Source organism: Arthrobacter sp. BGA-UO-ETr-C19, assembly GCF_059568005.1.
The window spans coordinates 229,427-286,768 of record NZ_JCAQPC010000018.1; the positions used below are offsets into that span (position 1 = coordinate 229,427).

At 66.4% G+C, this 57,342-nt stretch carries 51 protein-coding genes and 1 tRNA gene (2 of these 52 only partly in view); 10 read left to right on the plus strand and 42 right to left on the minus strand.

The annotated features are described in order from the left end of the window. From dnaE to dinB, 23 genes are all read right to left on the minus strand, one after another. On the minus strand, window positions 1–2,196 hold the 5' portion of the coding sequence (gene dnaE / locus AC57BR_RS11030) for a DNA polymerase III subunit alpha (protein ID WP_496360413.1). 1,362 nt of this gene lie to the left of the window's left edge; 2,196 of the gene's 3,558 nt are visible here — the first part of the coding sequence; its start codon is at window positions 2,194–2,196; its stop codon lies off the left edge, out of view. Window positions 2,197–2,248: 52 nt separating this feature from the next. Further along, entirely contained in the window at window positions 2,249–3,175 is a 927-nt protein-coding gene (locus AC57BR_RS11035) for an RluA family pseudouridine synthase (RefSeq protein ID WP_353711868.1), read from the minus strand. Further along, on the minus strand, window positions 3,168–3,740 hold the full coding sequence (lspA, locus tag AC57BR_RS11040; protein ID WP_496360415.1) for a signal peptidase II: 573 nt from the start codon (window positions 3,738–3,740) through the stop codon (window positions 3,168–3,170). Before lspA ends, AC57BR_RS11035 begins: the two co-directional genes overlap by 8 nt. Window positions 3,741–3,821: 81 nt before the next feature. After that, window positions 3,822–4,517 carry a DivIVA domain-containing protein gene (locus tag AC57BR_RS11045; protein WP_496360417.1) on the minus strand — a complete coding sequence of 232 codons (696 nt, stop codon included), beginning with the start codon at window positions 4,515–4,517 and terminating at the stop codon, window positions 3,822–3,824. A 168-nt stretch (window positions 4,518–4,685) separates the two neighbouring features. Then, a complete protein-coding gene (locus AC57BR_RS11050; protein WP_496360419.1) occupies window positions 4,686–4,973 on the minus strand; it encodes a YggT family protein in 288 nt (95 codons plus the stop codon). Between the two features lie 134 nt (window positions 4,974–5,107). Continuing rightward, a complete protein-coding gene (locus AC57BR_RS11055) occupies window positions 5,108–5,638 on the minus strand; it encodes a cell division protein SepF (RefSeq protein ID WP_306922314.1) in 531 nt (176 codons plus the stop codon). Between the two features lie 89 nt (window positions 5,639–5,727). Then, the gene (locus tag AC57BR_RS11060) at window positions 5,728–6,465 is read right to left on the minus strand and encodes a YggS family pyridoxal phosphate-dependent enzyme (RefSeq protein WP_496360421.1); all 738 of its coding nucleotides are present in this window, start codon (window positions 6,463–6,465) and stop codon (window positions 5,728–5,730) included. Next, complete coding sequence (locus AC57BR_RS11065) at window positions 6,458–7,195, minus strand: purine nucleoside phosphorylase YfiH/LACC1 family protein (RefSeq protein WP_496360423.1); 738 nt, start codon at window positions 7,193–7,195, stop codon at window positions 6,458–6,460. Before AC57BR_RS11065 ends, AC57BR_RS11060 begins: the two co-directional genes overlap by 8 nt. A 67-nt stretch (window positions 7,196–7,262) precedes the next feature. After that, window positions 7,263–8,495 (minus strand): cell division protein FtsZ, encoded by a 1,233-nt coding sequence (ftsZ, locus tag AC57BR_RS11070; protein ID WP_496360425.1) that lies wholly within the window; start codon window positions 8,493–8,495, stop codon window positions 7,263–7,265. Between the two features lie 189 nt (window positions 8,496–8,684). After that, a complete protein-coding gene (locus AC57BR_RS11075) occupies window positions 8,685–9,710 on the minus strand; it encodes a cell division protein FtsQ/DivIB (RefSeq protein WP_496360427.1) in 1,026 nt (341 codons plus the stop codon). After that, entirely contained in the window at window positions 9,703–11,082 is a 1,380-nt protein-coding gene (gene murC, locus AC57BR_RS11080; protein WP_496360429.1) for a UDP-N-acetylmuramate--L-alanine ligase, read from the minus strand. Before murC ends, AC57BR_RS11075 begins: the two co-directional genes overlap by 8 nt. Next, on the minus strand, window positions 11,079–12,179 hold the full coding sequence (murG, locus tag AC57BR_RS11085; protein ID WP_496360431.1) for an undecaprenyldiphospho-muramoylpentapeptide beta-N-acetylglucosaminyltransferase: 1,101 nt from the start codon (window positions 12,177–12,179) through the stop codon (window positions 11,079–11,081). Before murG ends, murC begins: the two co-directional genes overlap by 4 nt. An 11-nt stretch (window positions 12,180–12,190) precedes the next feature. Further along, window positions 12,191–13,561: a putative lipid II flippase FtsW gene (gene ftsW, locus AC57BR_RS11090; protein WP_496360433.1), complete on the minus strand. Its 1,371-nt coding sequence runs from the start codon at window positions 13,559–13,561 to the stop codon at window positions 12,191–12,193. A gap of 2 nt (window positions 13,562–13,563) precedes the next feature. Further along, window positions 13,564–15,183, minus strand: a complete 1,620-nt coding sequence (gene murD / locus AC57BR_RS11095; protein ID WP_496360435.1) for a UDP-N-acetylmuramoyl-L-alanine--D-glutamate ligase — start codon at window positions 15,181–15,183, stop codon at window positions 13,564–13,566. Beyond that, window positions 15,165–16,274, minus strand: coding sequence for a phospho-N-acetylmuramoyl-pentapeptide-transferase (mraY, locus tag AC57BR_RS11100; protein ID WP_314192588.1), 1,110 nt, complete (start codon window positions 16,272–16,274; stop codon window positions 15,165–15,167). Before mraY ends, murD begins: the two co-directional genes overlap by 19 nt. After that, complete coding sequence (locus AC57BR_RS11105) at window positions 16,271–17,743, minus strand: UDP-N-acetylmuramoyl-tripeptide--D-alanyl-D-alanine ligase (RefSeq protein ID WP_496360438.1); 1,473 nt, start codon at window positions 17,741–17,743, stop codon at window positions 16,271–16,273. Before AC57BR_RS11105 ends, mraY begins: the two co-directional genes overlap by 4 nt. Before the next feature lie 6 nt (window positions 17,744–17,749). Continuing rightward, window positions 17,750–19,438 (minus strand): UDP-N-acetylmuramoyl-L-alanyl-D-glutamate--2,6-diaminopimelate ligase, encoded by a 1,689-nt coding sequence (locus AC57BR_RS11110; RefSeq protein ID WP_496360440.1) that lies wholly within the window; start codon window positions 19,436–19,438, stop codon window positions 17,750–17,752. Between the two features lie 98 nt (window positions 19,439–19,536). Further along, on the minus strand, window positions 19,537–21,345 hold the full coding sequence (locus tag AC57BR_RS11115) for a peptidoglycan D,D-transpeptidase FtsI family protein (protein WP_496360442.1): 1,809 nt from the start codon (window positions 21,343–21,345) through the stop codon (window positions 19,537–19,539). A 44-nt stretch (window positions 21,346–21,389) separates the two neighbouring features. Next, the gene (gene ftsL / locus AC57BR_RS11120) at window positions 21,390–22,046 is read right to left on the minus strand and encodes a cell division protein FtsL (RefSeq protein ID WP_496360444.1); all 657 of its coding nucleotides are present in this window, start codon (window positions 22,044–22,046) and stop codon (window positions 21,390–21,392) included. Beyond that, window positions 22,043–23,041, minus strand: coding sequence for a 16S rRNA (cytosine(1402)-N(4))-methyltransferase RsmH (gene rsmH / locus AC57BR_RS11125; RefSeq protein ID WP_496360446.1), 999 nt, complete (start codon window positions 23,039–23,041; stop codon window positions 22,043–22,045). Before rsmH ends, ftsL begins: the two co-directional genes overlap by 4 nt. Before the next feature lie 168 nt (window positions 23,042–23,209). After that, on the minus strand, window positions 23,210–23,638 hold the full coding sequence (gene mraZ / locus AC57BR_RS11130) for a division/cell wall cluster transcriptional repressor MraZ (RefSeq protein ID WP_306922290.1): 429 nt from the start codon (window positions 23,636–23,638) through the stop codon (window positions 23,210–23,212). A 396-nt stretch (window positions 23,639–24,034) separates the two neighbouring features. Further along, a complete protein-coding gene (locus AC57BR_RS11135) occupies window positions 24,035–24,406 on the minus strand; it encodes an SCO2097 family morphological protein (protein ID WP_387100875.1) in 372 nt (123 codons plus the stop codon). A gap of 331 nt (window positions 24,407–24,737) precedes the next feature. Further along, a complete protein-coding gene (gene dinB / locus AC57BR_RS11140) occupies window positions 24,738–25,898 on the minus strand; it encodes a DNA polymerase IV (protein WP_496360555.1) in 1,161 nt (386 codons plus the stop codon). Between the two features lie 141 nt (window positions 25,899–26,039). On the opposite strand from dinB, the gene AC57BR_RS11145 reads away from it, so the two are divergent. Together AC57BR_RS11145 and AC57BR_RS11150 are read left to right on the plus strand one after the other, a co-directional pair. After that, window positions 26,040–26,585 carry a hypothetical protein gene (locus AC57BR_RS11145; RefSeq protein ID WP_496360449.1) on the plus strand — a complete coding sequence of 182 codons (546 nt, stop codon included), beginning with the start codon at window positions 26,040–26,042 and terminating at the stop codon, window positions 26,583–26,585. Then, window positions 26,582–27,676 carry a polyprenyl synthetase family protein gene (locus AC57BR_RS11150; protein ID WP_496360451.1) on the plus strand — a complete coding sequence of 365 codons (1,095 nt, stop codon included), beginning with the start codon at window positions 26,582–26,584 and terminating at the stop codon, window positions 27,674–27,676. The genes AC57BR_RS11145 and AC57BR_RS11150 overlap by 4 nt, the downstream gene beginning before the upstream one ends. A 51-nt stretch (window positions 27,677–27,727) precedes the next feature. Here AC57BR_RS11150 and AC57BR_RS11155 read toward each other — a convergent pair whose 3' ends face one another. Next, on the minus strand, window positions 27,728–28,081 hold the full coding sequence (locus tag AC57BR_RS11155) for an Rv2175c family DNA-binding protein (protein WP_236807971.1): 354 nt from the start codon (window positions 28,079–28,081) through the stop codon (window positions 27,728–27,730). A 250-nt stretch (window positions 28,082–28,331) separates the two neighbouring features. Here AC57BR_RS11155 and AC57BR_RS11160 point away from each other — a divergent pair, with 250 nt between their 5' ends. Both AC57BR_RS11160 and AC57BR_RS11165 read left to right on the plus strand, forming a co-directional pair. Continuing rightward, window positions 28,332–29,651: a lytic transglycosylase gene (locus AC57BR_RS11160; RefSeq protein ID WP_496360453.1), complete on the plus strand. Its 1,320-nt coding sequence runs from the start codon at window positions 28,332–28,334 to the stop codon at window positions 29,649–29,651. Window positions 29,652–29,764: 113 nt separating this feature from the next. Then, window positions 29,765–31,945 (plus strand): Stk1 family PASTA domain-containing Ser/Thr kinase, encoded by a 2,181-nt coding sequence (locus AC57BR_RS11165; RefSeq protein WP_496360455.1) that lies wholly within the window; start codon window positions 29,765–29,767, stop codon window positions 31,943–31,945. Window positions 31,946–32,037: 92 nt separating this feature from the next. Here the strand turns inward: AC57BR_RS11165 and AC57BR_RS11170 are convergent, their stop codons facing one another. After that, window positions 32,038–33,429, minus strand: a complete 1,392-nt coding sequence (locus tag AC57BR_RS11170) for a class II 3-deoxy-7-phosphoheptulonate synthase (protein ID WP_496360457.1) — start codon at window positions 33,427–33,429, stop codon at window positions 32,038–32,040. Window positions 33,430–33,623: 194 nt separating this feature from the next. Next, complete coding sequence (locus tag AC57BR_RS11175; protein ID WP_496360459.1) at window positions 33,624–34,391, minus strand: lysophospholipid acyltransferase family protein; 768 nt, start codon at window positions 34,389–34,391, stop codon at window positions 33,624–33,626. A 110-nt stretch (window positions 34,392–34,501) separates the two neighbouring features. Here AC57BR_RS11175 and AC57BR_RS11180 point away from each other — a divergent pair, with 110 nt between their 5' ends. From AC57BR_RS11180 to AC57BR_RS11190, 3 genes are read left to right on the plus strand one after another with little or no spacing between them, the layout of a single operon-like run. Next, window positions 34,502–35,290, plus strand: coding sequence for an alpha/beta hydrolase (locus AC57BR_RS11180; protein WP_496360461.1), 789 nt, complete (start codon window positions 34,502–34,504; stop codon window positions 35,288–35,290). Continuing rightward, entirely contained in the window at window positions 35,287–36,099 is an 813-nt protein-coding gene (locus AC57BR_RS11185; protein ID WP_496360463.1) for an alpha/beta hydrolase, read from the plus strand. Before AC57BR_RS11180 ends, AC57BR_RS11185 begins: the two co-directional genes overlap by 4 nt. Next, window positions 36,092–36,784, plus strand: a complete 693-nt coding sequence (locus AC57BR_RS11190; protein WP_496360465.1) for a hypothetical protein — start codon at window positions 36,092–36,094, stop codon at window positions 36,782–36,784. The genes AC57BR_RS11185 and AC57BR_RS11190 overlap by 8 nt, the downstream gene beginning before the upstream one ends. Before the next feature lie 24 nt (window positions 36,785–36,808). Here the strand turns inward: AC57BR_RS11190 and AC57BR_RS11195 are convergent, their stop codons facing one another. Continuing rightward, entirely contained in the window at window positions 36,809–37,951 is a 1,143-nt protein-coding gene (locus AC57BR_RS11195; protein ID WP_496360467.1) for an ROK family glucokinase, read from the minus strand. 194 nt (window positions 37,952–38,145) lie between these two features. Here AC57BR_RS11195 and AC57BR_RS11200 point away from each other — a divergent pair, with 194 nt between their 5' ends. Continuing rightward, window positions 38,146–39,966: an AMP-dependent synthetase/ligase gene (locus AC57BR_RS11200; RefSeq protein WP_496360469.1), complete on the plus strand. Its 1,821-nt coding sequence runs from the start codon at window positions 38,146–38,148 to the stop codon at window positions 39,964–39,966. Window positions 39,967–40,077: 111 nt separating this feature from the next. Here AC57BR_RS11200 and AC57BR_RS11205 read toward each other — a convergent pair whose 3' ends face one another. Together AC57BR_RS11205 and AC57BR_RS11210 are read right to left on the minus strand one after the other, a co-directional pair. Then, on the minus strand, window positions 40,078–41,427 hold the full coding sequence (locus AC57BR_RS11205) for a MinD/ParA family ATP-binding protein (RefSeq protein ID WP_496360471.1): 1,350 nt from the start codon (window positions 41,425–41,427) through the stop codon (window positions 40,078–40,080). Between the two features lie 194 nt (window positions 41,428–41,621). Continuing rightward, complete coding sequence (locus AC57BR_RS11210; protein ID WP_496360473.1) at window positions 41,622–45,017, minus strand: pyruvate carboxylase; 3,396 nt, start codon at window positions 45,015–45,017, stop codon at window positions 41,622–41,624. Between the two features lie 317 nt (window positions 45,018–45,334). Here AC57BR_RS11210 and AC57BR_RS11215 point away from each other — a divergent pair, with 317 nt between their 5' ends. Continuing rightward, on the plus strand, window positions 45,335–46,156 hold the full coding sequence (locus AC57BR_RS11215; RefSeq protein WP_496360475.1) for a ParA family protein: 822 nt from the start codon (window positions 45,335–45,337) through the stop codon (window positions 46,154–46,156). A 101-nt stretch (window positions 46,157–46,257) separates the two neighbouring features. On the opposite strand, the gene AC57BR_RS11220 is transcribed toward AC57BR_RS11215, so the two are convergent. The 5 genes from AC57BR_RS11220 to gcvH form a co-directional block, all read right to left on the minus strand. Then, the gene (locus tag AC57BR_RS11220; protein WP_496360477.1) at window positions 46,258–46,854 is read right to left on the minus strand and encodes a MerR family transcriptional regulator; all 597 of its coding nucleotides are present in this window, start codon (window positions 46,852–46,854) and stop codon (window positions 46,258–46,260) included. A gap of 252 nt (window positions 46,855–47,106) precedes the next feature. Next, entirely contained in the window at window positions 47,107–47,610 is a 504-nt protein-coding gene (locus tag AC57BR_RS11225) for a bifunctional nuclease family protein (protein ID WP_496360479.1), read from the minus strand. After that, the gene (gene ftsR, locus AC57BR_RS11230; RefSeq protein ID WP_043418625.1) at window positions 47,610–48,326 is read right to left on the minus strand and encodes a transcriptional regulator FtsR; all 717 of its coding nucleotides are present in this window, start codon (window positions 48,324–48,326) and stop codon (window positions 47,610–47,612) included. Before ftsR ends, AC57BR_RS11225 begins: the two co-directional genes overlap by 1 nt. 22 nt (window positions 48,327–48,348) lie before the next feature. Further along, window positions 48,349–48,825 carry an FHA domain-containing protein gene (locus AC57BR_RS11235; protein WP_496360481.1) on the minus strand — a complete coding sequence of 159 codons (477 nt, stop codon included), beginning with the start codon at window positions 48,823–48,825 and terminating at the stop codon, window positions 48,349–48,351. Between the two features lie 145 nt (window positions 48,826–48,970). After that, the gene (gcvH, locus tag AC57BR_RS11240) at window positions 48,971–49,357 is read right to left on the minus strand and encodes a glycine cleavage system protein GcvH (RefSeq protein WP_496360483.1); all 387 of its coding nucleotides are present in this window, start codon (window positions 49,355–49,357) and stop codon (window positions 48,971–48,973) included. Window positions 49,358–49,512: 155 nt separating this feature from the next. On the opposite strand from gcvH, the gene AC57BR_RS11245 reads away from it, so the two are divergent. Next, entirely contained in the window at window positions 49,513–50,385 is an 873-nt protein-coding gene (locus tag AC57BR_RS11245) for an Fpg/Nei family DNA glycosylase (protein WP_496360485.1), read from the plus strand. 67 nt (window positions 50,386–50,452) lie between these two features. On the opposite strand, the gene AC57BR_RS11250 is transcribed toward AC57BR_RS11245, so the two are convergent. The 8 genes from AC57BR_RS11250 to AC57BR_RS11285 form a co-directional block, all read right to left on the minus strand. After that, window positions 50,453–50,529: transfer RNA gene (locus tag AC57BR_RS11250), tRNA-Pro, on the minus strand. A gap of 140 nt (window positions 50,530–50,669) precedes the next feature. Next, window positions 50,670–52,220 (minus strand): ribosome biogenesis GTPase Der, encoded by a 1,551-nt coding sequence (gene der / locus AC57BR_RS11255; protein ID WP_496360487.1) that lies wholly within the window; start codon window positions 52,218–52,220, stop codon window positions 50,670–50,672. A gap of 10 nt (window positions 52,221–52,230) precedes the next feature. Further along, window positions 52,231–52,914: a lysophospholipid acyltransferase family protein gene (locus AC57BR_RS11260; protein ID WP_496360558.1), complete on the minus strand. Its 684-nt coding sequence runs from the start codon at window positions 52,912–52,914 to the stop codon at window positions 52,231–52,233. Between the two features lie 43 nt (window positions 52,915–52,957). Beyond that, window positions 52,958–53,671 carry a (d)CMP kinase gene (cmk, locus tag AC57BR_RS11265; RefSeq protein WP_496360489.1) on the minus strand — a complete coding sequence of 238 codons (714 nt, stop codon included), beginning with the start codon at window positions 53,669–53,671 and terminating at the stop codon, window positions 52,958–52,960. Next, a complete protein-coding gene (locus AC57BR_RS11270; RefSeq protein ID WP_496360491.1) occupies window positions 53,671–54,780 on the minus strand; it encodes a prephenate dehydrogenase in 1,110 nt (369 codons plus the stop codon). Before AC57BR_RS11270 ends, cmk begins: the two co-directional genes overlap by 1 nt. Window positions 54,781–54,783: 3 nt before the next feature. Next, window positions 54,784–56,007: a pseudouridine synthase gene (locus AC57BR_RS11275; protein ID WP_496360493.1), complete on the minus strand. Its 1,224-nt coding sequence runs from the start codon at window positions 56,005–56,007 to the stop codon at window positions 54,784–54,786. A 107-nt stretch (window positions 56,008–56,114) separates the two neighbouring features. Next, a complete protein-coding gene (gene scpB, locus AC57BR_RS11280; RefSeq protein ID WP_496360495.1) occupies window positions 56,115–56,744 on the minus strand; it encodes an SMC-Scp complex subunit ScpB in 630 nt (209 codons plus the stop codon). After that, window positions 56,741–57,342, minus strand: the 3' portion of a protein-coding gene (locus AC57BR_RS11285; RefSeq protein ID WP_496360497.1) for a segregation and condensation protein A. It continues 238 nt past the right edge of the window; 602 of the gene's 840 nt are visible here — the last part of the coding sequence; the start codon falls outside the window, past its right edge; it ends in the stop codon at window positions 56,741–56,743. The genes scpB and AC57BR_RS11285 overlap by 4 nt, the downstream gene beginning before the upstream one ends.

Sequence of the window (57,342 nt, forward strand, 5' to 3'; positions counted from 1 at the left end):
TGCCTGGCCCAGGGAATAGCCGGCGAGCTTCTGCGCCACGGCCATAACCTGCTCCTGGTAGACGATCAGTCCGAACGTGCCGCCGAGGATCTCCTTGAGGGGTTCTTCGAGTTCCGGATGGATGGGGATGACTTCCTGGATCCCGTTCTTGCGCAGCGCGTAGTCGGTGTGCGCGTTGGCGCCCATGGGACCCGGCCGGTACAGCGCCAGGACGGCGGAGATGTCTTCGAAGTTGTCAGGCTTCATGAGTTTGAGGAGGGACCGCATGGGTCCGCCGTCGAGCTGGAAAACGCCCAGCGTGTCGCCGCGGGCCAGCAGCTCGTAGGACGCCGCGTCATCCAACTCCAGCGTTTCGAGGTCCAGGTCGACGCCGCGGTTCATCTTGATGTTTTCCAGGGCATCGGAAATGATCGTCAGGTTTCGCAGCCCCAGGAAGTCCATCTTGATCAGGCCGAGGCCTTCGGACGTCGGATAGTCGAACTGGGTGATGACCTGGCCGTCCTGGAAGCGGCGCATGATCGGAATGACGTCGATGATGGGGTCCGAGGACATGATCACGCCGGCCGCGTGCACGCCCCATTGCCGCTTCAGGCCCTCAATGCCCAGTGCGGTCTCGAAAACCTTGGCGGCCTCGGGATCCGTGCTGATCAGCTGCCGGAAATCCCCTGCCTCGCTGTAGCGCTTGGCATCTTTGTTCTGAATGTCGGCGAGCGGAATATCCTTGGCCATCACGGCCGGCGGCAGAGCCTTGGTCAGCGTTTCGCCCATGCTGAAGGGGTAGCCGAGCACGCGGGAGGAGTCCTTCAGCGCCTGCTTGGTCTTGATGGTGCCGTACGTGACGATCATGGCCACGCGCTCGTCGCCGTACTTCCGGGTCACATAGTCGATGACCTCGGAACGGCGCCGGTCATCGAAGTCGACGTCGAAGTCGGGCATGGAGACGCGGTCAGGGTTGAGGAATCGTTCGAAGATCAGGCCGTGGTGCAGCGGGTCAAGGTCGGTGATGCGCATGGCGTACGCAACCATGGATCCTGCACCGGAGCCACGCCCGGGACCCACCCGGATGCCGTTGTTCTTGGCCCAGTTGATGAAGTCGGCCACCACGAGGAAGTAGCCCGGGAAGCCCATCGAGGTGATGACGTCCAGCTCGTAGTCGGCCTGCTTGCGGACCTTGTCCGGGATGCCCTGGGGGTAGCGGTAATGGAGTCCTTTGTCGACCTCCTTGACCAGCCAGGACGTTTCGTCCTCGCCTTCAGGGCAGGGGAACCGGGGCATGTAGTTGGCACCGGTGTTGAAGGACACCTCGCACCGCTCGGCGATCAGGAGAGTGTTGTCGCACGCTTCGGGGTGGTCGCGGAACAGCTCGCGCATTTCCCGCGGCGACTTCAGGTAGTAGCCGCTGCCGGAGAACGCGAAACGGGAACCGCCGTTGTCGTAGGTGGGTTCGAGGAGGGTCGAGCCGGACTGGATGGCCAGCAGGGCCTCGTGCGCCTTGGCGTCATGCTCATGGGTGTAGTGCAGGTCGTTGGTGGCAACGAGCGGGAGGTTCAGCTCTTTGGCCAGCCGCAGGAGGTCACCGGTGACCCGGCGTTCAATGTCCAGCCCGTGGTCCATGAGTTCACAGAAGTAGTTCTCCGCACCGAAGATGTCCCGGAACTCGGCAGCGGCTTCCACGGCTTCGCGGTACTGGCCGAGCCGCAGCCGGGTCTGGACCTCGCCCGAGGGGCAGCCGGTGGTGGCGATGAGGCCCTCAGAGTAGGTGTTCAGCAGCTCGCGGTCCAGCCGGGGCCACTTGCCGAAGACCGAATCCAGGGAGGCGATCGAGGAGGCACGGAACAGGTTCCGCATGCCCACGTTGTTGTAGCTCAGCAGGGTCATGTGGGTGTAGGAGCCACCGCCGGAGACGTCGTCCTTGCGCTGGCTCTCGTCGCCCCAGCGGACGCGGCCCTTGTCGCCGCGCGCCGTCCCGGGAGTCACATATGCTTCGACGCCGATGATCGGCTTGATGCCCTTATCGGTGGCTTTGCGCCAGAAGTCGAAGGCACCGAAGAGGTAGCCGTGGTCGGTGGTGGCCAGGGCGGGCATCCCCAGCCGCTCCGTTTCATCGAACAGCTCGCCAAGCCTGGCGGCGCCGTCCAGCATCGAGTACTCGGTGTGGGTATGGAGATGTACGAACGAGTCATTGCTGGAAGTCACCGCACCATTCTAGTGCCGACCCCCTGACAATTAATGTCGGCGTGCCGCAGGCTCAGGCCTTGCCGGTGCCCAGGACTTCCAATGCGTAGGCCAGGTCCTCGGGGTACTCGCTGGTCACGGTGACGCGTTCGCCGGTGCGCGGGTGGTCGAAACCCAGCTCACGGGCGTGCAGCCACTGCCGGGTGAGCCCGAGGGTAGCAGCGAGCCGCGGGTCGGCCCCGTAGGTGAGGTCTCCGGCACACGGATGGCGGAGTGCGGCGAAATGGACCCGGATCTGGTGGGTCCGGCCGGTCTCCAGGTGCACTTCCACCAGGGTGGCCTTGCCGAACGCCTCGAGGACCTCGTAGTGCGTCACCGATGGCCGGCCGTCCTCGATGACGGCGAAGCGCCAGTCGTGGCCGGGATGCCGGCCGATCGGGGCGTCGATGGTGCCCTGCAGGGGATCCGGCAGGCCCTGGACCACCGCGTGGTAGACCTTGTCCACGGTGCGTTCCTTGAACGCCCGCTTGAGGGCGGTGTAGGCGGGTTCCGTCTTGGCCACCACCATGACCCCGGAGGTCCCGACGTCGAGGCGGTGGACGATGCCGGCGCGCTCGGCGGAGCCGGAGGTGGAGATGCGGTAGCCGGCCCCGGCGAGACCGCCGACGACGGTGGGTCCTACCCAGCCGGGGGACGGGTGCGCCGCGACCCCTACCGGCTTGTCGACCACCACAAAGTCGTCGTCATCCAGCAGGATCTTCAGGCCTTCCACAACTTCCTCCACGACTTCAAGGGGATCCCGGCGCTCCGGGACCGTCACGTGCAGCACGGCGCCGGACGCGAGTTTGGCGGACTTGCCCACCGGTTTGCCGCCGCTGACGACGTTGCCTTCGGCTATCAGGGTTGCGGCGGACGAACGGGACATGCCCATCAGCTTGGCCAGGCCTGCGTCCACCCGGGTCCCGTCCAGTTCCTCGGGCACCACCACCCGCTCAGACATTGTCGGACCCGTTCCGCTTTTCGACGCTGTGGTGCGATCCGTCAAGGGCGATCCCCCGCAGGGTCAGCAGGCAGATGATAACCACGGATGACACGACGGCGGAGTCGGCGATGTTGAAGATCGCAAAGTTGGGCAACTGGATGAAGTCCACCACGTGCCCCATTCCGAACGACGGGTCCCGGAACAGCCGGTCCGTCAGGTTTCCCAGTGCGCCGCCGAACAGCAGCCCCAGCGCCAGCGCCCACCACGCGGATCCGAGCTTGCGCAGCTGGAACAGGATGGCGGCGGCGACCACCACCATGATGATCGTGAACACCCAGGTCACGTTCTCGCCGATGGAGAACGCTGCGCCGGAGTTCCGGATGTAGTACCAGTGCAGCAGCGGGGGCAACACCGGAATCCGTTCGCCCTCCACCATGGTGCTGGTGACCCACAGTTTGGTGAGCTGGTCGAAGACGTAGGCGAAAACTGCCAGTCCGGCGAACAGGGACAGCAGGACGGCGCGCCGTGGCCGCGGTGATGAAGAAGCTGGGTGCGCTGCGTCAGCGGCAAGGTCGTCAGTCATGGTGCTTTCATTCGGGAACCGTCGTTAATGGCAAAAGCCGGTGGCCGAGGAATCCTCAGCCACCGGCCTTCAGAATACGTGCTAAACGGCGGCGCTGCTGCTTTCGCCAACCTCAGGGGCGGCAACGGAACCACGGGCGTCCAGGTCGCGCAGCTGGCCCTCGATGTAGGCCTTCAGGCGAGAGCGGTAGTCGCGCTCGAAGCCGCGCAGCTGCTCCACCTTGCGCTCGAGGACGGAACGCTGCTGCTCCAGGGCGCCGAGGATCTTGCGGGACTTCTCCTGCGCGTCGTTGACCAGGCTGCTGGCTTCGATCTGTGCTTCTGCAATGATCTTGTCGCGCTGCTGCTGGCCCTCGGATACATGGCGGTCGTGCATCTGCTGCGCCATGGCCAGCAGGCCGGCAGCGGACTCGGAGACGTTGCTGCTGGTGACGGCGGGTGCCGGGGCTGCAACCGGAGCGGCCTGCTCGGCTTCCTTTTTCTTGGCAGCTTCCGCGGCCTTGGCCTCAGCTTCGGCCTTCGCGCGCGCTTCGTCCTTCTCGGACTTGGACGGCGCGGGAACCTTTTCAACGACAGGGGCGACGGCGGAGGTGGCAGCCGGCGATCCGGAGCCGCCTTCGGCGAGCTTCTTGCGAAGTTCTTCGTTCTCCTGGTTCAGGCGCCGCAGTTCAACGACGATCTCGTCCAGGAAGTCGTCAACCTCATCCTGGTCATAGCCTTCGCGGAACTTGGTCGGCTGAAAGCGCTTGTTGACAACGTCTTCTGGCGTCAAAGCCATCTGGTCACCTCGTTGGTCTAGTTCGTCAGGAGGCCTTCCGGCCGTCAAAACTACGGTACCTAAATATGGTCTGGTTCCTCTAATTCAACACCGTGGCGTCAAACAAAAGGTATTCTGCGCCCGGGGATCCATGCGGGTCGGCCCCGGCGCGGGCAAGCTGATATGAAGTTATGCAAAAGACTTGGTGATCGCCATGGCGATGCTCAGGCCGATGAACAGCACCAGAAACCCAAGGTCCAGCGAGACGCCGCCCAGCCGCAGCGGCGGGATGAGGCGCCGCAGAACCTTCAGCGGCGGATCGGTCACCGAGTAGACCGCATGAGCCGCCACCAATGCTACCCCGCGGGGACGCCATTCCCGGGCGAACATCTGAACCCAGTCATACACGAGGCGGATAATCAGCGCGACGAAAATGAACAGCAGAACGATGTAGACGAGCCCGAATAGTATTCCCATGAGCTAACCCATTGTCTCCATGTTCATCGCGGACACTTCCATGCCCTGGTATTCCTGCCAGATTGTGCTGCTCCCCTATTTCAGCACGGATGCCAGGCAGGTGCGTCCCTGCCTGGCATCCGGAGAGCCGATTTTTAGCTTTGGTTGAAGAAGCTGGCGGTGGCCTCGCTGGCTTTCTTGTCATCTCCGATGACTTCAACATACGACGGCGACAGCAGGAAAACCTTGTTCGTCACGCGCTCGATGCTTCCGCGCAGACCGAAGACGAGGCCGGCGGAGAAGTCGACAAGCCGCTTTGCGTCCGCCTCCCCCATGTCCGTCACGTTCATGATGACGGGGATACCGTCACGGAAACTTTCGCCGATGAGCTTGGCGTCGTTGTAGGAGCGCGGGTGGATCGTGGTGATCTGCCGCAGCCCGGTGGTCTCTTCGCGGCTCGATGCCGCACGCTTGATGGGTGTCACGGGTGCGCGGTATTCCTCTTCGGCAGCTGGTGGCACTTCACGGGTGACCTCTCGGAGCGGCGCCGGCGCGCGGCGCTCTTCACGGTCATGCTCCATTGAGTTGTCCTCATCCTTTTGCTGGGTGGAAAGCTCAGACTCGTAGTGTTCATCGCCGTCGGCGAGCCCAAGATAGATCATTGTCTTGCGCAGAGCGCCAGCCATGGTCGACTCCTAATCGTGTCCGGAAGCGGGCCGCCCAAAGGTCAAGACAGCATTGGAATCCCCGCCATTCACTTCCAATAGGACAGACGCTACCGCACGGCCGGGCGCGAACCGAGAATATCTGAGCCAATTCGGAGGTGTGTCGCACCGAATCGGACAGCTGCTTCCAAGTCCTGGCTCATGCCGGCGGAAATCCCCGTGGCGCCAGGGAAATCCCGTTGCAGGCTGGTTGAAATGCCCAGGAGTTTTTCAAAGGCCCGGTCAGGATCCGCCCCGAGCGGCGCCACGGCCATGATTCCCGCCAGGCGAAGGCCGTCCGCGGCCTCGAGCTGATCCGCGATCTGCGGTACCTCTTCGGGGGCTGCCCCGCCGCGGTGGGCTCCGGCGTCATCTTCCAGGCTCACCTGGATGAAACAGTCCAGGTCGGCCCGGCCGGTGAGCTGCTGCTGGCCTGCCATGGCCCGCTCCAGGGCCGCCACGAGCTGGGAGCGGTCCACCGAGTGCACGGCAGACGCGTACCGGACCACTGTCTTGGACTTCTTGCTCTGGAGCTGGCCCACGAAATGCCAGGTAAGGTCCAGGTCCTCGAGTTCCTCGGCCTTTGCGGAGGCCTCCTGGTCCCGGTTCTCGCCGAAATCCTTGACGCCAAGCGCTGCCAGTCGGCGGACGTCGTCGGCCGGATGGAACTTGCTGACAACTATCAGGCGCGGCGGGTTTTCTTCGCGGCCGGCCGCTGCGGCGGCGCGGTCGATGCGCTGCCGGACGGCGTCCAGGCGCTCCCGCAGCTGTTCCGTCCGGGCATCCCCGGATGCCGCGCTGTCAGTCATGGGTCCACACCAGTCCGGCGAATCTGCCGGACCGGGAGTCGCGGCGGTAGGAAAACAAGGACTCGTTTTCGAGGGTGCAGGGCCCCCGGTATTCGATGGGAACGCCGAGGGCATCGAGCTGGCTGGCGGCACCGCCGGGCAGGTCGAGCGCCGGCGTTCCCCATGTTGTGGTTGACCACGCAGCCGGCAGGAGGGCGGCGACCTCGTCGCGGAGTTCGGCGGGCACCTCGTAGCAGTTCCCGCAGACGGACGGGCCCAGCCAGGCACGGATGTCCGTGGCGCCGGAGGCGCGCATCTGTTCCACCGCAGCCGGAATGACGCCGGAGAACAAGCCGGGACGCCCGGCATGAACGGCAGCCAGCACGGAGCCTGTTGCCCCGGCGCCCACCAAGACCAGCGGAATGCAGTCCGCCACCATCACCGCGAGCGGCCCGCCGAGGGACACCAGCGCATCCGCCGTCGGCGCCTGCGGAGCGACAGCACCGGATCCAGCGACAGTACCGGATGCAGAGACTGCACCGGATTCAGAGACAAGGGACACTTCGTTGCCGTGAACCTGGTTCATGTACTGGAACTTGCGGGGCGCGACGCCGGCAGCGTGCTCCAGTTGGACCCGGCGGCGAAGCACCGCGCCGGCGTCGTCGCCCACATGCAGGGCCAGATTGCCGGCATTCGTGTCGGTGAACGCCACGGACACGCCAGGCTGCACTTCAGCACGCCACAAAAACAATCGGAACTCCGGCTATCAGGGTCAGGAAACGGGACGGTGGCCGGGCGGATATCCGCCCGGCGGCCTCCTACTTCAGGAAATCGGGAACGTCCAGGTCGTCAGACCGGCTGCCGGTGAGATCGGGCTCAACCACCGACGGAAGGTCGACGTCGAACCCAGAGTCAGCGGGGACAGCTGACGGACGCTGCTGCCCCCAGCTGCTGAGACCTGCAGCACCCACGCCGGCGTGCATGGGCTGGACGTGGACCTGCTGGCTGCCCGCGGACGGCTGGCTCTGCGGGGCGGCCGCCGGCACGGCGGGGCGCTGCGGTGCAGCCTGCGGCTGCGACTGGTCCATGGAAGGCGAGGTGGCCTTGACGTCGTCGAATCCTGCCGCGATGACGGTGACGCGGGCTTCGTCGCCCAGGGCGTCGTCGATGACCGCGCCGAAGATGATGTTGGCCTCCGGGTGGGCGACTTCCTGGACCAGGCGGGCGGCCTCGTTGATCTCGAACAGGCCGAGGTCGGAGCCGCCCTGGATGGACAGCAGGACACCGTGGGCGCCGTCGATGCTGGCCTCCAGCAGCGGGGAGGCGATGGCGAGCTCGGCTGCCTTGACCGCGCGGTCTTCGCCGCGGGCTGAGCCGATGCCCATCAGGGCCGAGCCTGCGCCCTGCATGACGGATTTCACATCTGCGAAGTCAAGGTTGATCAGGCCCGGCGTGGTGATCAGGTCCGTGATGCCCTGGACACCGGACAGCAGGACCTGGTCAGCGGAGCGGAAAGCGTCCAGGACAGAGACGTTGCGGTCGCTGATGGACAGCAGGCGGTCGTTGGGGATCACGATCAACGTGTCCACCTCATCGCGGAGGGCGTCGATGCCCGCCTCGGCGGAGCCTGCGCGGCGCCGCCCTTCGAAGGTGAACGGACGCGTGACAACGCCGATGGTCAGGGCACCAAGGGAGCGCGCAATGCGGGCAACAACCGGCGCGCCGCCTGTTCCGGTGCCACCGCCTTCACCTGCGGTCACGAAGACCATGTCGGCACCGCGGAGGACTTCCTCGATCTCGTCGGCGTGGTCCTCGGCAGCCTGCTTGCCGACCTCGGGATTGGCCCCGGCACCCAGCCCGCGCGTCAGTTCCCGTCCGACGTCGAGTTTAACGTCGGCATCGCTCATCAGCAGAGCCTGGGCATCGGTGTTAATAGCTATGAATTCGACACCGCGGAGACCCACCTCGATCATGCGGTTGACTGCGTTCACGCCACCGCCGCCGATGCCGACGACCTTGATGACGGCCAAGTAATTCTGCGGAGCTGCCACGTTACGTGTCCCTTGTTAGTGTCCTATTGCGAAAACTGATGGAGTCGAGCTTGAAGCCCTGAACCTTAACCTTCCAGTTGAAGGTTATAGTTATGTCAAGTAACTCACGTCTGTGACGCTATTTCCTATGCTGGCTACATTCAATAACCGCCGCCGCGTGTCGTCCTAATCCCCGCGAAATACAGCGGCTCACCGCGTCACCGGATGCCGCGGCACGCTCACGTCGTAGGTGTTGACCGGGTTGGCGGGATCGGCCGGCACCTTGAGCAGAGCTTCGAGCACCCGTGCCTTGAGCTCCTTCTCCCCCGCATTGCCCCAGATGACGGTCTGGCCGTCCAGCAGCTTCAGTTCCACCGCGTCCACGGATTTGGCGGAGGCATTGGAGAGCTTGGCGAGCACATTGGCCGGAAGCGCGCCAAGAACCTCGGCCGTGGCCTGGAACAGGTCCTTGCCGATCGTGCCTGCGCCGCCGTCAATCACCGGCAGTTTCACGGAGGCGGGATCCGCCGTGGTGCTGAGCCGCACGCCGTCGACGTCCACAAGCATGTACTCGTTGCCGCGCTTCACGAGGGCAACGGGCACGCGTTCCTGGACCTGCACCACGAGGACGGACGGCGGGCGGGCCTGGGTGGTGACGGATTTGATCTGAACGAGCGGCTTGAGCAGCGAGGTGACCTCGTCGTCACTGACCTGCGGCAGCGGCGTGCCAAGGAGCGGCTTGAGTGCCGCCTGCACCTGGGCCGGCTTGAGGAGCTTCGTGCCGGTGACGCTCACGCTGTGGACCGCCAGCACCGGGGAATAGATGGCAGCAACGATGAGACCCGCCACGAGGGCAGCCGTGACACACACCGCCACGATGAGGTTGCGCCTGATGCGCCGGCCCCGCGGTTCGGGAAAGGCCAGCACATTGTCCGGCCCTGGTTTGTCCGGAGTTGTGGTGTCCGGCTTCTGCGTTCCGGGCTTCCTGGCTTTGCCCTTCGGCGTGCCGGGCCTCGGCGTGCCGGGCTTCGGCGTGCCGGGCTGTGCCCTGTCCTGCGCATTACCGTCCGGGACGCCCTTGGAGGCGGTGATCACGGCCGGCTTCCCGCCGTCGCGCCCCGCGCCGGCGTCCCGGGCAGCAGCAGCGTCCCGGCCGGCGCCAGCGTCCCCACCCGCGCCAGCGTCCCGGCCGGCGGGCTTGGCCGGACGGTAGGTGGGGCGCCGGGTGCTAGCCATTCAGGGCCTCCACGATGAGCGGCCCGTATGCGGTGACGTCCCCGGCGCCTGCGGTGAGAATGATGTCCCCCGGCTGCGCGGCAGCGGCCAGGGCGGCTACAGCCTCATCTCCGGCTCCGACCAAGCCGCCGCCGGAACCGAGGTGCTCGGTGATGAGCGCGCTGGTGACGCCCGGGATGGGGTCCTCACGGGCCGGGTAGATGTCGAGCACCAGCGCAGTGTCCGCGGCATTGAGCGCGTCGGCGAACTCTGCGGCAAACTCCCGGGTCCGGGAGAACAGGTGCGGCTGGAAGAGGACATGAACTTTGTGGTCGCCGGCCACGGACCGGGCCGCCGCCAGCGCGGCCCGCACTTCCGTGGGGTGGTGCGCGTAGTCGTCGTAGACCCGCACGCCCCTGCCCTCCCCCTTGTATTCGAACCGCCGGGACGCGCCGGAAAAGCCCGCCAGGGCGGAGGCAGCGGCCTGGGCGTCCACGCCGAGTTCGAGCGCAACCGCCATGGCGGCGGCAGCGTTCAGCGCATTGTGCCGTCCGGGGACCTGCAGTGCCAGCGGGAACCGGCCCCCCGCCGTCGTGATGGCCACCCTGCCCGGTCCGCCGTCGTCGAGCCTGAGGTCGGCAGCCTCAGAGGTGCCGTACAGGACAACACGGGCATTGCCCCGCTCGCGGGTGCGCAGCGCCAGCGCGTGTGCGCCGGCGTCGTCCGCGCAGGCCACCAGCACGCCGTCGGCGGGCAGCAGTTCCGTGAACCGGTCGAAGGATTCGTACACGGCTTCGGCCGTGCCGTAGTGGTCGAGGTGGTCCGGTTCCACGTTGGTGACGACGGCGATCTGCGGCCGGTAGTTCAGGAACGAACCGTCGGATTCATCCGCCTCGGCGACAAACACCTTGGAGCTGCCGTTCGCCGCGTTGACGCCGAGCGCCGGCACATTGGCCCCGATCGCGAACGACGGGTCCAGGCCGGCGCCCTGCAGCAGAACGGTGATCATGGAGGTGGTGGTGGACTTCCCGTGGGTGCCGGCCACGGTCACCACGAGGTCGTCGGCCATGGTGGCGGCCAGGGCTTCGGAGCGGTGCAGCACCGGCAGGCCGGCCGACCGCGCGGCCTCGAGTTCGGGGTTGTCGGCACGGATGGCCGATCCTGCCACGACGGTCTGGGCGTCGCCGAGGTTGCCCGCGTCATAGCCCACGCAGATCCGGGCACCGGCCGCGGCGAGCTCCGTCATGACCGGCAGGTCCTTCGCATCCGTTCCGCTGACGGGAACCCCGCGTGCCACCATGATCCTGGCGACGGCGGACATGCCAACGCCGCCGATTCCGATGAAGTGCACGCGGCCCAGTGCTTCCTGGCTGGGTGCTGCGTTGGTGGTCATTTGGATACCGCTTCCAGTACGAGGTCGGCCATGAGCTGGTCGGCATTTCGGATGCCAAGGTTCTCCGCGTTTGCCGCCATCGCGTCGAGGCGGGAACGGTCGGTCAGCAGCGGGATGAGGCTGGTGCGGACCCATTCGGGGGTGAAGTCCCGGTCCGCCACCAGGAGAGCGCCACCGGCATCCACCAGTCCGCGCGCATTCAGCGCCTGCTCGCCGTTGCCGATCGGCAGCGGCACGAACACCGCGGGAACGCCGACGGCGGCCACCTCGCTCACGGTGGCCGCACCGGAACGGGCGAGCAGCAGGTCAGCCGCGGCATAGACGGTCTCCATGCCGTCCACGTACTCGAGCTGACGGTAGCCGTCGGCGGTGAGCACATTGCCGTCCGGGTCCTCCACGGACTTGCCGCGGCCGGTGATGTGGATGGTCTGGACACCGGCCCGGGACAGCGCTTCGAGCGAGGCCGCCACGGTGCGGTTGATGCTTTGCGCCCCGGACGAGCCTCCGGTGACGATGAGCACCGGCTTCCCGGGCTGCAGGTCCAGGCTGCGCAGGGCGCCGTTCCGCGCCGTCGCCCTGACCATCGCCGAAACCTCGCGGCGCATGGGCATGCCCACGTGGCGGGCGTTGCGCAGCGGGGTGCCGGCGAAGGCCACGGCCACGTGGCGGCTCAGCCGTGCCCCGACACGGTTGGCCAGGCCCGGGCGGGTGTTGGCTTCGTGGATAACAATGGGGATCTTCCGCCGCCAGGCAGCGAGGTACATGGGCGTGCAGACGTAGCCGCCCACGCCCACGAGGACGTCCGCGCCGGCGTCGTCGAGGATGCGCCCGGCCTGCCGGACAGCGCCGGCGAGGCGTCCCGGGAGGCGGAGCAGGTCCGCGGAAGGCTTCCGCGGGAACGGGACGCGGTCGATGGTGGCCAGCTCCAGCCCGGCGGCCGGAACCAGCCTGGTTTCCATGCCGGCGGCAGTTCCGACAGCGAGCAGCCGGGCGTCGGGGCGGGCGTCGCGGATGGCGGCGGCGATGGCCAGCAGCGGGTTGATATGGCCTGCTGTTCCGCCGCCGGCGAGGACCACGGACAATGACTCGGTTTTCATCAGGTGCTGGTTTACGCTTTCGTACGGGATTTCTTGCGCCCGGGCAACCGCCACGGGCCGAGCAGTTTGCGGGGCCGGATGTTGGGGGCCATCTGTTCGCGGGCCAGTGACAACACTACGCCGATCGCGCAGAGCGACATCAGCAGCGCCGAGCCGCCGTAGGAGATGAACGGCAGGGGAACGCCGATCACCGGCATCAGGCCGGTGACCACGGCCATGTTGACCGTTCCCTGGCCCAGCAGCCACACCATGATGGTTCCGGCCAGGACCCGGTGGAACAGGTCCTCCTGTGCCACCACCACGCGGTAGATGGCAGCGCCCAGGATGGCGAAAAGGACAAGTACGACGACGGTCCCCACCAGCCCGAGTTCCTCACCGATGATGGCGAAGATGAAGTCGTTGTGGGCCTCGGGGATCCAGCTGTATTTCTGCCGGCTCTGCCCGAGCCCGACGCCGAACCAGCCGCCCGATGCCAGTCCGTAGAGGCCGTTGGTGGACTGGTAGTTGGCGTCGATGCCGTCGCCGCAGCTCTGCCCGGTCCACCACGAGGTGATGCGGCAGACCCGGTTGGAGCTGGTCATGGCCATGAACGCTATGACGGCACCGAGGCCCAGGGCCGCGAACCCGAACAGGTACAGGCGCACGCCGGCGAAGAACAGGGCGGCGGCCGTGATGAGCATGATGATCATGCCGGTGCCGAGGTCATTGCCGATCAGGACCAGTCCGATGATCCCGCCGGCTATGGGTACCACGGGGACCACAGCGTGTCCCCACTGGTGCAGCAGGGACGCCTTCTTGGCCAGCACGGTGGCCATCCACAGTGCCAGGGCGAGCTTGGCTGCCTCGGACGGCTGCAGGGTGAAGAACCCGCCGATGTCGATCCAGTTCTTGTTGCCGTTGACGCTGGTGCCGATGACCAGCACGAGGCCCAGCAGGGCATAGGCGATCATGATGCCCGGCCACGCGAGGCGCTTGAGCCATACGACGTTGATCCGCGACAGCATGAACATGCAGAAGGTGCCGATTCCGGCGAACAGTCCCTGTTTGAGGGCTGCCGTGTAGGGCGACTCGCCCGCCGCGATGGCCTCCACGCTGGACGCCGAGAGCACCATCATGATGCCGATGGCGGTCAGGGCCAGCGTGGTGCCCAGGATGAGGTAGTAGGTGGAGCCGTTGCGCGACTTGCCGTTTCCCTCGAGGGCGGACCAGAAGCGCCGGTACCACCGCCGCAGCCGGGCGCTGGCGGGAATCCTCGACGCGGGAGTTGCCGGTGCAGGACCCGGTCCGGGGTTCCGGGATTTGGAAGTCAGAGGGGCAGCCCCACGGGAGGTCTCCCCCGCCCGCTGCCGGGTGGCCGCGGGACGTGTGGGTGTGCTGACCATTCTTACTCCTTGCCGGTCCGGGCCTCCCCTTCCACGAGCTCGCGGACCGCTGCAATGAAGGCGTCGCCACGGTGAGCATAGGAAGAGAACTGATCCATGGATGCAGCAGCCGGGGCCATCAGCACAGTGTCACCCGAGGCGGCGAGCTGTGCCGCCGACGCGACGGCCCGTGCCATCACTGCCTCCCCGGTTTCGGCTGAATCCGGTGCGGCGTCATGTCCGGTTCCGGCTGACTGCACAATTTCAGTGTGGCCTGCCGCCTGCCGGATGACGGGGACATCCGGCGCGTGTCGCTGCAGGGACTCTTGCAGCGATGCCGTGTCCTTGCCGATCAGTACCACGGCCTTCAGGCGGCGCGCATGGTCGCGGACCAGGTCGTCGTAGCTGACGCCCTTGGACAGGCCGCCGGCAATCCACACCACCGGGTCGAAGGCGGCCAGCGAGGCGGAGGCGGCGTGCGGGTTGGTGGCTTTGGAGTCGTTGATCCAGAGAACGCCGTTCTGCCTGGCGACCGGCTGGATGCGGTGGCTTCCGGGGATGTAGGCCTGCAGTCCTTCGCGCACGTGCTCAGGGCTGACGCCGTAGGCCCGCACCAGACCTGCGGCGGCCAGGGCGTTGGCCACCATGTGGCGGGGTGCCACCGGGCCGAGGTCAGACATGGACGCCAGTTCGACGGCGCTGTCCTTGCGTTCGGCGATGAAGGCCCGGTCCACGAGCAGCCCCTCCACGACGCCGAGCATGCTGATGGCGGGCGTGAGGGTGGTGAAGGCCACCGCGCGGCAGCCTTCCACCACGTCCGCGTCCTCCACCATGCGTTCGGTTTCGATTTGCTCGTCGTTGTAGATGCAGGCCTTCTGCGTGTTTTCGTAGATCTTGGCCTTGTCGGCGAGGTAGGACTCGTAGGAGCCGTGCCAGTCCACGTGGTCTTCTGCGACGTTGAGGCAGACGCTGGCGACTGCCGAGACGGAGTCGGACCAGTGCAGCTGGAAGCTGGAGAGTTCCACCGCGAAGACGTCGTACTCCACCGGGTCACGCAGGGCATCGAGGATGGGCGTGCCGACATTGCCCACCGCGATCGCCTTCAGGCCCGCGGCGCGCAGCATCGACTCGGTGAGGCCGACCGTCGTCGTTTTGCCGTTCGTTCCGGTGATGGTGAGCCAGTCAGCTGTTTTCCGGCCTTCCCGGACGCGCAGGCGCCAGGCGAGTTCGACGTCGCCCCAGACCGGGATGTGGGCGCGGGCGGCGGCCGCGAGCAAAGCCTGGTCCGGGCGCCAGCCCGGCGAGGTGACCACGAGGTCCGGCTTCAGGCCGTCGATCTTTGGCAGCGTGCGGACGGCCTCCTCCCCCAGGAGAACGTCGGCCGCGCCCACGATCCGCAGCGTGTCCGCCTTGGCCTGGGCTGTTTCCGTGGTGGCCCCGTCGACCACCACCACGCGGGCGCCGAGTTCGATCAGCGTGTCCGCGGCCGCGAAGCCCGAGACGCCGATCCCGGTGACCACGACGCGCAGCCCGGCCCAGTCGGAGTCCCAGCTGACCAGGCCGCTGAGCCGCGTCGCACCAGTTACCGCCGGAGCCGCCGTTGGGTTGTGGGGTTCAGAGCCGTTCACAGCAGGACCACCCATTCTGCATAGAAGATGCCAAGACCCGCGGCGACGAACAGGCCGGCGAGGATCCAGAACCGGACCACCACGGTGACTTCCGCCCAGCCCTTGAGTTCGAAGTGGTGCTGCAGCGGCGCCATCTTGAAGAAGCGCTTGCCCTTGGTCACCTTGAAGTACCCCACCTGGATGATGACGGAGAGCGTGATGAGGACGAACAGGCCGCCGATGAAGGCCAGCAGCAGTTCGGTGCGGGAAAGGATGGCGAACCCTGCGATGGCGCCGCCGATCGCGAGGGAGCCGGTGTCACCCATGAAGATCTTGGCCGGTGAGGTGTTCCACCACAGGAAGCCCACCAGCGCGGCGCTCATGATGGCCGCAAGAAGCGCGAGGTCCAGGGGATCCCGGACGGAATAGCAGCCGCTGCCTGCCTGGCGGGGTGAGCCACAGGCTTGGTTGCTCTGCCAGATGCCCATCAGCGTGTAGGCGCCAAACACCATGACCGCGGCGCCGGCGGCCAGCCCGTCCAGGCCGTCGGTGAGGTTAACACCGTTGGTGGCAGCCGTGACGATCAGGTTTGACCACAGCACAAAGAGGATCGCGCCAAGCACGGTGCCCCCGAAGGCGAGGTCCAGCCACGGGATGTCACGCACCAGCGAGATTTTCGTGGACGCCGGGGTGAGTCCGTCGGCGTCCGGGAAGTAGAGGGCCATGACGGCGAAGATGATGCCGACGGCCGCCTGGAGGATGAGCTTGGCCTTGGCGTTCAGGCCAAGGCTGCGCTGCCGGGAAATCTTGATGAAGTCGTCGAGGAAGCCCACGAGGCCCATCCCGACCATCAGGAACAGCAGGAGCAGCGCCGATGCGGACGGCCCGGCCGACCGCGGGTTCATGAGCCACATGATCAGGTGGGTAAGCCCGTAGCTCAGCAGGACCGCGCCCACCACCACTGTGCCACCCATCGTGGGCGTGCCGCGTTTGGTGTGGTGCGACGTCGGTCCGTCATCGCGGATGAACTGGCCATAGCTCTTGCGGACCAACAGCCGGATGAACAGCGGTGTGCCCACCAGTGCCAGCAGCAGGGCCAGGCCAGCGCCGATCAGAAGTGCAATCACAGCAGCTCGCTCCCTTCGTTGGCAGTTGTGGGGGTGGCATGTGGGGGTAATGCTATCCGATCGCCCAAATGGCGCAGTCCCACGCTGTTGGAGGATTTGAAGAGCACCAGGTCGCCGGGTTCGAGCTGCTCCTGGAGCAGTTCGTAGGCTTCGTCAACGGTCTCGGCGAAGATGCATTCATCTCCCCAGGACCCTTCCTGTACCGCGGAAACGTAGAGCGAACGCGCTTCCCGGCCAACCACCAGGAGGCGGGAGATGTTCAACCGCACCACCTGCGTGCCGACGGCCGTGTGCTCGCGGATGGAATCATCGCCCAGTTCCAGCATGGCCCCCAGCACAGCCCAGGTGCGGCGGCCGCGGCCCAGGTCGGCCAGCGTGCGCAGGGCAGCCCGCATCGATTCCGGGTTGGCGTTGTACGCGTCGTTGATGACCGTGACGCCGTCGGGCCGTTCGGTCCGCTCCATCCGCCAGCGGCTGGCCGCGGACTGGGAGCTCAGTGAGGCGCTGATCCGGTCAGCCGGTACGCCGGCCGCGTGCGCGGCCGCTGCGGCGGCGAGGAGGTTCGCGACGTGGTGTTCGCCGATGAGTTTGCTGGTGACCCTGGCCGTGGGCTCCCCCGGCACTTCGAGGTCGAACTCCGGGTTGCCCGAGGCGTTGGTGTCCAGGTTGGCGGCCCGGACGGCTGGTGCGTCCGGGTCAGCGTCACGGGAGGAGAACCCCAGGACAGTCGCCTGGGTCCGCGCGGCCATGGGAGCAACACGCACATCGTCAAGGTTCAGCACGGCGGTGCCGTCGGCGGGCAGCGCCTCGGCGAGTTCGCCCTTGGCTGCGGCGATGTTTTCCACGCCGCCGAATTCCCCGGCGTGGGCTGTTCCGACGCCGAGCACCACGCCGATCCCGGGCCGCACCATGTCGGCCAGGTAGCGGATGTGTCCGATGCCTGTGGCGCCCATTTCGATGACCAGGAACCGGGTGTCAAAGCCCGCCTGGAAGACGGTGAGGGGCACTCCGACCTCGCCGTTGTAGGAACCCTGGGGTGCAACGGTCGGCCCTTCAGCCGACAGGATGCCCGCGAGGAGGTCCTTGGTGGTGGTCTTACCGGCCGAACCGGTGATGCCGATGACGGTCAACTGCTCGCCGGCGGCCTCGCGGTGGTGCCTGATCCGCCGGACAGCCTCTGCCGCAAGGGCGCCCATGGCCAGCACCGCATCCTCGACGACGACCGACGGATAGGTGCGGCCGGCGTCGTCCTTGATTTCGCGTTCGGTGAGGGCCAGCACCGCGCCGCGGCCAAAGGCGGCCCCCACGAAGCTGTGCCCGTCTGCGCTCTCGCCCGGTTTGGCGACATAGAGGGAGCCGGCAACGGCCTCCCGCGAGTCCGTCACCACGGATCCGGGGGTGACGTCGGGGTCGGCAAGCAGCCGGCCGTTGGTGATTTCGGCGATTTCCGCCGCATTTAGTTCAATCATGTCGGTCTAGGACTCTATCCCGTCGTCTTGGAGAACGGTGAATCCTCGTGCCGTCAAGGCGTTCCTTAGTTCCACCCTGTCGTCGAGGGCAAGGTTCACTCCCTTGACCTCCTGCCACACTTCGTGTCCGCGCCCCGCAATGAGGATGGTGTCCTCCGGTGCCGCCAGGTTGACGGCCTCCCGGATGGCAGCGTCCCGCGGAAAAACTTCCATGATTTTGCAGTCCAGCTGCTCGGCTTCCTTGGCGTCCGTGGCACCTACGAGCACCTCGGCCCGGATCGCCGCGGCGTCCTCATCGTGGGGGTCGTCATCGCTGACGATCACGACGTCAGCAAGCCGGGCCGCGGTGGCGCCCATGGACGGGCGTTTGCCCTGGTCGCGCTGGCCCGTGGCGCCGAAGACCACGATGACCTTGGACACTGGCTCCGGGGACCGGACGGCCTCCAGGGCGCGTGCCAGTGCATCGGTGTTGTGCGCGAAGTCCACGACGGCGGCCGGCCGGGTGGAGACGAGCTGCATGCGGCCCGGCACCGCCACAGTGAACGGATCTTTGGCATCGAGTGCTGCCTGCACTTCGGCGGGATCTGCGCCGCCGGCGAGCACCATGGCCAGGGCAAGGGCCGCGTTGGAGACATTGAAGGCCCCGGGCAGCCCGGCGTGCACGCGGAGTTCCGTGCCATTCCGGCCGCGGAGGGTGAATTCCGTACCGAGGCCTCGGGGCTTCGGGGCGGTGACCGTCCAGTCGGCCCCTGCCGGTCCGGCCGCTGCCGAATTGGACGCCGGGTCCGCTTCCGGCCCGCTGCCGGGCTGGAGGGTTGCCAGCGTGGTGACCGGAAGCTCAGTCCGGGCGGCAAGCCGGCGTCCCCACTCGTCGTCGACCGTCACGACGGCGGCACGGGCGCGTTCGGCGGTGAACAACTCCGCTTTGGTGCGGTAGTACTCCTCCATGGTGCCGTGCAGGTCCAGGTGGTCCTGGGTGAGGTTCGTAAAACCGACGACGTCGAAGACCACGCCGTCCACCCGGCGGAAGGAAACCGCGTGCGAGGAGACCTCCATGGAGGCGGCGTCGAGCCCGCGTTCCCGCATGAGGGCAAGCAGGGCGTGGACATCCGTGGACTCCGGGGTGGTCAGGAGGCTGGGAATCGGGTCCCCGCCGGCCAGGATCTCGATGGTGCCGATAAGTCCGGTCTTTTTGCCCATCGCCTGCAGCAGGGCGTTGATGAAGTACGTCGTGGTGGTTTTTCCGTTGGTGCCCGTCACGCCGAACATTGCGGGGCCCGGGAGGTCGGCACCCTGGCTCCGGTAGATCAGCCTGGACAGCCGGCCCACGACGCTGCGGGGCTCCGCCACCACCAGCACGGGCACGGCGAGGTCCGATCCCAGGGCAAGAAGTTTCCCGCCGGCGTCGTCCGTCAGTACCGCCACCGCGCCGGCCTCGAGGGCCGTCCTCGCGAAGTCCGCGCCGTGCCGCGCCGCTCCCGGCAGGGCAACGTACAGGTCCCCGCGCTCCACGGACCGGGAGTCGAGCGAGATGCCGGTGACCTGGACCGATTCGGATGCCCCGGGCACGGTGACGCCGATTGATTGGCCGATGACACCCAGTTCGACGGCGGCGACGGCGGTGGGCCGGAAGCCGCTCCTGGGCGCCTGCCCCTCCGGGGCGTCGGCAGTGCCGGGGTCATGGTGCTGTGACAACTGAATCTCCGTGGTGCTAGTGGACCAACGGACACGACAGAACTGTTTGTTCAGGTGTACCGCGGTCTTTCTTGGCGGGCGTTACTTGGCGTGCTGCGTTATTTGGCGAACTGCGGCAGCCTGGCGGGTGTGCCCTTGGACGGCGGAACGTTGTACGTCCGCAGTGCCTGGCTCATGACTGATCGGAACACGGGCCCGTTGGTGATCCCGTAAATGGACCCCTTGGGACGCTGCAGGACCACCTCCACAATAAACCGCGGATCGTCCATCGGCGCCATCCCCACCATCGAGGCGGTGTACCCGCAGAAGCCTGCGGTCCCGTCGTCGCAGGGCGATTGTGAGGTACCCGTCTTGGCCCCCACGCGGTAGCCGTCGATTGCGGCCTCCTTGATCTGGCCCTCCGTGACGGCACTTTCGAGGATGTCCCGCACCTGCTGCGCCGTTTCCTCCGAGACCACCCTGCGGGACGGCTTTGCCGCCACCTTTTCCTCGGTTCCGTCCGGGCTGATATAGCTGTCGATGAGCCGCGGCTGCAGCATCACACCGTCATTGGCGATGGACTGGTAGGCGCGGACCGTCTGGAGTGTCGACTGCGAGACACCCTGCCCGAACAGCACCGTGTACTGCTGGCGGCCGTCCCACTGGTCGGCCGGGGTCAGGATGCCCTTCGCCTCCGCGGGCAACCCGATCTCCGGTGCCTCGCCGATGCCGAATTTCTGCAGCCAGTCGTGGCGCTGATCCTTGGTGAGGCGCTGACCAGCCATCACGGTGCCCGTGTTCATGGACCAGCCCAGGATGCCCGCCAGGGTCCGCTTCTCAGTCCCGTGGGAAAAGGAATCGTCGAACTGCTGGCCGTCCACCACCAGGGACGGCGGGATGACGAAGGTGTCCAGCGGTTTGGCCTTGCCTTCTTCGATGACCGCTGCGGCGGTGATCATCTTTTCCACCGATCCGGGCTCGTAGGCCGCGGTGACGGAGCGGACGCCGCGGTCCTTGGCCGCCACCTTGCCGGGGTCGTTGGGGTCAGGGGTGTTGGTGTCGGCCATGGCAATGATGTTTCCGGTCTTCACGTCCGAGACGATGATGACCCCCCACTCGGCGCTGAGCTTGTCCGCCTGGGTCTGGATGGCCTGCTGGGCGAAGTACTGGAGATCGGAGTTCAGGGTGAGCTTGACGTCCTTGCCGTCCTTCGCGGGCGTCAGTTCGTCGATGCCGACGGGAATGCGGAGGCCGTCGGCGCCGATTTCGAACACGCGCTTGCCTGGAGTGCCACGCAGTATCCCGTCCTGGGTCTGTTCGAGGCCGGCCTGGCCGGTGGTTCCGTTCTCCAGGAAGCCGACAATGCCGCCGGCCACCGAGCCGTTCGGGTAGACGCGCTTACTGGTGCCTTCGGAGAAAATACCAGGGATCTGCAGTTCCGAAACCCGGTTTTCCACGTCGGGCCGGAGGTCCTTGGCCACGATGTAGTACGTCCTGGTTCCGGTGACAGATTTGCGCACGTCCTCGGCATCCATGCCGAGGACGGCAGCAAGCTCGGCGATCCCCTGGTCGCGGGACACGGTGACGAGCTCGTCCTTGCCGTCTACCTTTTCAAGCCGGTTGAAGGATTCGGTCTTGGTGTTTACAGACTGGTCAACAGTGATGTTGTAGCGGATGACGCTGTTGGCCAGGACAGCGCCGTTTGCGTCCAGGATACTGCCGCGTTCGGCCGGCAGGACGGTGGGGCGCAGCCGGTTGTCAAGGGCAGCTTCGGCCATGCCGCCGACGTCCATCCCTTGGACCAGGAACAGCTTCCCGCCGACAACCACCAGCAGCGCAAGCATGATGCTGAGTCCGAGGCGGAGCCTCTTTGTGGCGTTAGCAACCTTCTTCTTGCTTGCCTTGCTCTTGCCTTGCGCCACGCTCATCCCCTACTGCTTGCCATGCGGGCTATCAGCCGCCTGTTCCTGCCCTACTGCCCCGGCGTCCTTTGCTCCGGCGCCGGAATGGTTCCCCCGTTAAGGGTGGCCGGCTTGGCAGCAGCGGCCGGCTTCGCAGCCGCCGGGGTCTCCGGCCGGGCAGCTGCCGTTTCACCAGCAGCCGGCGCCCTGCTTGCCAGCGGCTCGCCCGAGCTGGCGGGCGGAACCACATTCAGCTGACCCGGGACTGCAGGGGCAGCAATCACCGCTCCTGCCGAGTCTGCCTTGACCGCCGGCTTGGCATCCCCGCTCACGGTCAGCGTGGAAAGATCAATCTGTCCCTTGCCGGTTGAAGCAACCATTCCCAATTCTGCGGCCTTGGCAGCCAGATTCTGGGGAGCCTCGAAGTTTTGCACCTGCTGTGTCAGATCCTGGTTCTGCTTGGTGAGAGACGTCTGTTCGGCACGGAGCTTGACCAGCTGGTACTGGGCCGTGGACACAGAGATATTGAGCACCAGCACTGCGATCAGCGCGGCCGCCAGCATACCGAAGCAGAGAACAACAAAGGGCGCGCGGCGCTTCCTCGGTGCGGACCGGACCAGGGACAGCGGGGTGCGCGCCTTGCGGGACGAACCCGGAAGGCCGGCCTCCACATCCTGGACGCTCGGGCCGGACGGAAGGGCGAGGTTCTTGGCAGCTGCTGCGCTCATGTTGCTCTCCTGGCTCTGATGCGTTCCACTGCGCGCAGCCGGGCTGATGCTGCGCGCGAATTCTCTGCGATCTCCACGGCGGTGGGCACCTCGGTGCCTTTGGTCAGTGTTTTGAGTTCGGCCTTGTGTTCTTCAAGCTCCACCGGGAATCCCAGCGGAGCTGAGGATTTCGAGCGGGTCTGGAAGACGCCCTTGACGATCTTGTCTTCCAGGGAGTGGTAGGACATCACGACGATCCGGCCGCCAAGCGCGATGGCATCCACCGCTGCCGGAACGGCACGCTCAAGGACTTCGAGTTCCTCGTTGACTTCGATGCGCAGCGCCTGGAACGTGCGTTTGGCCGGGTGTCCGCCGGATTTGGCCGCGGCGGCCGGCACCACCGCCCGGATCTGTTCGACGAGTTCCCCTGTGGTGGTGAACGGCTTCGCGGCCCGGGCGTTGACAATCCTGTTGGCGATGCGCCCCGCGAACTTTTCCTCACCCCACTTGCGGATGATCCTGACCAGTTCCTCTTCGCTGTAGGTGTTGACAACGTCCGCCGCCGTCTGGCCGCGGCTGGTGTCCATCCGCATATCCAGGGGTGCGTCAAACGAATAGGCGAAACCGCGTTCGCGCTCGTCGAGCTGCAGGGACGAGACCCCGAGGTCCATCAGGATGCCGTGGACCTCGGGAATGCCGAGGTCCTCAAGCACCTCGGCGATTTCGTCGTAAACAGCGTGGACCAGATCCGTGCGGGCCGCGAAGGGCTGGAGCCGCGCACCTGCCAGCGCCAGGGCTTCCTCGTCACGGTCGATGCCCACGAGGTGCAGGTCAGGAAAGCGCTGGAGCATGGCCTCGGAGTGCCCGCCCATGCCGAGCGTGGCGTCGATGGCCACCGGCGTCTCGCCGCGCAGGCGTGCCGCCTCGAATCCGGGCGCCAAAAGATTGATGCACCGGTCCTTGAGGACCGGCACATGGCGTTCGGACGTCGGCTTCGGCTGGTCAGGTTCTGTCACGCCTTCGTCCTTCCTTGAGCGCCTGGAATGATTCCGTGGGGGCGGTTTCTTGGGCCAGATCCCCATCCGCGCCTATCCCCTTGGCTGCCTGGCTCCGGGGAAGTGAGCCAGGTAGTTCTCAGGGATGGGCGGCTGGAGATCTCGTCCAAGAAACGGATTCGGGCCGGCCTAAAGGATGCCGGCGATGGGGTTGTCGGTCTCGGAGAAGGAGGTTTCCTTCTCCGCCAGGTACGTATTCCAAGCCTGGGCATCCCAGATCTCAGCCCGGGTGCCGGCCCCAATAACGGCCAACTCCCTGCCGAGCCCTGCGTACTCCCGGAGCGCGGGAGGTATGGTCACGCGCCCCTGCTTGTCAGGCACCTCGTCCGAGGCTCCAGAGAGAAAAACCCGGATGTAGTCACGAGCCTGCTTGTTGGAGATCGGAGCCTCCCGGATCTGCTCGTGCACCCTCGCGAATTCCTGCTCGCTGAAGACGTAGATGCAGCGCTCCTGGCCTCGCGTGAGAACAAGTCCGCCGGCAAGCTCCTCACGGAACTTGGCGGGAAGAATGATCCTGCCCTTTTCGTCAAGACGCGGCGAGTGTGTCCCAAGGAACACGTCCCCACCGCCCGTCTGCCGTCAGAAGCCGAACAACCCCGCGCTGCCACTACCCTCTTACGCGCTCCACTTTACTCCACTTCTCACCACAGTCAACGCGACGCGGGTATTTCTCTGCGGCTTGGACAAACTTCTTTCCGCGGAATGCCGGGGATTTTGGCCGGGGGTGGAAAGTGGAGGGAATTGCGCCGCTCCGCTGACGGCGGCCGAGGTTACATCAGGCTCGGCATTCCCGGCGCCCGGCACCAGTTCCGCGGCTTAACGCGGAAATGACCCGCCGCAGCGGGTCATTCCTGAACTGGGTCATTCCTGAACTATGGGCGCTCACCCGGGATGGCACGGGTGGTGCAATGTGGAGGGTGGTACGGAGTGGAGGTGGTGGGAAGTGGAGCGCCCTCAGGACTCCCCGCGGCGCCTTTCGTCCCATCGTTCTTCGAGGCTGTTCATAAAGGAGCTCTTGCTCTTCGACTTACGGCCATGCCCACCGGCCTTTGCTTTGCCGGCCGCAGCGCTGCGCATCGTGGCAAAGTAAACTCCGGCACCCATGACGACGAACCCGAGGACCCCTACAAATATGTTCTGGAGGGAGACCCCCACCAGGAGGAGCAGCACCCCGGCCAGCGTGGCCAGTACGCCAATCACGATGTGCCGGGTTGACCAGCTGCGGCCGGGATCCGAGCCCATGGAATTGGCGAACTTGGGATCGTCCTCATGCAGTTGCCTCTCGAGTTGCTCGAGCAGCTTCTGTTCGTGCTCCGAGAGCGGCATCACGACCTCCTTAAGTAGGCCAACGTCGAGACAGGTCGGAACCGGTTGTTCCTGCCCCGTCAACGACCGGCATGCCATCCAGGTTCCCGGCCTGCCAACCTCGGCAGATCCAGGGATTCAAGCATACTGACGCGGCGGGTCAGGTGATCCACACATGTCCAGACGTTCGAAATCTTTGTATCTATAAGGATAGTTTGTTGGGCGCTGTTCTGAAAGACGCTGTTCACGGGCGGCAACACTCCCAAGGCCTTGAACTGGCACGGATCTGCGGCCGTGAACACGCTTTCACGCGCCCACTCGTGTCGCGGGAATCACGTCAGCCGGAAACACTTCAGGAATTGCCGCTTCCCGGCTCAAGCAGCCGGGCCGGAAGCACGGACTTGCTGCCGAATTTCTCTGCCACTTTGTCCAGTGCCTGTTCGGCGGCCCGCCAGTTGTCATCGCGCCTGTCCAGGCTCAGCTGAAGGGATGTTTGGGCGATCGCTTCCAACTGCTCCGCACGGACGCCCACCAGCCGGACCGTCAGGGGCCGGCTGCCCAGTGACTCCAGCAACTGGATAACCACGGCATAGATGAGCTGCGCGCTGTCCAATGGCGTGTGGACGGTGCGGCTTCGGGTCACGGTGGAGAAATCGGCGTACCGCAGCTTGAGCGCCACCGTCCGGGCCACCAGCCCGGAAGCGCGCAGCCGCTCGGCAGTGCGGTGGGACAGCCGCAGCAGTTCCCTGTGCAGCAGGGCATCGTCCGCCGTGTCCGCGGCGAACGTCTCCTCCGCGCCGATGCTTTTCTCAACCCGCACCGGGGTGACCGGCCGGCTGTCGATGCCCCAGGAGAGCCGGTGGACGTGCTCACCGGTCGCGCCCAGCACCTTCTTGAGCGAGGAGACCGGCGTCGCGGCAACGTCCGCCACGGTACGGATTCCCATCCGGGCCAGCACCTCCGCCGTCTTTCCCCCGACACCCCACAGGGCATTGACAGGAAGGCTGTGAAGGTACGGCACGGTCTGCTCCGGCCGGATGAGCAGCAGGCCGTCCGGCTTGCACCGCGTTGAGGCGATCTTGGCCACGAACTTGCTGGCGGCGATCCCCACGGACGCCGTGATGCCAAGTTCGGCGGCGACCCTCCGCCGGATCAACTGCCCGATTTCCAACGGCGGACCGAGTCTGCGGATCGCGCCTCCGACGTCGAGGAATGCCTCGTCAACACTGAGCGGCTCAACGAGCTCCGTGATGGACCCAAATATGGCCATCAGCTGACCGGACACTTCGTAGTACAGCTTGTGCCTGGGCTCGATGATAGTGGCCTGCGGACACAGCCGGTGTGCCACAGCCATGGGCATCGCCGACTTCACCCCGAACTTGCGTGCCTCGTACGACGCTGACAGCACAACCGAGCGCTCCGCCGGAAAGCCCACGATGACCGGCCGGCCGCGCAGGTCAGGGCGGGCGCGCAGTTCAACCGAGACAAAAAACGCGTCCATGTCGACGTGCATAATGCTCGCCCGCCGAAGGTCCCGCAGCCGCGCTTCCGCCTGCTCTCTGTCTTCGTCCGGCCCCACATCTGCAATCCTATGCCCTGCACCTGACTAAACTGGAGGCTGAATCCGGCATCAACACCCAGGAGGACCGCACCTGTGAAGGTCATTGGAACGCTCATGCCTGCCCGCCTTGGGCTGCTCGCCGCTGGAGCGGCCGTAGTGGCGGCGGCGTCAGCGTGCACGGCACAGGCGCCCAATTCCGCAACGCCTGCGGCAACGGCACCGGCCCCCTCGTCCGCGGTGGCGACTGCCACTGCGTCGGCGAGCGCAACTGCGAGCCCGAGTGCAACACCTGGCACGTCGGCCACCGTGGGAGCGCTCGTCGCAGGCTTCCCGTCAAAGCTTCTTCCCGTGATGCCCGGGACCAAGGTGGTGGCCAGCAGCTTCGATAAGTCAACATCCCCGGCCACCGCCGCCCTGGTGGGTTCAACCGCCGCCAAGCCGGCCGCCGTCGTCGCCTATTACACCAAAGCCCTCGAGGCACAGGGCTTCAAGGCCGTTCCCGGCAACACGGTGGGCAGCGTGGCGTCCAAGGACTTCGTGCGGGCGGGCAACGAGACGGTTAACATCGCCGTCCCCGCAACCGGCGGCGTCTCCACCTTCACCATCGGCGCCAATGTGGCGCCCGAGTCCGTCAAGTGATGGTGGCCGAGCAGCTGCGCGTGGAGCAGGCGGACTTCGTGGCCGCCGTGGCGGGAAAGCTCACAGACTTTTTGACCACCCGGCAGTCGATCATGACGGCAATCTCGCCGGACATCGATCCCATCATGGGGTCCATCTCCAACCTGGTCACCGGCGGAAAGCGGCTGCGTGCCCTCATGTGCTACTGGGGGTGGCGCGGCGCGGGCGGCCCCGCCTCGGCAGAGGACATCGTCACAGCCGGCGCCGCGCTTGAGCTGTTCCAGGCGGCAGCCCTGATCCACGATGACATCATCGACCGGTCGGACACCCGCCGCGGCGGACCCAGCGTACACCGCCGGTTCAGCCAGCTCCACGAGTCCCAGGGCTGGGCACTCGACAGCGAACGCTTTGGCCACGCCGCGGCCATTCTGGCCGGCGACCTCTGCCTGTCCTTTAGCGAGGAAGCCTTCACCGACATCGGGGAAACGGCAGCGTCAGGAAGCAGGGCACGGCTGATCTTCAACCTGATGCGTTCGGAGGTCATGGCCGGCCAGTACCTGGACATCCTCGAAGAGGTGGCCGGTCCGGTCCGGGACCGCGCCGGGGCCGTCAGCCGCGCCCAGTCGATCATCCGCTTCAAGTCGGCCAAGTACTCCACGGAACATCCGCTCGCCCTGGGCGGTGCGCTCGGCGGGGCCTCGGACGAACTGCTCCGGGGCTACTCCGCCTTCGCCCTCCCCCTGGGCGAGGCCTTCCAGCTTCGCGACGACGTCCTGGGCGTTTTCGGGGATCCGGTCACCACCGGAAAGCCCGCGGGAGACGACCTCCGGGAAGGCAAACGGACCGTCCTCGTGGCCTTCGCCCTGGACCTTGCCACGCCCGAGGAGTCCGCGTTCATCGACTCAAAGCTTGGCAGCCCCGAACTGAGCGAGGAAGATGTGGCCGAGATCCGCCGGATCATCGCGGACTGCGGGGCGCTGCAGGCCACGGAGGTGCTGATCGAGGAATTCGGCGCAGCGGCGTACGCGGCACTGGAGCTCCTGCCGCTGGAAGACCTCCCCAAGACCGCGCTGCGGCGGCTGGCTGAGGCGACAGTGAGCCGGGCCGCCTAATCGGCTGGCCCGGCCCGTTTACCTTGCCGGGTTAGTTACCAGGCTGGGTTACTACCAGGCCAGTGACTGCGCCCGGCGGCGGATTTCCGTCTTGCGCCCCTCACGGAGGGCATCGATGGGCCGCCCGCGCAGTGACTCGTCAGGGGTGAAGAGCCAGCCGATCAGCTCTTCGTCCGAGAAGCCGGCGTCTGCCAGCACCACAATCGTGCCCTTGAGGCTGTCCACGACGTGGCCGTCCTGAAGGAAAGCCGCGGGCACCGAACGGATCCGCCGTTCCCCAATCCGCAGGGCCGCCAGCGCGCGCTCGTCAAGGAGCCCGTGGACTTTGGTAATGGACACATCCAGCAACTGGGCGACGTCGGGCAGGGGCAGCCAGTCGCCTACAAGGGTTTCTACAGTACTCACGGGTCAAGGTTGCCATGGCGGGCGCCCGCAAGCCTAGTCGAAACAGCGCACGCGCGTGCCCGCCCCGTTTTCGCGGGCGACACTCCCAGTCGGACAGATTTTCCAGCGGAAAGCCGATTCTTGTGCTAACCGCAAAATCGTGAGAGATTCACATAGATAACATTCGCAACACAATTAACATCAGTAACATTGGTATCACGAGCAACTGGCATGACCGACAGCATTCGCCGCTGAGAAGAGGACCTTTCCCATGACGACGACCCGCTCCACTAAGCAGTCACCCCGGCCGGGCCTGCCCCTGATCGCGGCCACGACGGCCACGCTCCCCGCCGTCATGCTGTCCTCCCTTGCGGTTGCCCAGCCCGCAGAGGCCGCCGCCCGGCCCAAAACCGTGCCTGCGACACTCGCCGCCGCCATCGAGGCCCAGGCAGCAGCCGTCAAAGCCGGCATCATCCCCGCGGCCTCCGTGCCGGCCGCGCTCCCGTCAGGCCTTCAACCCTCCCGCGTCACGCCGACGGCCCACACGGTGGTCCGCGGGGACACGGTCAGCGGCATCGCCGGCCGGTACGGGCTCAGCACCAGTGCGGTGCTGAAGCTCAACAACCTGAAGTCGAACTCCGTGATCTACCCGGGGCAGCGGATCAAGCTGAAGGCTGCCGCGGCTCCGACGGCCAGGACTGCTGCGGCGCCTGCCAGCAGCGCTGCCAGGACGTACACGGTCAAGTCCGGCGACACACTGGGCGGCATCGCCGGGCGGCACGGCGTCAGGCTCTCCCAGGTGCTCAGCTGGAACGGGCTCAAGGTGACGTCGATCATCTATCCCGGCCAGAAGATCCGCCTCGGTGCGGGAACGGCTGTTGCGTCCGCCCCGGCCAAAGCGGCAGCACCGGCCGCCACGCGCTCAGCCTCCTACGTCATCAAATCCGGGGACACGCTGTCCGGCATCGCAGCCAGGCACGGCGTCAAGCTGGCGGACATCCTGTCGGCGAACCGGCTGAAGGTCACCAGCGTGATCTACCCCGGCCAGAAGCTCGCCATTCCCGGAAAGGCCAGCGCCGTCCAGCCGGCATCCAGTGTCACGCCGCTCGTGCCCAGCTCTTTCCTCGGCTACACCTACCCGGCAGCCGTGGTCAGCTCGGCCAACAAGAACAAGGCCCTGCTCAACGCCTCGCCGGTTCCGTCGCTTGCCCAGATGCAGTCCATTGTGGCCGACACGGCACGGCGGATGGGCGTGGATCCGGCACTGGCACAGGCCTTCGCGTACCAGGAATCCGGGTTCAACCAGCGGGCAGTGTCTCCGGCCAACGCCATCGGCACCATGCAGGTCATCCCCTCCTCGGGCGAATGGGCGTCCGACCTCGTGGGCCGGAAGCTGAACCTGCTTGATCCGTATGACAACGCCACCGCCGGAATCGCAATCATCCGCCAGCTGATCCGTACCAGCAAGAACCTGGACTACGCCATCGCCGGCTACTACCAGGGCCAGTATTCGGTCAACAAGCACGGAATGTACACCGACACCAAGCACTACGTCGCCGCCATCAAGGCACACCGCAAGAACTTCAGCTGACGTCCCCAACTGACCTCAGGACCGGGAGACCCCCGGCCCCGGGAGCATAACGATACGGGTCCGGATCGCATGTTGATTCGGACCCGTTTCCGTGCAGCACTTAGTATCGAAGGGTGCAGGAAAACGCTTTAGGCAGTCTCGTTGGGTCGCTGGTGGACAACCGCTACCAGGTGAAGTCCCGGTTGGCCCGGGGCGGGATGTCCACCGTTTATGTGGCCACGGACCAAAGACTGGACCGTGACGTTGCCCTGAAAGTCCTGCATCCCCATCTGGTCAACGACGGCAATTTCCTGGACCGCCTTGCCCGCGAAGCACGGGCAGCCGCAAAGCTCTCACACCCGCACGTGGTGGGCGTCCTTGACCAGGGGCACGACGGAGATACCGCCTACCTCGTGATGGAGTACATCAAGGGGCACACCCTCCGCGATGTCATCAACAGCAAGGGCGCCTTGTCCCCCCGGCTGGCCCTGGCACTCATCGACCCGGTGGTGGAAGGCCTCGGCGCTGCCCATGCCGCCGGCATGATCCACCGTGACGTCAAGCCGGAGAACGTCCTGATCGCTGACGACGGCCGAATCAAGATCGGCGACTTCGGCCTCGCGCGCGCCGTGACGACGACAACCAGCACAGGTGCCCTGATCGGCACCGTCGCGTATCTCTCGCCGGAACTGGTCCTGGGCAAGCCGGCCGACGCACGAAGCGACATCTACTCCACAGGCATCATGCTCTTCGAGATGCTCACCGGACGCCAGCCGTTCGACGGCGAGGTGCCCATCCAGGTGGCCTACCAGCACGTGAATTCCGCTGTGGGTGCTCCCTCAGGCCTGGTTCCGGGCCTCGCGGGGGAAGTGGACGAACTCGTGCAGTGGTGTACCGCCAGCGACCCCGAGCAACGGCCAGTGGACGGCAACGCCCTGCTCGCGGAACTCCGTCATATCCGGACCAACCTCACCGACTCCGAGCTCGACCTGCAACCCCCTGCAGCCATTCAGGCGGCCGCTGCGGCAGGTACCGCCCCCGATGCCGGCCCACGTGGCACGGGCGCTCCCCCCGCACCTGCCCGGATGCCGTCCCGGACGCCGCAGAGCCCGCCTGCCCAGGGAAGCCAGGGAAACCACACCGAGCTGCTGGCACCCATTCACGGTGATGACGCCCCCCGGGGCCGGCCCACGGAAGTCATTTCACGCACCAGCAACCCGACCACTGTGTTTTCACCCCCTGTCTCTTCGCCTCCAGCCTCTTCGACTCCGCGGCCGGTCCTCCCGCCCTTTGGATTCGACGACGACGACAGGGAGGCTGCCCCGCTGCCCCTGACCAAGCGGGAACAGCGGAAGCTGGACCGCCACGAACAAAAGGAACGCTCGCGCGCCGCGGCCACTCCCGTCCGGACGCTCCGGGAAGGGAATTCCCGGCGCCGGGGCGCGCTCTGGGTTGTGGTCCTGGTGATCCTGGCCCTTCTGGCCACGGGGGCGGGTTGGTTCTTTGGCATGGGCCCCGGCTCCCCCGGTACCGTGCCGGCCGTGGCGAACAGGACCGTGGCGGAGGCCCAGCAGCTGCTCCGGGACGCCGGTTTCCAATCCAGTACCAAGGACGTCTTCGACGACGACGTCAAGGCCGGACTCGTGGTGGGGTCGGAGCCGGAGCCCGGAACGGAAATCCGTAAATTCCAGCAGGTCTCGCTGTTCGTGTCCAAGGGTCCGCAGCTGTTCCCCCTGCCGCAACTGACGGGCAAGACGCTCGATGCGTCCAAGGAAGCACTCAACGGGGCCGAGATGGCGCTGGGCAAGGTCACCGAAAAGTTCGACGAGGAAGTGGCTGCCGGGACGGTGCTGGGCCAGGCCCCGGCCTCGGGAACCCCCGTGCGGCATGGGACACCGGTAAGCCTCACTGTCTCGAAGGGCCCGCAGCCCATTCCGGTGCCGGACGTCCGCGGACAGGACCAGGACGCGGCCTTCCGCGCCATCGAATCTGCCGGCCTGAAGGCCGTCTTTGCCGATGAAACGGTGCATGACCGGGACGTTCCGAAGGGTGCCGTGGTCAGCCAGGAGCCTGCGTCAGGAACCCTGACAAGGGGCCAGACGGTCACCCTGACGATTTCCGAGGGGCCCAAGCTCGTGAAGGTGCCCAACTACATCGGCAAACAGGCGCGCGAGGCCCGCGAAGCCCTGGAGAAGCGCGGCTTCCAGGTCCGCGTCAACGAAGTCCTCGGCGGCTTCTTTGGCACGGTACGGGACCAGGATCCCGTGGACACCGAAGTCCCCGAAGGCTCCGTCATCACCCTCACCGTGGTGTAGCCAGGACTGCAAACGAAAGACCGGCGCCGGGGAGTCTGAACTGCTCCCCGGCACCGGTCTTCCTTCTATGATGTTGGATCTGCCCTGCGGCGTTAGCGGCGGGTGAGCGCGCCAGCCACGAGGAAGGCCATCTCCAGCGACTGCATGTGGTTCAGCCTGGGGTCGCAGACCGACTCATAGCGGTCAAGGAACGCTTCCTGGTCGATCGGGTCGGCGCCGCCGAGGCATTCGGCGACGTCGTCCCCGGTCATCTCGACGTGGAGGCCGCCCGGAACCGTCCCCAGGGCATGGTGCACTTCGAAGAACCCGCGCACCTCGTCAATGACGTCGTCGAAATTGCGGGTCTTGTAGCCGTTGGGCGAGGTGACGGTGTTGCCGTGCATCGGGTCCGTGACCCACAGGACCTGGGCACCGGAGGCGGTGACCTTCTCCACGAGGGACGGGAGCTTTTCCCGGATGTTGCCGGCACCCATGCGGGTGATGAACGTGAGCCTGCCGGGCTCGCGCTCCGGATCCAGCTTGTCGATGAGGCGGAGGGCATCGTCACCGGACGTGGACGGGCCCAGCTTGACGCCAATCGGGTTGCGGACCCGGGACAGGAAGTCCACGTGGGCGTGGTCCAGCTCGCGGGTACGCTCACCGATCCACAGGAAGTGGCCGGAGGTGCCGTAGGGCAGGCCGGTCCGGGAGTCGATGCGGGTCAGCGCACGCTCGTAGTCGAGCAGCAGCGCCTCATGGCTGGCAAAGAATTCAACCCGTTTGAGGGCTTCGAAGTCGGCGCCGCAGGATGCCATGAACTTGATGGCGCGGTCGATGTCGCGCGCGAGCGACTCGTAACGGGCATGGGCAGGGTTCTCGGTGAACCCCTTGTTCCAGGTGTGCACCAGGCGGAGGTCCGCGAAGCCGCCTTGGGTGAAGGCCCGGATGAGGTTCAGTGTGGAAGCGGAGGTGTGGTATGCGCGAAGCATGCGGTTGGCGTCATGGGCCCGCGACTCGGGGGTGAAGTCGTATCCGTTCACGATGTCGCCACGGTATGCCGGAAGCGTCACGCCGTCCCGGGTCTCGTCGTTGGAGGAACGCGGCTTGGCGAACTGGCCGGCCATGCGCCCCATCTTGATGACAGGCATCGCCGCACCATAGGTCAGGACCACCGCCATCTGCAGGATCGTCTTCACGCGTGCGCTGATCTTGTCCGCGGTGGCACCCTCAAAGGTCTCTGCGCAGTCACCACCCTGGAGCAGGAAGGCCTTGCCCTGGGCTGCGGCGGCGAGGCGCTCGCGCAGGATGTCCACCTCGCCGGCGAAAACGAGCGGCGGGAGCACCGACAGTTCCTTGACGGATGCGTTGAAGACCTCGGAGTCCTGCCAGCTCGGCTGCTGGGAGATGGGAAGGTCCCGCCAGTTGTCGAGTCCCGGATAGTTGGCCGCACCGCTCTGTGCGGTGCTGGTCAGGGAAGAGGCAGGTTTTGCAGATAGCTCAGTCACACTACTAAGAGTAGTTGGCCGGACCGGCTCGGGACACCCGGACTGTCATGCGCCCGGCCAGGGCGTCACAGATCCGCAGTGTCACAGTTGCGCAGTGTCAAAGATCCACAGTGTCACAGATCCGCTGGGTCACAGATGCGCCAGCCAAAATTGTCACGGGGTCGAAGAGTCGCGGGGTCCCAGGGTCAGGCCATCTAAGCTGACCGGGACGAACCTGCCTCCCCTGGCTCTTCGCCGCCCTTCCCGGGCTCCTCGCCGCCCTTCCCGGGCTCCTCGCCCGACTTCCCCGCCAGCCTGAGCTTGACCACCGAGGCGTACTCGTCCACGTATTCCTGCCCGGAGAGCCGCATGAGCTCGTACATGACCTCGTCAGTGACGGACCTCTGGATCAGCCGGTCATCAGCCAGGCCCTCATACCTGCTGAAGTCCAGCGGCTTTCCGAAAATCATGCCGATCCGGCGGATGTTCGGCAGCCGCTTGCCGATGGGCTGGACCTTGTCCGTTCCGATCATCGCCACCGGGATGACCGGAACGCCGGCCTGGAGCGCCAGCCTCGCCACCCCCACCTTCCCGCGGTAAAGGCGCGAGTCGGGGCTGCGCGTGCCCTCGGGGTAGATGCCCAGCAGCCCGCCGTGCGTCAGCACGTCCATGCCCGCCTCGAGAGAGGCCGCCGAGGCCGCCCCGCCGGAACGGTCCATGGGGAGCTGGTTGGTCAGCCGGAAGAACATGGCGGTCAGCCGGCCCTTGAGTCCGGTGCCCGTGAAGTACTCGGATTTGGCCAGAAATATGACCGGCCGCGGCACCATCAGCGGCATGAAGATCGAATCGGAAAATGAGAGGTGATTGGAGGCAATTATGGCCGCGCCCTCGGACGGGATGTTGTCCAGCCCCTTGGCCCATGGCCGGAAAAGAGTGCGGACCACCGGCCCCAGGAAGATCCGCTTCATGACCCAATAGAACACGTGTCTTACCTCTCCGGAAGGCTACCGCCGGCGCGTTCAGAGGGCCCGGCGGCACTGCAATGCAACCCTACTCTAGTGAGAATTGTCCGGAACAGTGACACGATGGATCCATGACAGAAAGCAGCGACCGCACAAGGCCCGCCGCTTTCAGCTACGCGGGACACGGTCCCAATGCGCGGATCGGAATCGCGATTTCCCACGGCTTCACCGGCAGTCCCCTGAGCATACTGCCGTGGGCCGAATACCTGGCCGGCCGCGGCTTCGCCGTCACTGTTCCGCTGCTCCCCGGGCACGGCACCACCTGGCAGGATCTGGCCGGCACAGGATGGCGCGAGTGGCACGGCGCCTTCGAAAAGGCCTATCTGGACTTGGCCGCCAGGACGGACGAATGCTATGTTGCCGGCCTCTCAATGGGCGGTGCGATCGCCCTCCTCACCGCATCCCGCCACAGCGTGGCGGGTGTCGCCGTCGTCAATCCCGGCCTGAGTTTCTACGACCGGCGCGTCCGGATCATTGGCCTGCTGAAGTACATCCAAAGAACCACCGTGCCCATTGCGGAGGAAAATCCGACGGCGGCCACCACCGACGACGGCGACTACTCCCTGACGCCGCTGGCGGCGGTTCACCAGTTGAAGAGGCTGTTCGCTGCCGCCGCCCGCGGACTGCCGCGGATCACCGCCCCGGTACTGGTCTTCAAGTCGGTCAATGATGCAGTGGTTCCCCCGAGCTCGCTCAGCCTGATTCGGAAGCGCCTCACCTCGGCAGCCCTCGACGTGGTGCCGCTCAGGAACAGCGGCCACGTGGCTACGCTGGACACGGACGCCCAGGAAATTTTCGAGTCCTCGGCGCGGTTTTTCCAGCTGCGTTCCCGAAGCCACATACCGTCGGAGAAATCATGACCACAGTTCCCGATCACAGCCCGTTCAGCAGCGCCTTCTTCGGCGAGGGGCCGTCCGTCGGCATCGCGCTGTCCCATGGGTTCACGGGCAGTCCCCACAGCCTGCGCTCGTGGGCCGAGTCCTTTGCCGATGCCGGCTTTGCCGTCAGGATGCCGCTGCTGCCGGGCCACGGCACCACGTGGCAGGAGCTTTCCCGCAGCCGCTGGACGCAGTGGCATGAGGCGATGGACGCCGCCTACCTGGAGCTCGAGTCCGAGTGCGACCTCGTGTTTGCCGCGGGCCTGTCCATGGGCGGCGCCCTGGCACTGCGCATCGCCGCCACCAGGCCTGTGGCGGGAGCCATCCTGGTCAACCCCGGGCTTGTCATCGATGACCGCCGGGCCCCGCTGGCCGGCATCCTCAAGCTGGTCCTCAAGAGCACGCCGGCCATCGCCAACGACATCCGGAAGCAGGGCGTCGACGAGGGCGCATATTCCAGGACCCCCGTGGCAGCCGCCCACGAACTGAATAAGATGTTCAAGGACACGGTTCGGCTGCTGCCACGCATCACAGCGCCCGTGCGCGTTTTCCGCTCCACTGTGGATCACGTTGTTTCCGATTCCAGCATCACGGCCCTGCGGCGCGGCCTTACCCACGCCCCGCTGCAGCTCACGCGGCTGGACAACAGTTACCACGTGGCCACGCTGGACCATGACGCAGGCCAGATCTTCAGCGGCTCGGTGGACTTCATCCGCTCCGTGGTGGCGGATATCCGCCGAGGATCGGCCGGACCCGCGACAGCCACCCAGAAGGGCGCCACCGATGAATAGGCCCGATTCGAATTCGTCCGATCCGAGTGCCAACCAGGACGACGCCGTCTGGCTCGACCTGGTGGCCAGGCTGCAGGGCGACACCCCGGCTCCCGATGCAGACGTCGTCCCCGGCGACGGGGGCTCCCCGGCCCCCGGGTCTCCGCGCCATCACGGCGGTCCCCGGCACAGTACGGCCAGCGATGACGCCAGCAGCGCGCCGGAGGAAGGCACTGCACCGGCAGGACAGGCGGACGGTCCCGGTCCGGAAAGCGCCGCAAAGCACTTCACCGACTTCGATCCTCTGGGCCTGGCGCCCCGGGCGCCCCGGGAACTGTCAGCCGCCGAGCGGCAACAGGCTGCCGATCTGGAGAAAGCAGCCGGGCAGCCGGAGGCTGCCCGGTCCGGGCAGGGCGACGTTCCGGCCGGCGCGGGGGATCCGCGCGACTACAGCGTCGAGGACGACGACGGCGAGTTCGTCCCGGACGAGCCCCCCAAGCTTTCGGCGACGGACCCGCTGACGATGCTGGCCTGGCTGGGCGCCGTGGGTGCTCCGGTTGCCCTGGTCCTGTCGTCCATGTTCTGGCGCTCCGCGCCGCTGCTGGCAATTCTCGGCATAGTGGCCGTCTTCATCGCGGCCGTGGTGTATCTGATCATGAAGCTGCCGCAGGAGAAGGACGAGAACGACGACGGCGCCCGGGTCTGACGCTCCGTCAGGGGCGGATCGGGGTCAGCGGTGCGTGCGGCTGCTGACCCGCGACAGATCGGCAGCGCCGATCAGGCCGGCGTTGGGCCCAAGGGCGGCCAGCTCGATTTCTGCGGCCGGACGGAATCCGCGGCCGGTGAGGTTGCGTGCGAAGGCCTTGCGCGCCGGGGCCACCAGCAGTTCGCCGGCTGCGCAAAGACCGCCGCCGATGACGAACTTTCCGGGATCGAGCGCAGCGGCAAGGTTCGCCAGCCCCAGCCCGAGCCAGTTCCCGACGTCCTCCAATAGTTCCCGGGAGGCGGCGTCTCCGGCGATAGCCAGTTCAGTCACCGTGGCTCCGGTGATGAGCTCGGCGCTTCCGTCCACGGCCTTGAGAAGTTCCTGGGCCACCGGCGAGTTCGCCAAGGCCAGTTCCCGGGCTTCCCGGCCAAGGGCGTTGCCTGAGGCATACTGTTCCCAGCATCCGCGGTTGCCGCACTCGCAACGGTGTCCGCCGGGCATGATGATCTGGTGGCCAAACTCCCCCGCCACGCCGAATCTGCCCCGTTCAACGTGCCCGTCCATCACCATGGCTCCGCCGATGCCCGTGCCCAGGGTGATGCAGACCAGCCGGTCCTGCCCCTGCCCGGCGCCAAAGCGCCATTCGGCCCAGGCCGCAGCGTCGGCGTCGTTAACCAGCATGACGGGACGCCGCAGCAGGTGCTGCAGGTTTTCCCGCAGCGGTTCGTTCCGCCAGGCGAGGTGCGGGCTGAACAGCACGGTGCCGCCGTCGAGATCCATCCACCCGGCGGCGCCAATGCCCACCGACCTGATCCGGGCACCGGCGCTCAGTTCCTCGACGAGTTCGACGATGACGCGCTCCACCGCACGCGGGTCGCTTCCCGGCGTCGACCGGCGCGCCTCGCGCAGGATGTGGCCCTCGGCGTCCACCACGCCGGCGGCAACCTTGGTGCCGCCAATGTCGATGCCGATAGCCAGTCCCCGCCGGCCCAGCCGCAGCTGCTGCCGGAACAGGCGGTGGCCGGCCAGCTGGCCACCGTACCCCGATACCGGGCGCCGTGACACCGACCGCCGTGACGAGCGCTGCGGCGCCCATTCCCCGGGCAGGCCGCTCCGGCTGGAGTCTAGTGGCGGGGCTGGCTGCTCGTTGGACGGGGAGGGCTGCATAGTCCCCCATTCTAGGTGTCGCCGCAGAGCGTCTTCGCAGGTACGACACCCAAACGACACGTCCGGCACACTGGCGCCCCGTGCTCCTGCACCGTAAAGTTACCGACGGGTAACCAAGATCGGCCGGCCCCCGGCACGTGACGTACTAAGGTTAGGGTTACCCGCTGCGGCCAACGGATATCAAAGGAGCTAACGTGCGCGAATTCAGCGTTCCGCCCTTGGCGAACGTCCCCCTGGACAGCAACATCACGGACCTTGTGCTGCGCCAGGCAGCCAAGGCGTCCAACCCTGCCCTGTTTTCGCGCCTCGATTCCGCCGGCCAATGGCAGGACATCCGGGCCAAGGAGTTTATGGCCGACGTGTCAGCCCTCGCCAAGGGGCTGATAGCCAGCGGCGTCGGCGCGGGCGACCGCGTGGGCATCATGTCCCGGACCCGCTATGAGTGGGCACTCATCGACTTCGCCATCTGGTTCGCAGGTGGCGTTTCTGTTCCCATCTACGAAACGTCGTCGCCTTCCCAGGTTGCCTGGAACCTGGGCGACTCCGGTGCCGTCGCCGCCTTCGGCGAATCGGACCACCACGAAAACGTCATCCGGCAGGCCGCTGCCACCGAAGGCCTCGCGGCGCTGACCCACGTGTGGCAACTGGAGGGGGACGGCCTCGACACCGTGCGTGCCGCCGGCGCCGCCGTCAGCGATGACGAGCTCGATGCCCGACGGCGCTCCGCCGGGCTCCGCGACCTCGCCACCATCATCTACACCTCCGGCACCACCGGCCGGCCCAAGGGCTGCGAACTCACCCATGGAAACTTCGTGGAGCTCTCCGAGAACGCTTTGGCCACCTCCCTGAGCGGGGTTGTCAACGAGGAGTCCCGAACCATCATGTTCCTGCCGCTGGCGCATGTGTTCGCGCGCTTCATCTCGGTCCTGGCTGTGGCCGCCGGCGTCACCGTGGCACATACCCCCGATATCAAGCACCTGCTGCCCGATCTGCAGAGCTACAAGCCGACGTTCATCCTTGCCGTTCCGCGCGTGTTCGAAAAGGTGTACAACTCGGCCCTCACCAAGGCCGAGGATGGCGGGAAGGGTGCGATCTTCCACAAGGCCGCCGAAACCGCGATCGCCTACTCGCGTGCACGGCAGGCAGGCGGCGCCAGCCTGGGCCTGAAGCTCAGGCACGCGATCTTCGACAAGCTCGTCTATGGCAAGCTCCGCGCCGCCATGGGCGGCGAAGTGGCCCATGCGGTGTCCGGCGGCGGCCCGCTGGGCGAGCGTCTGGGCCACTTCTTCCAGGGCATCGGGCTGCAGATCCTGGAAGGTTACGGCCTCACCGAAACCACGGCACCCGTCAGCGTCAACACGCCGGAGCGGATCAAAATCGGCACGGTCGGTGCCCCGATTCCCGGCAACAGCGTCCGGATTGCCGACGACGGCGAGATCCTCGTCAAGGGCGCCTGCGTCATGCGGGGGTACTACCAGCGCCCGGACCTGACGGAGGAGTCGTTCGTCGATGGCTGGTTCCGCACCGGGGACATCGGCCAGCTCGACGAGGACGGCTACCTGCTGATTACCGGCCGGAAGAAGGAAATCATCGTCACCGCCGGCGGCAAGAACGTGGTTCCTGCACTGCTCGAGGACCAGATCCGGGCTGATGCACTGGTGTCACAGGTACTCGTGGTGGGTGACAACCGCCCGTTCATCGGCGCCCTCGTGACGCTCGATGAGGAAGCCCTCCCGGGTTGGCTGCAGCGCCACGGCCTGCCCGCGGACACGCCACTGAGCGACGCCGCCGGCCATGCCGAGGTCAAGGCCGCCGTGCAGGAGCTCATCAACCAGGCCAACCAGTCGGTGTCGCAGGCGGAGGCGATCAAGTCCTTCCGGATCGTGCCAAGCGACTTCACCGAAGCCTCCGGCCACCTGACCCCGTCCATGAAGGTCAAGCGCGCCCAGGTCATGAAGGACTTCGAAGCGGTGATCGACGAAATGTACAAGTCGCCGAAGCCCACCCGCGCCTAGACAGGACTCAATCCACGTCCCGGGTTATTGTCCACTTGTCGCGACTTCGGGGGCCTCCAGAGGCCAATAAGTGTACAAAAACTCCGGACGGCGGGTCAGGGCTGCTGGCGGTCAGGGCTGCTGCAGTTCGTCCACCACCAGCGCGGCCAGTTCCACGGCCGCGGCACGGGTGGCCGGCTTCAGCTGGCCGAGGCGGATCCGCGAGCCTTCGGCCAGGTGCCGGTCGTGCGGAATCCGCACCACATTCTTGACCCGGGACAGGAAGTGCTGCTCGATTTCGTCGATGTTGACCAGGGTGCGGTTGCCGGCGGCCATGTTGATGACAACCGTGGCTTTGGCGACGAGATCCTGGCGGCCATGGGCTTCAAGCCAGGACAGCGTTTCGGACGCCAGCCGGGCCTCATCCACGCTGCCGCCCGAAACGAGCACCACTGCGTCGGCCTTTTCCAGCGTGCCCTTCATGACCGAGTGCACCATGCCGGTGCCTGAGTCGGTGAGCACGATCGAGTAGTACCGGCCCAGGATGTCGGTGACTGCGCGGTAGTCGGCGTCGTCGAAGGCGTGGGCCACCATGGGATCTGTGTCCGAGGCGAGAACATCGAGGCGCGAACCGTCGCGCGCGGTGTAGTTGGAGAGCTGCGCGAACGAGTTCACCGTGAACCTGTCCTTAACCAGCTGGCGCGCCGTGAAATCAGCCCTGCCCGGGGAACGGTCCGAGAGCGTGCCTCGGTCCGGATTCGCATCCATCGCGATAACCCGGTCCTCACGCAGCTCCGCCAGCACCATGCCGAGCAGCGTGGTGACGGTGGTTTTCCCCACTCCGCCCTTGCGCGAGAGCACCGGCACGTACCGGGTCCGCTCCCCCAGCCGCAGTGCGATGCGGTGCTCCATGGCCCGCTGGATGCGGACCTGGTCCGAGTCGCCCAGGTTCACGTAGCCCAGGGTCACCTGGTGCAGCCACCGGCGCCAGCCCGAGACCGGCGCGGCTGCGGACCTGGTTAGGAGACGGTCGGCGGTCAGCGCGGCAGCGGGCTCAGGTCCCTCGGGACGTTCGCGGCGCCCGGGGTGCTCCCTGGCTTCTTCAGCCTGGGCCGGTTCGGCGGCGGCGGCCAGGCCGGCTGCCGAATCTGTGCCGGCTGGATCCGCGTCCGCGACGGCTGCGCCTGCTTCGGCCTGGTCGCCTGCACTGACGTCCGCACCGTTGACGCCCGCCGCGTTGACGCCGCCGGGACCCGCCGTCACGACGGGAATGGCCGCCGTCGCCGTCCCGTGCTGCACCACGCCACCCACTGCCGAGAGCGACCCGGCGGACGTGCGGTCCTGGGCGTCGGAAACGGTCACCACGCTGATGTCCCCTGCCGGGGCAGCGCCGGCGGGACTGGTTCCGGGCTCCCCCGCAATGTCGATGACGGGGGGCCTGTCGGGGCGCGGCCCGGGCTTGGGCGTATTGGTCTGCGTCATGGCTTCCGCTCTGTCTTGTACTGGCTGCCGGTGGAGTTCCGGCTGCCGGTGTGGTTCGGAAATGGCTGTGGGGGCGGCTTGGCGCCGTCCCCACAACCTTTTTCTGTTTTCCACCCTACCTGCAGGGCGGCCGCTGGCCACCCTGCAAGCTATTCAGCGGCCCCCTGCCCAACAGTCATCTGCTCAACAGTCGTCTATTCGACGACGATCAGCAGGTCACCGCCCTGTACCTGTTCCACAGCGGAAATGGCCAGCCGCGTCACTTTGCCGCCCACCGGCGTCGTAATGGATGCCTCCATCTTCATTGCCTCGATGGTGGCAATCGTGTCACCGGCGTTGACGGTGTCCCCCGCCTTGACGGTGACCGTCACGGCGCCTGCGAAGGGAGCGGCGACGTGACCCGGCACCGACGCATCCGCCTTCTCGGCCGCCTTCACATTGCTGACCACGGACTTGTCGCGCACCGAGACCGGGCGGGACTGCCCGTTCAGCGTGCACATGACCGTGCGCATGCCCTTCTCGTCCGGCTCCGACACGGCTTCCAGGGACGCGATGAGGCGCACACCCTTTTCGAGCTGGATCACGTGCTCCTCGCCGCGCTGCAGGCCGTAAAGATAGTCGCGGGTGTCCAGGACCGACACGTTGCCGTACGTCTCGACGCTCTTGAGGTAGTCCTTCGTCGGCCCGGCGAAGAGCAGCCGGTTCAGCGTCTGCTGGCGGGTCTTCGAGTCGCCGCGGAGCGCCTCGCTGTCCTCGGCGCTCAGCTCGGCGTCACGGACCTTGATGCTCCGGCCCTGGAGGGCCTTGGTGCGGAACGGTTCCGGCCAGCCTCCCGGAGGATCGCCCAGTTCGCCGGACAGGAATCCGATGACGGAGTCCGGGATGTCGTAGTTCTGCGGGTTCTCGTTGAAGTCGGCCGGGTCTGCGTTCAGGCCCACAAGGTGCAGGGCGAGGTCACCCACCACCTTCGACGACGGCGTCACCTTGACCAGGTGGCCCAGGATCCGGTCGGCAGCCGTGTACATGTCCTCGATCGCCTCGAAGCGCTCGCCCAGGCCCAGCGCGATGGCCTGCTGGCGGAGGTTGGACAGCTGCCCGCCCGGGATTTCGTGCTGGTACACGCGTCCGGTCGGACCCGGCAGGCCTGATTCGAAGGGGGCGTAAACCCTGCGCACGGCCTCCCAGTACGGCTCGAGCGAGCTGACGGCTGCCAGGCTGAGCCCGGTGTCACGTTCCGTGTGGGCCAGGGCAGCAACCAGGGCCGACGCCGACGGCTGGCTTGTGGTGCCGGCGAGGGATGCCGAGGCGACATCCACAGCGTCGACGCCCGCGTCGACTGCCGAGAGCAGCGTGGCGAGCTGGCCGCCTGCGGTGTCGTGGGTGTGCAGGTGGACCGGGAGGTCAAAGCGTTCCCGCAATGCCGAGACGAGCTTGGCGGCAGCTGCCGGACGCAGCAAGCCCGCCATGTCCTTGATGGCGAGGATGTGCGCGCCGGCTTCGACGATCTTGTCCGCCAGGCCCAGATAGTAGTCCAGCGTGTAGAGCTTCTCTTCCGGGTCCAGCATGTCGCCCGTGTAGCACAGCGCCACCTCCGCGACGGCGGTGCCGGTGGCCCGCACGGCGCGGATGGCAGGTGCCATCTGGCTGACGTCGTTCAGTGCATCGAAGATGCGGAAGATGTCGATGCCCGTGGCCGCTGCCTCGTTGACGAAGGCCTCGGTCACTTCCTCGGGGTACGGGGTGTAGCCCACGGTGTTCCGGCCGCGGAGCAGCATCTGCAGGCAGACGTTCGGCAGGGCCTTGCGCAGCGCGGCGAGCCGGTCCCAGGGATCCTCGCCGAGGAACCGCAGGGCGACATCGTAGGTAGCGCCGCCCCAGGCCTCAACGGACAGCAGATCCGGCAGGAGGGTGGAGACCGCGGGCGCGGCGGCCAGCAGGTCCCTGGTGCGGACGCGGGTGGCCAGCAGGGACTGGTGGGCGTCGCGGAACGTGGTGTCCGTGACGGCGACGGCCTTCTGCTCGCGCAGCGCCCTGGCGAAGCCCTCCGGTCCGAGTTCCAGCAGCCGCTGGCGGGAGCCGGGGCGGGCCTCGATGCCCTTGACTGAGGGGAGCTTGTCCGCCGGGTCGCTGTGGACCGGAAGTTCGCCGTTCGGCTTGTTCACAGTGACCTCGGCGAGCCAGGTCAGCAGCTTGGTGCCGCGGTCGGCGGAGACGCGCGCCTTCAGCAGTTCGGGCCGTTCGTCGATGAAGGATGTGGCCACGTTGCCTGCGATGAAGTCGGCGTCGTCAAGGACGGCCTGCAGGAAGGAGATGTTGGTGGAGACACCGCGGATACGGAATTCCGCCAGTGCCCGGCGCGCCCTGGCAACAGCGGCGGGGTAGTCCCGGCCGCGGCAGGTGAGCTTCACGAGCATCGAGTCGAAGTGCGGGCTGATCTCGGCACCCGAGTAGACGGTACCGCCGTCGAGCCTCACGCCGGCACCGCCGGCCGAGCGGTAGCCCGTGATCTTTCCGACGTCGGGCCGGAAGCCGTTGGCCGGGTCCTCTGTGGTGATGCGGCTCTGCAGCGCGGCACCCTTGAGGAAGACGGTCTCCTGGGACAGGCCCAGGTCGGCCAGGGTCTCGCCGGCGGCGATGCGCATCTGCGCCTGGACGAGGTCGACGTCGGTGACCTCTTCCGTGACGGTGTGCTCCACCTGGATGCGGGGGTTCATTTCGATGAAGACGTGCTGGCCGGCGCGTTCGCCAACGGTGTCCACCAGGAACTCGACCGTTCCGGCGTTGACGTAGTTCAGGGCCTTGGCGAACTTCACCGCGTCCCTGTACAGGGCCTGGCGGATGCCTTCGTCCAGGTTGGGGGCCGGGGCGATCTCGATGACCTTCTGGTGGCGGCGCTGGATGGAACAGTCACGCTCGAAGAGGTGCATGACGTTGCCTTCGGCGTCGGCCAGGATCTGGACCTCGATGTGGCGCGGGCGCAGCACGGCCTGCTCGAGGAACATGGTGGGGTCACCGAAGGCCGCATCGGCTTCGCGCATGGCGGACTGCAGCGCCTCCGGCAAGGCCTCGCGGGTGTCGACGCGGCGCATGCCGCGCCCGCCGCCGCCTGCCACGGCCTTGGCAAAGATGGGGAAACCGATCTCATCCGCAGCGGCGAGAAGCTCGTCGAGGTCCTTCGACGGCGCGCTGGACTTCAGCACGGGAACGCCGGCCTTGCGGGCGGCCTCCAGTGCGGCCACCTTGTTGCCGGCGAGTTCCAGGACCTCAGCGGGCGGACCCACGAAGGTGATGCCTGCGGCCTTGGCGGCACGCGCAAGGTCCGGGTTTTCGGAAAGGAAGCCGTAACCGGGGTAGATGGCGTCCGCGCCGGACTCCTTGGCAACGCGAACCACCTCGGCAACGTCCAGGTAGGCGCGGACTGGGTGTCCCTCTTCGCCAATCAGATACGCCTCATCGGCCTTCTGGCGGTGGATCGAGTTACGGTCCTCATTGGGAAACACAGCGACTGTCTTGGCGCCCAGTTCGTAGCCAGCGCGGAAAGCACGGATTGCGATTTCTCCGCGGTTGGCCACCAGAATCTTGGAAAACATACTTCTCCTGCATCATTGCGGGTGGTATCGGTAAGTGGTCACAGTGTGTAAGACCGGCCGGACGAAACACAAATCATTGTGTCTACCATCACAGAATTATCCGTCATGTCCGGGCCATATTCACTGCCGGGCCCGTATTAACTGCGAGGCATGCCCGGATCCCGATAAGAAGGGATTCCGGCCGAGGTCAACATATGATGAGTGGGGCGGCGGAAGCCTGCCCCTGTTCCTGCAGCACCATCTGGCAGCACCATCTGGCAGCACCGGAACGGAACGTACCCCAACACGGCAACCGGCGTTAGGTATTGGTTTATCAAGTGCAAGTAGTCAGCATCAGCAGCCTCAAGGGCGGTGTCGGCAAGACATCCGTGACAACCGGACTGGCGTCTGCGGCACTGGCCGCAGGCATCCCAACACTCGTAGTTGACCTCGATCCCCATGCCGACGCCAGCACAGCCCTCGGGGTGCAGCCCAGCGACAAGCTGGACATCGGCAGGATGCTGAAGAATCCGCGCAAGGCCAAGATCGCCGAGAACGTCGTGCCCAGCGGCTGGATCAGCCGGGCAGCCGTTAACGGTTCCGGCCCAGCGGTGCTCGATGTCGCCGTCGGGTCCGCCTACACCGGGATCTACGACCGGCCCGACCTTGGCAAGCGCGATCTGCGCAGGCTGTCCGCGGTGCTCGCCGGTGCGGATGCCTACGAACTCATCCTGGTGGACTGCCCGCCGTCCCTGAACGGGCTCACCCGCATGGCCTGGTCCGCCAGCAACAAGGTGGCCCTGGTCGCCGAGCCCGGGCTCTTCTCCGTGGCCGGCACCGAACGCACCATGCGGGCCATCCAGCTGTTCCGCCAGGAATTCGCACCAAACCTCTCCCCCGCCGGCATTGTGGCCAACCGGGTGCGTTCCGGATCCTCCGAGCACGCTTTCCGGCTTGCCGAGATGCAGGCCATGTTCGGTGACCTCCTGCTGGCTCCGCACATCCCGGAGCAGGCCAACTGGCAGCAGATCCAGGGCGCGGCGCATTCCGTCCACCATTGGCCCGGCGACTCCGCCAAGGCCGCGGCCGGACTCTACGACACGCTGCTGGGAAATCTCATGGCCACCAACAAGACCAGCCGCAGTCGGAGCTCCCGCTAGCAGCGCTTAGCTCCTATCCGGTATCCGGGGGCCCGCTGAACGCAGAAGGCCGCCTCCCCGACGGGAGGCGGCCTTCTGCGTAAATCTCGGGGCTGTCGCTGCTAGCCGATCTTGCGCGCGGCGCGGCGCTTGCTGAGTTCGTCGTCCGGGAACGACTGGTCGCCGGCGTGCTCGCTGGGCAGTGAGGCGAGGCTTCCCTCGACTTCGCGCCACACGCGTCCCACGGCGATGCCGAAGACGCCCTGGCCGCCCTGCACGAGGTCGATGACCTCGTCTGCGGAGGTGCATTCGTAGACGCTGGCGCCGTCGCTCATGAGCGTGATCTGGGCCAGGTCCTCGACACCGCGTTCACGGAGGTGCTCCACGGCGCTGCGGATCTGCTGCAGCGATACGCCGGTGTCCAGGAGCCGCTTGACCACCTTCAGGACCAGGATGTCGCGGAAACCGTAGAGCCGCTGGGAACCGGAACCTGCTGCACCGCGCACCGCAGGCTCCACCAGGCCGGTGCGGGCCCAGTAGTCGAGCTGCCGGTAGGTTATGCCGGCAGCCTTGCAGGCCGTGGGACCGCGGTAGCCGGCGTCCTCGTCCAGAACCGGGAGATCCTCAGTGAAGAGAAGGCCCTGAGCACCACTTGCGGGCACGGCAACGCCGGCCGTCGAGGGCTGCTTCAGCTCGCCTGCTTCGCCTTTCGGACTCACGTGGATCCTCCTTGTCATGAGCTCCCCTGAGGAAGTTGCTGCAACAGCTGCTACGCGCATGAAGTCCGGATGAAATTCATGCTTGTAATTCGGCCGGAGTAGCACTTTCCAGTGTGACTTGCGCCGCTGTCGTATGCAATGGGAACTTGGTACCTTCGACGTTAGGCCTGCCACGGCCCAAGGTCAAAGACGTTCGCATGATTAGCGGGGCGTGTCGAAAGTTTCAGCCTTAACTTTAACCTTAACGTGACCTTAGCCGTCGAAATCCTCGGGCTCGACGTCGTCAAGGAACTCCCGGAACCTTCGCAGCTCGCGCTCTTCCTCCACGGTGGGGCCGGGCTCCGTGTCCTCGCCCTCGTCATGCTCGGTGATCCGCACGCCGGCCTCCTCCATGACAGAGTCAGCGCACCAGATCCGGCACTTGGCGCGCAGTGCGATGGCCAGCGCATCGGATGCCCTGGAGCTCACCGTCGCCCCGTTGTCGAACTGGAGCTGGCCGTAGAAGATGTTGTCCTCCACGGCCACGATGTTCACGCTGACCACGGAATGGCCGAGTGTCTCCACGACGTCAACCAGGAGGTCGTGGGTCATGGGCCGCGGCGGCACCACGCCCTGCTGGGCCAGCGCGATGGCGCTTGCCTCGGGTGTCCCGATCCAGATGGGAACGTGCCGTTCCCCATGCATCTCACGGAGCAGAACCAGGGGCTGGTTTGAAGGGAGTTCGATGCGGACGCCCACAATCTCGACTTCGATCATCAGATTTCCATCCGCGAGATACGGTCCTGCACAAGAGCCCGGTGCAGGGTGAGGCAAAGGTCGCTGATCTCCCGGGCGGCTTCCGCCGCGCGGGCCTGCGACGCAGCGTCCCTGCGCGAGGTCAGGGTGGCCACGGCGCGTTCCACGAGTCCGAATTCGCGCTCCGCGGCCGCTTGGAAGGGCCGGAGGTGCCGTGGCTCCAGGCCGTGGCTCTCCAGCTGGACGCAGGCGCGCGCCACCTGGAGTGCGTGCTCGTCAAATTTGCCGTCGGTGTGCCCGATGAGGCCGAAGCTGAGCAGGGACTGCAGGAGCGGCACGCTCGCCCCCGACTCCGCGCGCAGCTGCTCCTCGCTGAGCCTGCGTGCTTTGTTCTGCAGTTCCGCTGCGAGCTCGTCCGAGACGATCCGCGGGGAGACGGTAACCCCGGGCGGAAGGTTCTCGGGCCGTTCGCCCCTGTCGATGGCGTCAAGGTAGTCCTTGATGACCTTCAGCGGCAGGTACTGGTCACGCTGAAGGGACAGGACGAAGCGGAGCCGCTCGACATCGCTGTCGGAGTACTGCCGGTAGCCCGCGGGGGTACGCCGGGGATTGATGAGCCCTTTTTCCTCAAGGAACCTGATTTTCGACGCCGTCATGCTCGGAAAGTCATCGCTCAGCTGAGCGAGCACTTCCCCGATGTTCAGGACCAGTGGTCCCCGGCGCTCCGGTTGTGCCATTGCCACAGGCAGCCGCTCCGAATCAGACGCGTCCTGCTGCGCGGGCAGGGCTCAGGTAGAAGGTGAGACGGAACTTGCCAATTTGGACTTCGTTTCCGGACCTCAGTTCCACGCTGTCCACGCGGTCATGGTTGACGTAGGTGCCGTTCAGGCTTCCGGTGTCTACCACCTCGAAGCTCCGCGGTGTGCGCCGGAACTCGACGTGGCGGCGCGAGACCGTCACGTCGTCGAGGAAGATGTCAGCATCCGGGTGCCGCCCGGCCGTGGTGACATCGGAGTCAAGCAGGAATCGGGCACCCGAGTTCGGCCCGCTGTGGGCCACGAGCAGTGCGGAGCCGGAGGGCAGTGCCTCTACGGCAGAGCGTTCCTCCGGGGAGAGCTTAGGTACGATCGTTGGCTCGTCATGGACCGGAGTGAGGTTGATCGAGGTGGTTTCCGAGGCCCTGCCCGCACCCGTGCCGTAATCGCCGTTGGTGTGGTTCCGTTCGCCGCCAACCATGGATTCCTCCTCCTTCGTTGCAGATGTCCCCCTGCAATCAACGCGTACCGTCCGGAACTGCCTGGCAGCTCCGGTATGCCGCCCGCCGCCCGGCCGTTGGACTCCATTGCTGGACTCCTGTGGCCGGCAGCGGGACCGGTTAGCTTTAGCCTACCTGTTGTTCGTACTCCGATGCACTGAGCAGGGAATCCACGGCATCAGGTTCGGCGAGCTTTACTTCGATGAGCCAGCCGTCGCCGTACGGATCGGAGTTGATGAGTGCTGAATCGCTGTCGAGTGCCTCGTTGCGGGCCACGATCTCGCCGGATACAGGCGCGTAAATGTCGCTGACGCTCTTGGTGGATTCGACCTCACCCACGACGTCGTTTGCCTTAACAGTGGTGCCGACTTCAGGCATCTGGGCGTAGACGACGTCCCCGAGGGCGTCCTGGGCGAAGTCGGTGATCCCCACGCGGACTACGCCATCCGAATTCGGTGCAGTCACCCATTCGTGTTCGGCGGTGTAGGACAGATCAGAGGGAATGTTGCTCATCAGGGGCCTTTCATCGGGTCAATCACCAATGTCAACGGAGGCGTAGGGAACAGCCACCGGTTGAAAGTATATGCACAACTCCCCGGCCGCCGGATGTGCCATGATGCCCCCGCGGGAACCGCCCAATCAGGCATTCCTTGTGGCAAAGTGGTGCCATGCCGGAACTACCCGAGGTGGCCGCACTGAGCACGTTCCTCGACACGCGGCTGCGCGGCGCGGTGCTGGAGAAGCTGCAGATCCTGTCCGTGGCGGTCCTCAAGACGGCCGACCCGCCCTACACGGCCCTGTCAGGCCGAACCATCACTGGCGTGGAGCGGTTCGGGAAGTTCGTCAGCATCGACGCCGACGGCCTGCATTTTGTCTTCCACCTCGCCAGGGCGGGCTGGGTCCGTTTCACCGAAAAACCCTCGCCCGATCCGCTCCGGCCGGGCAAGGGACCCATCGCAGCCCGCCTGCACTTTGCCGGGGTGGACGGCGGGAAGATGGGCATCGACCTGACCGAGGCCGGCACCAAAAAGGGCCTGGCCATCTACGTGGTATCAAGGCCAGGCGACGTTCCCGGCATCGCCGAACTCGGCCCGGATCCGCTGATCCCCGCGTTCAGCCGGGAGATGTTCACCGAGATCCTCGCCGGGCACCCGCACCAGATCAAGGGTGTCCTGCGGAGCCAGCGTGTCATTGCCGGCATCGGCAATGCGTACAGCGACGAAATCCTGCACGCGGCGAAAATCTCCCCGTTCGCCATGGCCAATTCACTGGAGCCGGCGAAGGTCGGGATCCTGTTCGACGCCATCCACACCGTCCTGGGAGCGGCAGTGGCCCAGGCCCAGGGGAAACCGCCCGCCGACCTCAAGGATGCGAAACGGGGCGGAATGAATGTGCATGGCCGCGCCGGCCAGCCCTGCCCGGTATGCGGCGACACGGTCCGGGAGGTGTCCTTCGCGGACACTGCGCTGCAGTACTGCCCCACCTGCCAGACAAATGGCAAAATCCTGGCCGACCGCAGAACGTCCCGCTTCCTCAAGTAGCGCGTGCCGCCGTCGGGCGGGCAACAAAAAACCCCGCCAACCCAGTTGGGTTGGCGGGGTTTTGTTGTGGTCGGGCTGACAGGATTTGAACCTGCGACCCCTTGACCCCCAGTCAAGTGCGCTACCAAGCTGCGCTACAGCCCGTCAGTTCCGCCGTTCTCCGCTTCAGTGATGATTCCGAAGAATTTCACCTAAGCAGTCCGGCCGAACCACCTAGAAGAGCTTACACGATTCCGGAGGGTGCCAGTGACACTTTCCGGCATTCGCCGCCCGGTGTGTCGTAATTAACGCTTCTTGCCACGCTTTTCACGCACACGCATGCTGACTTCGATGGGCGTTCCCTCGAAGCCAAAGGTTTCCCGCAGGCGGCGGGTGATGAAGCGGCGGTAGCCCGGGTCCAGGAATCCCGTGGTGAACAGGACGAACTTCGGGGGCCGGCTGGAGGCCTGCGTGCCGAAGAGGATGCGGGGCTGCTTGCCGCCGCGGACCGGGTGCGGGTGGGCCGCCACCAGCTCGCCCAGGAAGGCGTTGAGCCGTCCGGTCGGAATGCGCCTGTCCCAGTTTTCCAGCGCCAGTTCCAGCGCCGGCACCAGGCGGTCCTTGTGCCACCCGGTCTTGGCCGAGATGTTGACCCGCGGCGCCCATGCTACGTGGGCCAGGTCCTGTTCGATTTCGCGCTCCAGGTACGTCCGGCGTTCGTCGTCCAGCAGGTCCCACTTGTTGAACGCCAGGACCAGGGCGCGTCCGGATTCGATGGTCAGCTGGAGGATGCGGACATCCTGTTCGCTAAGCACCTCGTCAACAGCCAGAAGAACGACGGCGACCTCCGCCTTTTCCAGCGCGCTCTGGGTCCGGAGGGAGGCATAGAAATCGGCGCCCTGTGCCATGTGCTGACGTCGGCGGATGCCGGCCGTGTCCACGAAGCGCCAGGTCTGGCCGCCGAGCTCGATGAATTCGTCAACCGGGTCGCGCGTGGTGCCGGCAGTGTTGTCCACCACCACACGTTCGGAGCCGGCAAGCTTGTTCAGCAGGGAGGACTTGCCGACGTTGGGGCGCCCGATGAGGGCGATCCGGCGCGGACCACCGGAGCGTTCAACGCCCTCGACAGTGGAGAACTCCGGCAGGGTGTCCATGACGTGGTCCAGCAGGTCGGCGACGCCGCGGCCGTGCAGCGCGGAGACGGGGTACGGCTCGCCGAAGCCCAGGCCCCACAGGACTGCCGAGTCTGCTTCCTGTGCAAAGTCGTCCACCTTGTTGGCCACGAGGATGACAGGCTTCTTGCTCCGGCGGAGCATCTTCATGACGGCCTCGTCGGTGGCGGTTGCGCCCACGGCCGAGTCGACGACGAACAGCACGGCGTCAGCCAGTTCCACTGCCATTTCGGCCTGTTCCGCCACCCGGGCGTGGATGCCGCGGGCATCGTGCTCCCAGCCGCCGGTGTCCACCAGGGTGAAGTTCCGGCCGTTCCAGTTCGCCGAGTACATCACGCGGTCGCGCGTCACGCCGGGGGTGTCCTCCACGACCGCCTCGCGGCGGCCGAGGATGCGGTTGACGAGGGTTGACTTGCCCACGTTCGGGCGGCCGATGATGGCGAGCACGGGGTCCAGTTTGAGCGGGCCCTCAAGCTCGTCCTCGTCGTGCAGGCCGCTCAGGAGCGCTGCGTCTTCCTCGTCGAGGTCGTAGTCGTCCAGTCCGGCGCGGAGGGAAGCGGCACGAAGCTCCGCCTCCTCGTCGTCCATGGCTGCCAGATGTTCAGCCACCTGGTCCGTGCCGGTGGGCGTGTATTCGTCTTCGCCGGCGCCGGAGTGGCCGGAAGTTTGAGTCGTATCGCTCATTGCACTTTCCTTAATGGTGGTCTGCCGGCGGCCCGGCTACTGCTGTTGAACGTTGGTGCGGATGATCCGCGGAGGGCAATGACAGCCCGCTGAGCCGGACAGTGTCGCGGACATGCGCGGCGAGAGTGTTACGGATTTCCGTAGCCGCCCTGTCCATTGAAGCACGCCCGGTTTCATCCGGTTTCCGGCCGAGAGCCAGGGGCTGGCCAAAGCTGACGTGCAGCCTGCGGCCCGGTTTCGGGATGCTGTCCAGGTGTTCGCCGCCTTGCCGCGTGCCAAGGATGGCCACGGGCACCACGACGGCGTCGGAATTCAGGGCGAGCCAGGCCACCCCGTTGCTGATGCCGGCTGCGGTGCCGCTCCCCCGGGTTCCCTCGGGCAGGATGCCGACGCAGCGGCCGGCGTCGAGCACGTCCTTGCTGAGCTGCAGGACCGAGCGGTCCCCTGCCCGGTCAACCGGAAGCTGGCCGGACGCCTTCAGTACGCGGCCAAGGAAGCCCTTGAACATCTCCTTCTTAACAAGGATGTGCATGGGACGGGGCGAGGCGCCGAACATGACGGGTCCGTCGAGGAAGCTGATGTGGTTTCCTGCGAAGATCACTGGCCCCGCGGCCGGAACGTTGGAGCGCCCGGTCACGGATGTGCGGTAGACGATGGTGTTCAGGAACCTGCCGACGGGCCGGCTCCAGGCCATGGTCCAGCTGCCAGGAACTGCAGTCCCCGGCATCCTGGCGGAATCACTCATGGTTGATGACCTTCGTGACGATGCGCAGCGCGGCTGACACGGTTTCCTCGAAATCCAGCTCCGACGAATCCAGCGTCACCACGCCGTCCGCCGCCTGGGTGAAGTTCACCACCGTGGAGTCCTTCGCGTCCCGCTGGGTCACCTGGGCAGCCAGCTGCTCGGCGCTTTGCGTTCCGCCGAGCTGGATGCCGCGGCGGCGGAGCCGCGCCTCCTCGCTGGCGGTCAGAAGCATGCGGACCTGGGCAGCGGGGGCGACGACGGTGGTGATGTCCCGGCCCTCCACCACCATGCGGCGGTTGTGCTTTTCGATCAGGGAGCGCTGGCGGCGGATGAGTTCGGTCCGGGCACCGAGCGTGGTGGCGACGGCACTGACGGCCGAGGAGATGGCCGGTTCCCTGATGGCGTCGGTAACGTCGGTGCCGTCGACCCGCACATACTCGGTGTGCGGGCTGGTGCTGATGTCCAGCGGCAGTTCTTCGGCAGCCAGCTCGACGGCGGAGGCATCGGCGAGGTCTGTTCCGCGGTCGAGGCAGTACCAGGTGAGGGCCCGGTACATGGCGCCCGTGTCCAGGTAGGCGAGGCTGAGGCGGCGGGCCACTTCCTTGCTGACGCTGGACTTTCCCGAGCCGGACGGCCCGTCGATGGCCACCACGAGCGGGCGGCCCAGCCGGAGGGCAGGCAAAGTTTCGGTCAGTTCCTGTGTCATTACTGCAGTACCCGCCATCCACGGTCGCTTAGTGCTTCTACAAGGAGGTCGTGCGCGCTCGGCAGCACGGAGATCTCCACCATGCCCACATTCTGCCCTGAGGAGTGGTCCAGGCGGAGATCTTCGAGGTTGACGCCAATCTCACCGATCTCGGTCAGCAGCCTGGCGATCTGGCCGGGCCGGTCGTCCACGAGCACCGTGAGCCAGGAATATGCCTGCGGCGGTCCGCCGTGCTTTCCCGGAATCCGTGCCTGCCCGGCATTGCCTTCGCTCATCAGCTGGGCCAGGTCCAGACGGGCTCCGGCGGCGGCGGGGTCTTCCAGGGTTCCGATCAGCCGGTTGAGGTCTTCGCGCACACCGTAAAGGATCTCCACCACCTTGGCGGCATTCGCACCTAGGATCTGGACCCAGAGCGTAGGGTCGCTGGCTGCGATGCGGGTGGTGTCGCGCAGCCCGTTCCCCGCAAGAGACAGGGCGTGCAGCGGCGTGTCCTGCAGACGGGTCGCCAGCAGCGAGGACATCACCTGCGGCAGATGGGACACCAGGGCCACGGCCCCGTCATGTTCCTCGGCCGTGAACTGCGAAACGACGGCACCGAGGTCGGTGGCCAGCGCCCGCGCAGCCTGGACCGCTCCGGGCGAGGATTCCCCGGTCGGGCATACCACCCACGGCATGGAGGTGAAGAGCTCGCCCCGGGCGGCGACGGGCCCGGATTTCTCGCGTCCGGCCATGGGATGGGTACCAACGTAACGGCTGAGGTCCGCGCCGCGGCTGCGCAGGTCATGCAGGATCGCCGCTTTGACGCTGGCGATGTCGATGACGGTGGCGTCCGGATAGTCTGCAAGTGCACGTTCCACAACGTCCGCAGTTACGTCCGGCGGCGATGCGACAACCACCAGTTCAGGACTTTCGTCCCCCAGGGCGGCCAGCGGGAGGCCGGCGCCGATGTCAACGGCGACTGCCTGGTTGGTGGGCGAAGGATCGGACAGGTAGACAGCAAGGCCACGGCCGCGCAGGCCGAGACCGATGCTGGTGCCGAGCAGGCCCGTGCCTATAACGACGACCGGGCCGTTCAGGTGTCCGCGGCCGTGCGTACGGAAAGCCGACATCCCTTACAGCCCCACGGATGCCAGCAGGTGGCCGACTTCCTGCTTGCCGAGGTTGCGGATGCTTCCCTGGCGCTGGTCGCCCAGACCGATGGGGCCTACCTTGACGCGCACCAGGCGCAGCACCGGGAAACCGACGGCGTCGAACAGGCGCCGGACAATGCGGTTCTTGCCGGAGTGCAGGACCACTTCGATCAGCACGTGGCCGGGGGTAGAGTCCACCAGCCGGAAGGAGTCGACCGACGCGAAGCCGTCCTCGAGTTCGATACCGTCCTTGAGCTGTGCGCCGATGCCCTGCGGGAACGGCCCGCGGACCTGGACCAGGTAGGTCTTGGGGACCTCGTAGGACGGGTGGGTCAGCCGGTTGGCCAGCTCGCCGTCGTTGGTCAGCAGCAGCAGGCCTTCGGTGGCAACGTCCAGGCGCCCGACATGGAAGAGCCGTTCACCTTGGTTGTTGCGGATGTAGTCGCTGATGCACGGCCGGCCTTCGGGGTCCTCCATGGTGGAGACCACGCCCTTGGGCTTGTTGAACACCATGTAGACCAGGGTGTCATCGAGCTGAATGCGCAGGCCGTCCACGTGGATAACGGCGGTCTTGGGGTCGACGCGCACGCCGAGCTCGGTCACGACCTTGCCGTCGACCTCCACACGGCCCTCGGCGATCATCTCTTCGCAGACGCGGCGGGAGGCGACGCCGGCGGAGGCCATGACCTTCTGCAGGCGGACGCCGTCGGCGTCGTGGACTTCGGACTGCGGCACCTCGGCGCGGGGACCGCGCGAGCGGGAGGGCCGGCGGACCGGCCCGAGGCTCTGGCCGAAGCGTTCGCTGCCGAAGGCACGCGAACCCGCTGCCTTGGGGGCGCCCGACTTGGGCTTCAGCGCGCCCGGGGTGCCGGGGGCCTTGTTCGCTCCGGGCTTCCGGGCAGCGGCGGCCTTGCGTGCGCCGGCCTTGGGTGCACCGGTCCTGGACGCGGGGGCCTTGGAGCCCGGCTTCCAGTCGCCTGCGGGCCGGCGGCCGGCTGGCGCCTCGTCCGGATCGACGAAGCGCTCCTCGCGTGGCTTCGCCTTGTAGGTGCGGTCGCCGAACGGGCGGTCGCCGCCCTTGGGGAAGTCACGCTTCCCGGCGCCCGCCCCGCGGGCCTGTGCTGCTGCGCCGCGCGGCGCGTTGCGCTCCGGACCTTTACGTCCGGAGCTGTTACGTGGTGAACCCTGGCGTCCCGCCTGTGTCATGACCCGTCCTCTGTGATTTTTGACCGGCAAAGATTGTCCAAAGACAACACTAGCCAGCCGTGCAGATTAAATCTGCCCTGGTAAAAACTGCTTCGCAGGCGTGCCGCCTACATTCTTCCGGCGTCGTAGAACTCTTCGATTCCTTCAAGCCCCGGAAGGTGCGGTGAAAGCTGAGGCAACTCAGCCACCGAGCCGATTCCCATGCGCTCAAGGAAATACGACGTCGTGCGGTACAGGACAGCGCCCGATTCCGGATCTGTTCCGGCATCCTCGACCAGCCCGCGCTGGGTCAGCGTCCGCACAACAGAGTCCACGTTGACTCCGCGAATTGCAGACACCCTTGCCCTGGACACCGGCTGCCGGTAAGCGATGACGGCGAGTGTCTCGAGCGCCGCCTGGGTCAGCCTGGCTGTCTGCCCTTCCAGGACGAAAGTACCGACGACGTCGGCGAATTCGGCCCGCGAGTAGATGCGCCAGCCCCCGGCGACATTCCGCAATTCAAAACCCCGGGGGCTGGAAGCGACTTCATGCTCAGGTCGATTACTGCCAGTTTCCATATCCGGGGCTTTAACAGTATAGCCGTCATAATCACGCTGCAGGTCCAGCAGCAGCGCCTCGACGGCGGGCACCGTCAGGTTGAGTCCTGCCGCGAGGTCGGTGGCGGAAGTGGGCTCATCCAGCACCATCAGTACCGCCTCAAGCGCGGCGCGTTCCCGGCCTGCCATTGAATCCGTCATTGCCACTCCTCGTATTCCTCGCTCAGGTGCTCCCCGGTCCATCCGCCGCCGGCCGCTGTCCAGCGCACGGTCAGGTCGCCAAGCGGCGCCACCTGGTCGAAGGCCACCACCTGGTCCCTGAACAGTTCCAGGAGCGCCAGGAAGCGCGCCACCACAACCAGCGTGGATTCGGCGTCGGCGATCAGGGCCCGGAATGTCAGGGGCCGGCCGTCCTGCAGCCGCAGGCCGATCAACTCTGCCTGCTCGCGAACGCTCACCGTGCCGCCGTGCAGGTGGGCCACACCGACCTCCGTCGGCGCCGGGGCCTTGGGCTTGAGCGCGGCCTCGGCCAGCGCCGCGAACTGTTCGGGGCTGTGCTTCCAGACGAGCTCCGGCAGCATCGCGGCGAAGTGTTCCTCGAGGGCAACCTGCCGTGGATAGCGCCGGGACTCCAGTTCCAGTGTGGCGTCCATCAGCGCGGCGACCTGTTTGAAGGCTTTGTACTGCAGCAGCCGGGCAAAGAGAAGGTCACGTGCCTCGAGGAGTGCGACGTCGTCGTCGTCCTCCACCTCGCCTGCGGGCAGCAGGCGCGCTGCCTTCAGGTCCAGCAGCGTGGCCG

Excerpts from the sequence above, each read along its gene's own strand:
- AC57BR_RS11035 (WP_353711868.1), bottom strand. The coding sequence starts at position 3,175 with ATGTCTGAGCGGGTGGTGGTGCCCGAGGAACTGGACGGGACCCGGGTG.
- lspA (WP_496360415.1), bottom strand. The coding sequence starts at position 3,740 with ATGACTGACGACCTTGCCGCTGACGCAGCGCACCCAGCTTCTTCATCA.
- AC57BR_RS11045 (WP_496360417.1), bottom strand. The coding sequence starts at position 4,517 with ATGGCTTTGACGCCAGAAGACGTTGTCAACAAGCGCTTTCAGCCGACC.
- AC57BR_RS11050 (WP_496360419.1), bottom strand. The coding sequence starts at position 4,973 with ATGGGAATACTATTCGGGCTCGTCTACATCGTTCTGCTGTTCATTTTC.
- AC57BR_RS11055 (WP_306922314.1), bottom strand. The coding sequence starts at position 5,638 with ATGGCTGGCGCTCTGCGCAAGACAATGATCTATCTTGGGCTCGCCGAC.
- AC57BR_RS11060 (WP_496360421.1), bottom strand. The coding sequence starts at position 6,465 with ATGACTGACAGCGCGGCATCCGGGGATGCCCGGACGGAACAGCTGCGG.
- AC57BR_RS11075 (WP_496360427.1), bottom strand. The coding sequence starts at position 9,710 with ATGGCTAGCACCCGGCGCCCCACCTACCGTCCGGCCAAGCCCGCCGGC.
- murC (WP_496360429.1), bottom strand. The coding sequence starts at position 11,082 with ATGACCACCAACGCAGCACCCAGCCAGGAAGCACTGGGCCGCGTGCAC.
- murG (WP_496360431.1), bottom strand. The coding sequence starts at position 12,179 with ATGAAAACCGAGTCATTGTCCGTGGTCCTCGCCGGCGGCGGAACAGCA.
- ftsW (WP_496360433.1), bottom strand. The coding sequence starts at position 13,561 with ATGGTCAGCACACCCACACGTCCCGCGGCCACCCGGCAGCGGGCGGGG.
- murD (WP_496360435.1), bottom strand. The coding sequence starts at position 15,183 with ATGGGTGGTCCTGCTGTGAACGGCTCTGAACCCCACAACCCAACGGCG.
- AC57BR_RS11105 (WP_496360438.1), bottom strand. The coding sequence starts at position 17,743 with ATGATTGAACTAAATGCGGCGGAAATCGCCGAAATCACCAACGGCCGG.
- AC57BR_RS11115 (WP_496360442.1), bottom strand. The coding sequence starts at position 21,345 with ATGAGCGTGGCGCAAGGCAAGAGCAAGGCAAGCAAGAAGAAGGTTGCT.
- ftsL (WP_496360444.1), bottom strand. The coding sequence starts at position 22,046 with ATGAGCGCAGCAGCTGCCAAGAACCTCGCCCTTCCGTCCGGCCCGAGC.
- AC57BR_RS11135 (WP_387100875.1), bottom strand. The coding sequence starts at position 24,406 with ATGCCGCTCTCGGAGCACGAACAGAAGCTGCTCGAGCAACTCGAGAGG.
- dinB (WP_496360555.1), bottom strand. The coding sequence starts at position 25,898 with ATGCACGTCGACATGGACGCGTTTTTTGTCTCGGTTGAACTGCGCGCC.
- AC57BR_RS11160 (WP_496360453.1), top strand. The coding sequence starts at position 28,332 with ATGACGACGACCCGCTCCACTAAGCAGTCACCCCGGCCGGGCCTGCCC.
- AC57BR_RS11180 (WP_496360461.1), top strand. The coding sequence starts at position 34,502 with ATGACAGAAAGCAGCGACCGCACAAGGCCCGCCGCTTTCAGCTACGCG.
- AC57BR_RS11185 (WP_496360463.1), top strand. The coding sequence starts at position 35,287 with ATGACCACAGTTCCCGATCACAGCCCGTTCAGCAGCGCCTTCTTCGGC.
- AC57BR_RS11190 (WP_496360465.1), top strand. The coding sequence starts at position 36,092 with ATGAATAGGCCCGATTCGAATTCGTCCGATCCGAGTGCCAACCAGGAC.
- AC57BR_RS11195 (WP_496360467.1), bottom strand. The coding sequence starts at position 37,951 with ATGCAGCCCTCCCCGTCCAACGAGCAGCCAGCCCCGCCACTAGACTCC.
- AC57BR_RS11205 (WP_496360471.1), bottom strand. The coding sequence starts at position 41,427 with ATGACGCAGACCAATACGCCCAAGCCCGGGCCGCGCCCCGACAGGCCC.
- AC57BR_RS11210 (WP_496360473.1), bottom strand. The coding sequence starts at position 45,017 with ATGTTTTCCAAGATTCTGGTGGCCAACCGCGGAGAAATCGCAATCCGT.
- AC57BR_RS11225 (WP_496360479.1), bottom strand. The coding sequence starts at position 47,610 with ATGATCGAAGTCGAGATTGTGGGCGTCCGCATCGAACTCCCTTCAAAC.
- ftsR (WP_043418625.1), bottom strand. The coding sequence starts at position 48,326 with ATGGCACAACCGGAGCGCCGGGGACCACTGGTCCTGAACATCGGGGAA.
- AC57BR_RS11235 (WP_496360481.1), bottom strand. The coding sequence starts at position 48,825 with ATGGTTGGCGGCGAACGGAACCACACCAACGGCGATTACGGCACGGGT.
- gcvH (WP_496360483.1), bottom strand. The coding sequence starts at position 49,357 with ATGAGCAACATTCCCTCTGATCTGTCCTACACCGCCGAACACGAATGG.
- AC57BR_RS11245 (WP_496360485.1), top strand. The coding sequence starts at position 49,513 with ATGCCGGAACTACCCGAGGTGGCCGCACTGAGCACGTTCCTCGACACG.
- der (WP_496360487.1), bottom strand. The coding sequence starts at position 52,220 with ATGAGCGATACGACTCAAACTTCCGGCCACTCCGGCGCCGGCGAAGAC.
- AC57BR_RS11260 (WP_496360558.1), bottom strand. The coding sequence starts at position 52,914 with ATGGCCTGGAGCCGGCCCGTCGGCAGGTTCCTGAACACCATCGTCTAC.
- cmk (WP_496360489.1), bottom strand. The coding sequence starts at position 53,671 with ATGACACAGGAACTGACCGAAACTTTGCCTGCCCTCCGGCTGGGCCGC.
- AC57BR_RS11270 (WP_496360491.1), bottom strand. The coding sequence starts at position 54,780 with ATGTCGGCTTTCCGTACGCACGGCCGCGGACACCTGAACGGCCCGGTC.
- AC57BR_RS11275 (WP_496360493.1), bottom strand. The coding sequence starts at position 56,007 with ATGACACAGGCGGGACGCCAGGGTTCACCACGTAACAGCTCCGGACGT.
- scpB (WP_496360495.1), bottom strand. The coding sequence starts at position 56,744 with ATGACGGATTCAATGGCAGGCCGGGAACGCGCCGCGCTTGAGGCGGTA.